Here is a 57,671-nt window from a genome sequence, read left to right on the forward strand (position 1 = left end):
TCGCTATGTGACTAGTTGTTTTGTCGCTGGGTGGGTTTCCCCTGTGCCGTGGCGACTGGTAATACTTTACGCAGGTTTTTCAGACCATGCAACCCACTCTGAGCACTTTTGAGGCAGATTCAGCCCCAAAAAACACCCTCATACCAACAAAGAGACTAGTCAAAGACGTATTAAAGACATCAAAAGTTTTTTAAAAGTTTTTTTAAAGACCACTCAGAGACTTGATTTTAGGGATTTTTTGTGAGCCACGCCCTTAGTATGGCTCACAGAAGCCTCATCAGCTCCTATACACAAAGTGCTCCCCCACTATCTGCAGGAGAGCACTTATCGGCATTAAAGCTTAGGAAGCTCGACGGCGTGATACCTCATAGAGAGAAATACCGACAGCCATAGAAGCATTCAGAGATTCCATCGCTGAACTAATGGGAATCGAAACAATCTGATCACAGTTCTCAGTCACCAGACGCGACAGCCCCTTACCTTCTGAACCAACAACAATCATGAGCGGTTCAGAAGCTAGCTCAAGGTTGGGCAAATCAATATCGCCACCACCATCTAGCCCAACAACGAAAATGCCAGCGTCCTTAGCCTGCTGGATAACGCGAGTCAGGTTAGTAGCCTTAGCAACCGGGATACGGGCAGCAGCACCAGAAGAAGTCTTCCAAGCAGAAGCAGTCATAGCTGCTGAACGGCGCTCAGGAATAATGACGCCGTTACCCGAGAAAGCTGAAACAGAACGAATAATGGCACCCAAGTTGCGGGGATCAGTAATACCATCCAAAGCAACAAAGAGAGGCGGGGTGTCCATCTGCTTGTCGTACCAGCGGTCCATCGTATCGAGAACCAGGTTGCCAGCGTCCGGATACTTATAGGGAGGAATCTGAAGCGCAACACCCTGGTGAACGGCGTGATCGGTGAGACGATCTAGCTCATTACGGCCAATTTCAAGCATAGGAAGACCCTGCTTGTTGGCCTCGGTCATAATGTCACGGACGCGGTCATCAACCTCAATACGGGACATGACAAAAAGAGTCTTAGCAGGAATCTCAGTCTGAAGTGCCTCAAGTACAGAATTACGACCGGTCACCAGCTCATCAGAGGCGCGCTTACCACCCAAGCGGGGCTGGCGAGAACGCAAAGTACCGGTTGCCTTACGGTTTTCTGTAGCCTTCTTCATCTTGTAGGCCTTGTGGTAGACGCGCTCTTCCGCCTTAGGGGTGTTGCCACGACCTTCAAGGGCCTTACGGCCGTGACCGCCAGTGCCCTTAACAGGGCCCTTCTTCTTACTTGTTGCGCCGGGGCGTGAACCTGCCTTCGCCATGGTTACTGTCCTTTATTAGATGTCTATGAATTATTCTCCAGCTTACCGACCCCACGCCCTATACAGGGCGAGAGATGGAGCACGGTAACCAGAAGAAGGAGGAAGTATTAGAGCGACCAGGTAGACCCTGCCGCACCGTCCTTGACGGTAATGCCAGCAGCAACCAAAGCATCACGAATCTGATCAGCCCGAGCCCAGTCCTTAGCCTCACGGGCTTCAGCACGCTGAGTCAGCATGGCCTGAATCAGAGAATCTAGTGCTGCATGCTCACCAGCTTCATGTGCGGCAGCGCCCTCCTGGCTGAAAGACATAAGCTCCACCAGCCCCAGAACCTTAGCCATGGCATACACCTGCTCAGCGGCATCCTGGGCAGACTCACCAGCAGCTAAAGCGGCGTTACCTGAGCGGACGCCCACATGCAAAGCAGCAAGAGCCTTAGGGATATTGAGGTCATCATCCATCGCCTCAGCAAAAGCCTGAGGAACCTGAGCTCCTTCCCGGTGATACTCCTGAGTCGCAGCCAGGAAAGCCTCAACACGTTCAACAGCAACACGGGCCTCTTCCAACGAGGAAGGAAGATAATCAAGCACAGAACGGTAGTGAGCCTGACCCAAGTAATAGCGCACAACCAAAGGACGCGCCTGCTCCAGCATCTGGGCCGGGGTGATGATATTGCCAATAGACTTAGACATCTTCTCACCCTCATAGTTGACCAGCCCGTTATGCATCCAGAAGTTAGCAAAACCGTAACCAGCTGCCTGAGACTGAGCCATCTCATTCTCATGGTGAGGGAAACGCAAATCAAGGCCACCACCATGAATATCGAAAGTCTCACCCAGATACTTACCGGCCATAGCCGAGCATTCTAAATGCCAACCGGGGCGGCCCTTACCCCAGGGAGACTCCCAAGAAGCAGTGACAGGCTCCCCTTCCTTATATGCCTTCCACAAGGCAAAATCACGCGGGTCGCGCTTGCCTCGGGGGTCAGCGTCCGGAGCATCCTGCATGTCATCAATCTTCTGACGAGTCAAAGCACCATAGTTCTCCCAGGAACGCACATCAAAGTAAACATCCCCACACCCATCAGTAGCCGGATACGCATGACCACGATCAATCAAACGCTGAATAAGAGCAAACATCTCAGGAATATGCCCGGTAGCGCGCGGCTCATAGGTAGGAGGAGCAATATTCAAAGAAGCATAAGCCTGCCCAAAAACCCGCTCAAAACGGTAAGCCAAAGCCCACCACTGCTCAGCCGGGTACTCCCCGCTATAGTCAGCCTCAAAAGACGCAGCCGAATTCACCAGAATCTTATCGTCAATATCGGTAACGTTACGCACCATAGTGACCTTATAACCGCGGTAAGTCAGCCAGCGAGAAAGCTGATCAAAAACCAGCCCCGAGCGCACATGCCCAATATGCGGGGCACCCTGCACAGTGGCACCACAATAATAGATACGGGCCTCCCCAGGATGAACCGGGGTAAAGTCACGGACGCTTGCTGTTGCTGAATCATAAAAACGTAAAGTCACGCCTACCAGTTTACCGCGCGAGACAAAACCGGTGCGAGAAAACTACCCGCACAACTCATCAACAAGGAAAAATGCCCATCACGAGGCAGCTCATGAATCTGCGCCCCCAAACGCAACCCCAAGTTGCGAGCGCGAGCAGGCTTCACCACCCGATCACTGCCACCTATCCACACATGCACAGGGGTTTTAACAGTGGACTCAGAGAAACCCCAATCACCTTGAATCGCGTGCTCATCTTGCACCCCGCCCTCTATATCTATAGAAGATGGGAGAGCATAGTCGTGAGAGACAGCCATACGATAAGCAGCCGTCCGCCCCTGCACCTTCTGCCCCAGGGCCGCAGCAAGAGGCGAGACAGGCGATAAAGGGGCACAGACCGCAGCGGTAGCCCGGTCAAGTAAGCCTTTAGGTATCACAGAAGAGATGAGGCAGGCTAGGTGCACCCGCAAGGGAGTAAGGGACAAGCCGATACGGGTGCTCCACAGGCTGTGGTGGGTGAAAGGGGCAAGCAAGATGAGCTGATCAACTTTGTGCGGGTATAAAGCTGCCAGGCTCATGGCGTACGGACCACCACCGGAAAAACCAATCACGCTAATCTGCCCCAGCCCCAGGTGCTCGAGGAGGGCAGCAGCGTCCTCTTCAGCCCAGGTACTGACCCGGCGGTGAGCTACAGGATCCGACTGACCTAGGCCAGGGCGGTCCGGGGCAATAATACGAATGCCCAGCTCCTTAGCTGCCCCATCAAGAAAGAGAGCCTCATAGCCGCTACCGGGAGTGCCATGACAATACAGTGCAGTCGCCACAGGAGAATTAGTCTGCCCAAATTCATGCCAGGCGATACGGCGGGTGCCCTCATACACAAAGGAATGGGGGCGGGGTTCAAGAGAATCGACGTTCACAGACACTTCTTTACAGGTTAGAGCCAGTTTTCTAGGAGGGACAGCCTTATTCTAGCCCTGTTAGGCATGACTATACTGAACGAGACCAAATATCTTATTCCCCATCATCGCTGACCAGGAGGCTACTGTGCCTTTGACTTCTACCCCGGCCTCACCTCACATCGAGTCACACCCCGTCATCACCAGGCGCCTGCGCTGGACCCGCGAATACATCACCACCTACATCACTGTAGCCCCCTTCTCAGCCCTACTGGTGGGGCTCGCTCTCGGTGGGCTCGTCATTGAACTGCTTTTAGGGCAAGAAAAAGCCGCCGCCCTCACCTTCCAGCCCGGTAATTTTACCGCCACCTGGGAACCGCTCACCGGCATCATCATTAACCACAAGCCAGTAAGCACCCTCTTCTTCCTTGCCATTCTTACACTCACCGGCCCCCTCATTGAAAGAGCTCTAGGAACCTGGCGGTTCATTCTCACCGCCCTCGCTAGCTACCTGTTCCCAGCAGCGGCAATCACCGTTATCTTCTCTGCCGCACAAACCCTCCTTCCCGGTTGGGCTCAAGCACTCACAATCCACTCCGTCTTCGGCCTACCCCTCATGCTGGCAGGTTCCCTGCTAGCAGCAAGCCGCACCTACTCCACCGTCTGGCGCCGCCGCATCCGCACACTTACCTGCACGCTCCTTCTGGGGCTCCTACTTTTCGGTGGTTCCTTGAACGATATCGCCCTCATCGTAGCGGCAGCCACAGGCTGGGCGTGTGGGATTCTCCTAGTTCCAGCTCCCGAACGTGAACACTCCCTCGTCGGCACCCGCTATGAGGCCCGCACCCTAGTAGCTCTCGCTATCACCGCGGTCTCCCTCGGGATTTTCTTCGCCGCCCACTCACCCAACCCCGTAGGTCCGCTCTCAGCAGCCCGCTACGTGGTGGGGCCAGGGGCCCTGACCGACGCCGCCCTCGATGCGCTGTGCGCCGACAAGGCTACAAGCTCCCTCTGCGCCCACCAGGTATATGTAGATCAGACCAAGGGATTTTTAGCCAGCATCCTAGCGCTCTTCCCCCTGATTCTTCAACTTGTTCTCGCCCTAGGCCTAGTGCGGGGGCGCCGTCTAGCAGCCTACGGAACCCTAGCACTTCAAGGTGTTGTCCTCCTCTTTTCTCTCCTCAGTTTGGTAATTTACTCCGGCGTTCTAGGCCACCATTTAGCCCCTTTGAATGCCATCGCAGAACTTGAGGACGCCGGTGCCCGCCTGCTCGTACCCGTACTAGTACCTGCCGCCCTCATAGCCCTAGTGCTAGCTACCCTCCGCTTTTTTCCCCTACCCTCATCACGGCAGGCGGTATGGGCGTCCGCTCGTACCGTAGGGCTAGTAGCCCTCTCAGGGCTGGTGCTGGTGACAGCTCTAGCTGTCCTTTTCCCCCAGGGCTTTGCCCCTCAACCTCACCCGCTAGCTTTTGCCGGGGACTACCTAGTTAAGCTCCTGCCCTCAGCAGCCTGGTATGTGCTCCCGCCCTCCTACGCAGGAACCTTTTGGTTCACGGCCTCTCTGCACTGGCTAACCCCCGCCCTCACCTGGCTTGCCCTCATTATGTGCACCCACCGGGTCATGGTCGCCCCCGCCGGTGACACCTCCCAGAACCGTGACCACTACCTTGAACTGGTTCGTGAACACGGGGCAGGGACCCTGGGATGGATCGGCACCTGGGACAACCGCAGCTACTGGATCTCAGAGAGTGGAGAAGAAGGCTTCGCCTACCTGGAGCACGGGGGCGTTGCTCTTACCGTAGGAGACCCTGCTGCAGCCCCCAATCGGGTTGAGCAGGCCGTGCAAGAATTTGCCCGATTCTGCACCAACCGGGGTCTAGCACCGGCCCTCTATTCGGTGCACTCCCCCACCCAGCAGGTCTCCCAGGCCCTGGGCTGGAGCTCCTGGCAGGTAGCCGAAGAGGCTATCATCGACCTAGCTGAACTCAAGTTCTCAGGTAAAAAATTCCAGTCTATCCGCACCGCCCTCAACCAGGCCGGAAAACAGGGAATCACCACCAAATGGACCAGCTACAACGAACTGCTCCTAGCCGAGTGGGCCCAGATTGTGGAGATTTCTGAAGGCTGGGTCTCAGAAAAGTCCCTACCAGAGATGGGCTTTACCCTCGGTGGCCTTGAGGAGCTCAAAGACCCCGAGACTCGCATCCTCCTTGCTCTTGATGAGAGCGGCTTCATCCACGGTGTCACCTCCTGGATGCCCGTGTACAGAGAAGGGCGCCTCATCGGCCTAACCCTAGACTTCATGCGCCGCCGCGACGCCGAGGGCGTCTTTGCGGCCTCCATGGAATATCTGATTGCCTCAGCAGCCCAGGACGCCAAGGATGAAGGACTTGAGATTCTTTCCCTCTCCGGCGCCCCTCTGGCCCACTCCGTAGCCCCGGCAGTACGCAGCGGCCTTGATCGACTGCTGGACTACCTAGGGGAGCGCATGGAACCCCTCTACGGCTTCCGTTCCCTGCTCACCTTTAAAGCCAAGTTCCGCCCCCGTTTTGAACCCATGTACCTAGTCACCCCCGATTCCGGGGATCTACCAGCTATCGGAATCGCAGTCTCTCACGCCTACCTGCCTGAGATGAAACCAAAAGATGTGCTGGGCATCTTACAAGCTATGGGATCCCAGGAGAAATAAATGTTCGCTGATTTTGCCCGTTCCATTGATTTACGCGCCGACTATTGGGGGCCGCTGACCATCATTCTTGCAAGCCTCCTGGCCCTAGCATTGCTGGGGCGGGCTCTATCAGTAGTGCGCTGGCGCACCCACCTCATCATTCTCTTAGGCCTTACAGCCCTCGTCGCACTGAGCGCCTACCTCACCAACAATGTCTGGCACCCCGTAGCTGACGCTATTGGGGCACCCACCTGGCTCTGGTCAGGCTACGCCCTATGGGTAGTCATCTACGCTGTACTTGCCGCCAGGGCACACTGGCCACAGCGCGGACGTCTGCGCCCAACACTTTCAGTACTTACAGCCGCCCTCGCAGTTGGTCTAGGGTTTGCCCTAACCGGCTTAGGAATCAACGCCTACTACGGGGGCTACCCCACCCTGGCGTCCGCCCTGGGGATTACTGTGCCCACCAGCACCCTGGCTGAAACAGGGGCCTCTACCCCCGTCGCCGTCTACGATACCGGCGGGCAAACCCTAGCTAGCACCTGGACAGCGCCCGCTAATCTAGCCAGTGAGGGAACCATCATCCGGGAGAACATACCAGCCCACGACTCAGCCTTCACCCCGCGCGATGCCTACATCTACCTGCCCCCGGCCTACTTCAGCAACCCCCGCCCGCTACTGCCTGTTGTGGTCCTCATGGCTGGGCAGCCCGGTTCACCCTCTGACTGGTTCAACCTGGGCCAGGTGCATACCATACTCGACTCCTACGCAGCAGACCAGGCCGGGCTGGCACCGGTTGTCGTCGTTGTTGATCAACTGGGCGGTGACTGGACCAACCCCCTCTGTAGCGACACCGCCCACGGCCAGGTAGCTACCTACCTGCAAGAGACTGTCCCCACCTGGCTGACCAGTAATCTACAGGTCGACACTGACCGCTCCCACTGGGCTATCGCAGGACTCTCCAACGGGGGAACTTGCGCCCTGCAAACAGCACTACGCGCCCCCGACACCTACCCGGCCTTCATCAACATGTCCGGGGAGGCTCACCCCTCCCTCGGCAACGAAAAGCTCACCCTCACCCGCGGCTTCGACGGCGACCAAGCCACCTACCAGGCAAATGACCCAGCAACCATGCTGGAACAGGGTACCTACACCCAGCCAGGGCCCAGCGGCATCTTCTCTATCGGCACCGAAGACGACCCCTCCTACACATCAGGTCTAGAAGGGCTCTATACCGCCGCTCAACAGGCCGGGCTCAATGTGCAATGGAAAACCTACCCCGGCAAGCACGAATGGAAAGTCTGGGAGGCGGCCTTCGCTGATGCCCTGCCCTGGCTAGGGCAGCGCACCGGCCTCCAGTAACCCTGAAGCAGCCTAGCTCTGCGGGTAAACCAGGGCCACCGCAACCGCAGCAAGCCCCTCACCACGGCCGGTCAAACCCAGCCCATCGGTGGTTGTAGCGGTCACCGTCACCGGCGCACCGGCAGCCTCAGATAGGACGCGGTTAGCCTCCTGACGGCGAGGAGAAAACTTAGGCTTATTGCCAATCAGCTGCACAGCAATATTGCCGATCTCAAAACCGGCAGCCCGCACGATTGCCGCCGCCTCCGACAAGATACGCACCCCAGAAGCCCCCGCCATATCAGGGCGGTCCACCCCAAAGTTAGACCCCAAATCGCCTGTACCGCTAGCGGAAAAAAGGGCATCAGCAGCAGCATGGGCCACCACATCACCATCTGAGTGACCTGACAGGCCCCGCTGGCCTGGCCAGTGCAGACCAGCCACCCACAGTTCGGTGCCCTCCTCACCAAAAGCGTGAACATCATTGCCGGTACCAATACGGGGAATCATACTTCTCTCTTTTCAGAATAGAGGGCTGTAGCGAGGGTAAGGTCTAGAGGGGTTGTTATCTTAAAGGCTTGGGCCGCCCCTTCGACAGTAGCGACCGGCAGACCCAGGGTTTCTGCCAGCATGGCATCATCAGTGATGCTTTCAGCAACTTCAGGGCTCAAAGAGGCAACATCCCGATGAGCCTGTAACAAGGTAGCAAGATCAAAGCCCTGGGGGGTCTGCACCGCCCGCAACTGGGCACGAGCCGGGGTCCCGCTGACGTACCCGGCAGAATCCACAGTCTTAATGGTATCTACCACAGGCAGGGCAGGAATCACGGCCTTCTCTCCTGCCGCCAAGGCAGCAGCCACCCGGTGGTAGACGCTGGCAGGGGTAAAGCAGCGGGCCGCATCATGCACCAGGACGCCGGTAGGCAGCTGCTGGGAGGCCCCAGATAGGGGCGGTGCGTCCGCAATTGCGGCTAAGGCGCTGGTTACCGACTCGGCGCGAGTAGCGCCCCCGGCCACCGCTAGAGCACCATAGCGGGCACACACGTGCCGCAACTCACGATCTTGGGGTGGTACCGTCACTACCAGCCGCGCAGCCACACCGGAGGACAAGGCCCCTTGTAAAGCCCACTCTAAGAGAGTGCGCCCGGCAACCTGAACCTCGGCCTTGGGCTTGCCCGCTCCCAAACGCGACCCGGAACCAGCCGCCACAATAACAAGAGCGAGCACCGAACCACCCGATGTGGTTGCGGTGCCCGCTGTATCAGAAAAATCTAGAGTGCTCACAGCTAGTGAGCATACCCGAAAGTTTAGACGCCTTCGAGAATCTTATCGAGTTCAACCTCGGCAGCTTCTTCGTCGATGTCCTTAGCCAGAGCGACCTCAGATGACAGAATCTGACGGGCCTTAGCCAGCATACGCTTCTCACCAGCAGACAGGCCACGGTCATTCTCACGGCGCCACAAGTCGCGCACGACCTCAGCAACCTTCAGCACATCACCAGAAGCCAGCTTCTCAACATTAGCCTTGTAACGGCGTGACCAGTTCGCTGCTTCTTCGGTATCGGTTGCCTGGAGTACATCGATGACTTCCTGCAGACCGCGCTCGTCAACAACATCGCGCACGCCCACCATATCGACGTTCTCAGCGGGCACCTCAATCACCAGGTCACCGTTAGCAACCTTGAGTTTCAGGTACATCTTCTCTTCGCCACGAATCTTGCGCATCTTGATTTCTTCAATCGTTGCGGCACCGTGGTGAGGGTAAACGACTGTTTCGCCAACCTCAAAAACCATATGGATAAACCCCTTTCAGCCTACCTATTCTACCATGCGACGAAAGACAGCACCCTTAAAAGTCTCAAGAATAGGCCCGGCGCTCTGAGCGAACCTAGGCACTTCATTTAGGGCCTTTTACCACCTTGATACAGACGTATCGTCGATAAAGCAGATAGAATGTGACCTGAACGAAATAAAAATCCGTACCTCGGCGCGGAGCACACACTTTCTCTGCCCAGCAGCAGATTACGACCCTACACAAGGAGCTAGAGCTGTGAAGAACACCGCTTCTATGACCCTCAAGCGCGTCAGCGCCCTCGCCGCTATTGCTGGTGCAATGCTAGCTACCACCGGTTGCACCTACACCAACCAGCCCGCCACCACCATCGTCTACTCAGCATCAGACGGCCAGATGGTCAACCTCATCGGCGAAAACGGCCAGCAAGATATCCAGTTGCGCAACATCATGGTCATCGCAGCAGATGAAACCTCACAGGGCCGCCTCCTGGGCACCATCTTAAACCAGACTGAAGAAGACGCCACCGTCACTCTGGCCTTCCCCACCGAAACTCTCACCCTTAAGATCCCCGCAGGCCAAGAAGTCCGCCTAGAAGACGATAAGAACCAGCTTCTGCTCGACAAAGCTGGCGTTGCCCCCGGCCTGCTCCTGAAGGACGTCGAAGTATCCTCCACCGTTACCCCGGGCACTGAAACCTTCAACGTGCCGGTACTTGATGGCACCCTGGAAGAATATGCTCCCTACCTGCCTACCACAGCAGCTAGCAACAACCGCTAAAAACTTTCTCCTTCACACCCAAGGGGGCTGGTAGTTCACATCATCGAACTACCAGCCCCCTTTGCTTTACCCGGCGTATAAGAGCGGTTTAAGGCTCAAACTTATAGCCCAGACCACGCACCGTCACCACATAACGCGGGGACGAGGGGTCAGGCTCCACCTTGGAACGCAGACGCTTAATATGCACATCTAAGGTCTTGGTATCACCTACATAGTCAGCACCCCAGACCCGGTCAATGAGCTGAGCGCGCGTCATCACGCGACCAGCGTTACGCAAAAGCATCTCTAGCAGCTCGAACTCCTTGAGAGGCATGGCCACAGTTTCACCAGAAACAGTAACCACGTGGCGTTCAACGTCCATACGCACTGGCCCGCCCTCGATAGCTCCCGCATCATGCTCTTCAGATTCGCCCTGGCGTCGTAGCACTGCGCGGATACGGGCTATGAGCTCACGGGAGGAATAGGGCTTAGTGACGTAGTCATCAGCACCGAGTTCTAGGCCAAGCACCTTATCAATTTCTGAGTCTTTGGCAGTGAGCATGATAATCGGGACCGCGCTGGTAGCACGAATCTGCTTGCAGACCTCGGTGCCCGATTGGCCCGGAAGCATGATGTCGAGCAATACCAAATCTGCTCCGTTACGCTCAAACTCGACGACAGCGTCCAGGCCATTATCAACGACCTGCACCTCAAAGCCCTCACGACCCAGCAAAAAGGCCAGGGGCTCGCTCAGCGCCTCTTCGTCCTCAACCACTAAAATACGGGTCACTTACTTTGTTTCCTTCGCAGTTTGAGCCGACCCTATGGGGCGCGGCGCTGTGTGGGTGTTGTGATCTGTTACCTGGGTGAGAGGCCCGGTCAGTGGGTGCTCTCCCAGCAGGTCTTGTTTGGTCTCTTCGTCAACAAGGGGTAGAGAAATCGTGAAGGTTGAGCCGGAACCAGGCTGGGACCAGAGGGTCACTTCGCCGCCGTGCTGCCCGATAATATGTTTCACAATGCTCAACCCCAGGCCTGTGCCTCCGGTCTGACGTGAACGGGCTGGGTCTACCCGGTAAAAACGCTCAAAGATGCGGTCTTGTTCATCCTCTGGGATGCCGGGGCCCTGGTCTTTCACAGAAATTCTAACAGCGTCACCTTTCACCGCCATGCCGATACCCACCTTCGTGTTCTCAGGTGAATAGCGGATAGCGTTCTCGATGAGATTGCGTAAGGCAGTGCCCAGTAGCTCCGGGTCCCCATGCACCGGGTAGGGTGCCTTACCCCCCACCAGAAGCTCAATATTTTTGCCCTCAGCGGTGAGGCGGTTACGGTCTACTGATTCAGCTACTATCTGCTCAACATCGACCAGGGTGGAGTTCAGTACCATATCAGCTGACTGAAGGCGGGAAAGCTCAATGACATCTTGTACCAGAGCTGCAAGCCGCTGGGACTCTTTCTTCAGCTTGCCCGAAAAATAGCGTACTAACTCAGGGTCATCGGCTGAGGACTCAATCGCCTCAGCCATGAGCCCCACCGCACCCACCGGGGTTTTTAGTTCGTGCGAAACATTGGCCACAAAGTCGGTACGCACAGTCTGCGCGCGGACGATTTCGGTGCGGTCATCAGCTAACACCAAAATATATTCATCGCCCAGGGGCGCTACCCGCACATCAAGTACCAGGCGGCTCTGGTCATAAAAACCGCGGGTTAAAATAATCTCTCTCTCAACAATGACGCTCTTAGAACGTACCGCATCAATCATCTCTAAGAGTTCATCGAAGACCACTGTATGCCCGCGCACCAGCCCCAGGGCATAGGCACCGGGGGAGGCTTGCACTACCCCATCCACAGCATCTACCACCAGGTAGGCACGGCCAATGACCGCCAGCACCTCAGCGGCGCCGTCGCTAATGGTTGGCTCCTCAACATCAGCCCAGCGAGCGCGCTGACGCTCACTACGTTGCACAGCGAGCATGCTCACCACGCCAATGAGGAGCCCTAGCACAGCGGCAGATAAAGCAATCACAGTAGGGTTCACATCTACCAGCTTAGGGCCTGTACGCCCGCCCTGAGCCCCTTAAAGCCCTAAATATTTGGGGGTTCAACTAACGTTTACCCAACCATGTGTTTGTGTTCATGTGGCCTTGGCACTCTATAGAGGTAGCCGTAGGCAGGAGTCTGCCCGGTACCCCACACTTCCCCAGATGGAAAGGACGCGCACGTGCGCAAAGTCTTCCAAGCCGAACTACAGCACGTCGGTGAAGAGCTGATTCATATCGCCACCCTAGTCCAGGAAGCCCTTAACCGTGCTTCGGACTCCTTCTTGCAGGCTGACGTGCAAGAAGCTGAAGAAGTCATCAGCAATGATGCCCGCATCGACTTCATGCAAAATGAGCTCGATGAACGCGCCATCGACATCCTAGCCCTGCAGGGCCCGGTAGCCTCTGATTTGCGTATGATTGTAGGTGCCCTGCGCATGAGCTCTTCCCTTGAGCGCATGGGTGACCTTGCCCGTCACGTAGCTCAGGTTGCCCGTATGCGCTACCCTGAGCATGCTCTGCCTGAGTCCATCGTGCCGGTCTTCCGCGAGATTATTGAGTTGGACCAGAAAATTATTGCCAGCGTCATCAGCCTGCTGGAGACCCGCGATCTCTCTCACACTCAGAACATCATCAAGAACAAGATGCGCATTAACGAACTTCACGTTGAGGTCTTTAACCGCATGGCGGCTCCTGACTGGAATCAGAGCGCCCAGGTGACCGTGGACGTCACTCTCACCTCCCGCTACTTGGAGCGTTTTGGCGACCATGGCGTCTCGGTAGCCCGTAAGGTCACCTACCTGGTGACCGGTGACTGGAATGCTGTGCCTAGCATCTAGTTTTTATTCTTGCCTGCTCTAAGAGTGGGAGCTTGATGCACCTGGTGCTGTACTCCTTGTATGAGGGGTGGGGCACCAGGTTTTTTATGGGGTGTGGACGCCGCTCACAGAGTCTTCTTGCTGCCTGAGTTTGGGTTTATGATAGATAATCGTAAATGAGAATGATTCTCATAAACCTGATAAGGAGCCCCCATGCGCAAGCATCCCTTACTAGCTGCCCTAGCTATAGGAGCAGCCCTCTCCCCCTTCACCTCCGCCCAAGCCATCTCAGGAGGTCAAGAAACCAACTCCGAGTTCATCGTCCAACTCGCTATCCAAAAAGAAGACCAAACCTACGACCGCTGCACCGGTACAGCCCTCAGCCCCACCTGGGTCATCACCGCAGCCCACTGTACCGAAGATGCCGCCACCCCCACCTCCGCCGATATCTACTTCTCCAACGACAAGCTGAACCCCGGCGTCCCCATCAGCTCCGCCAACATTATCGAATCCTCCCAGGCTGATATAGCCCTCATCCAGCTCTCCACGCCCCAAGAGCTCAGCAGCTACGCGACCCTAGCCTCAGATCACAGCTTCACTATGAATCAAGAAGGGTACATCTACGGCTATGGGCGAGGAATAGAGGGCGAAACTATGCCCTGGCTCCGCACAGCAGCAGTCAAACAGTCTTTCCAAAGCCGAGATGCCTACTGGAACGAGGTCTACCGACTTGAAGGTATTGACGGGACCTCCAACCATGGCGACTCCGGTGGGCCCTTTATGGTCGATAACAAGCTCGTTGGCATTAATGTCATGGGCTCTCATGTAGCTAACGATTACTGGATCGGTGAAGTTTCTGGCGCCCTGGAACTGCGCCCCTTCGTTTCCTGGATAGAAAAAACCGCAGGCATCCAGGCACAACCCATGACCGGTGTAGCTAGCCCTGAACCTGAAACAAGCCCTGAACCTGAAACAAGCCCAGCACCAGAGGCCAGCCCAGCACCAAGCGACCTGCCCACCCTTGCTCCTGAACCTGATGCCACTCAGGAACCGGTAGATGCCCCAGCACCTACAGAGACCCCAGCACCTGCAGAAACCCCAGTACCTGCAGAAACCCCAGTACCTACAGAAGCCCCAGAACCTGCACCCAGTGCAGAGCCCACCCCCAGCACAGCACCTGCGCTCCCAGCCCCCAATCAGCCTGAAGCCAGCTCTGAACCGAGCGCCTCGGCAGAACCCACCAGCTCACCCAAGCCCAGCGAAACCGCCCCTGTAGCAAGCCCCAGCGCGCAGCCGTCCGCGCAGGGCAATGGAAACCCCGCAGAGCCCAAGGTAGAACCCAGCGCAGAATTTAACGCACATCAGACCGGCACCGCGCCCCTAGCGCATAAGGGAGCTCAAGAAGCTCACCAGAAGCAGGAACCTGCCAGCTTGGCCCGCACCGGTGCGCCCCTGCTGGTTCTGACCGCCTTAGCCGCCGCTATCGCACTAGCTGGAGTTGCCCTCACCCGGCGCAACCCCACCAGCCAGAAGTAAAACACATACCGGGCGCTAGCACCTCTAGAGGTGCTAGCGCCCGGTATCTACTGCGATAAAGCTTAAATGACAGGAAAGAAGCTACTTCTTACCCTGGTTAGCAACAGCCTTAATAGCGTCCTTGGCGGCATCGGGGTCCAGGTACTCGCCGGCACCCAGGGGCTTAAAGTTTTCATCCAGCTCGTAGTAGAGGGGGATGCCGGTAGGGATGTTCAACCCGGCAATATCCTCATCTGAGATACCTTCAAGGTTCTTCACCACAGCGCGCAGGGAGTTACCGTGAGCTGCCACCAGAACGGTCTTACCGGCCTTCAAATCTTCCTTAATCTCTGATTCCCAGTAAGGCAGCATACGCTCAAGAACATCTTTGAGGCACTCGGTGCGCGGAGCGTTCTCAATATCTGCGTAGCGGGGGTCATTGGCCTGTGAGAACTCGTCGTTATCATCCAGTGCCGGCGGGGGAACATCGTAGGAACGGCGCCAGGTCATGAACTGCTCTTCGCCGTAGGTTTCTAGGGTCTGAGTTTTATCTTTGCCCTGGAGCGCACCGTAATGGCGCTCGTTCAGGCGCCAGGTGCGCTTAACGGGAATCCAGTGGCGGTCAGCCGCATCAAGAGCCAGGTTAGCGGTGTTAATGGCGCGACGCTGTAAGGAGGTGTGCACAACATCGGGGAGGATGCCGCGCTCCTTGAGTAGTTCACCACCACGGGTAGCTTCGGCGCGGCCCTTCTCGGTCAGGGCAACATCGACCCAACCGGTGAAGAGGTTCTTCTCGTTCCATTCTGATTGCCCGTGACGGAGCAGTACCAATTTATAAGTCATAGCCCCCATTATCCCACTTCGCTACGCCAAACCATAGAAAAACCCACACATATTCATAATATGACCGGCAAAATACGGAATAATTATGATTATGTGTGGGTTTTTCAGGCAGAACGCAAGTTGCTGTTAGCGGCGACGCACCGCCACAGCAGGGCGGACGTCCGCCAGGAATACGCCCACCGCCGTAGCAGCAATGAGCTGCAGAAAAATAGAGCCCCCACCAAAAGTCCAGGTCTGCCAGAGCGTCACAACAGAGAAGGCTGCTGCCGCACCGGTCACCCCCACCCAGAAGCCCTTAGTGCGCCTAAAAGCGCTCTGATAGGCGTGGCTTGAGGCGCGGGCCGCCTCAATCAAGGCAAAGACCGCCAGGGCGGCAACTACCAGGGCCAGGGCAAGGCCCACATAGTGGGTAACCAGAATAATGAGGGCAATGGGTGTCATGGCGTCCGTTCGCTACTTGAGGTTTTCTAGGGCCGCGGCCAGATCGTTGTAGAGATCATCAACGTTCTCGATACCTACCGACATACGCAGCAGCGACTCAGGAATTGAGTGCGGCTCTGAACCGTGACGGCGGCGGCGTTCAATCAGAGATTCTACGCCACCGAGGCTGGTTGCAGGCGTCCAAATGTTCAGGGCCTGAACCACGCGGTCAGTTTCTTCGGCAGTGGCATCTAGGGTGATGGAAAGAATTGAGCCGAAGGTACGCATCTGTGCGGACGCCCGCTCAAAGCCGGGATCAGTCGGCAGGCCAGGGTAGCGCACAGCCTTGACAGCAGGGTGAGCTTGCAGACGCTCAGCTAGCTCTAAGGCGTTAGCGGCTGCACGTTCCAAACGCACACCCAAAGTACGGATACCGCGCAGACCCAGCCAAGCTTCAAAAGGCCCAGCAATGGCGCCATTGGTGGTGCGGTGGGCGACCATAGCATCACGCAGTACGGGGTTAGAGGTAACGGTAAGACCCAATATCACATCGGAGTGTCCGGCGATGGACTTAGTAGCAGAGTGGACGACGACGTCCGCACCCAGCGCTAGCGGGTTCTGCCCCAGCGGGGTGGCGAAGGTGTTATCAACCGCAGAAACAATGCCCAGGCGCTGAGCAGCATCGAGGATAGCGGGCAGATCCGCGACCTCCATCATGGGGTTGGTGGGTGACTCTACCCACAGCAGCACCTTAGGGGCTGCATAGTTGATGTTCTCAGGGGTGACGCCAGCGGTGGCGGCAGCCTTTTCCATTTCAGCGATAACGGACTCAGTGTTCTCAATATCAAGACGCACCAGAGTGGCAATACCGCGAGCTTCAAGACGCTTAGCCATAGAAACTGAAGCCATGTAGGTGTGCTCAGGCTGCAAAATAATGGAGCCAACAGGCACTAGATCCTGCACAGCAGCAACAGCGGCCATACCGGATGCAAAGACCAAACCAGGTAGTTCTGCCCCCTCAAGATCAGCTACAACCTCTTCAATGCCATCCCAGCTCTGGTTAGTGAAACGAGCATAGGTGTTAACATCTGAGGGGCCTGTCTGCCGGAAGGTAGAAGACATGGCAATGGGCGGGTTCACAGGAGCCAGATCATCATGGGCGGGGCGGCCACCAGCGACCAGGCGGGTTTCGGGAGCAAGATTCTGTTCAGTCATAAATTCAACGATACGCACTGAGCAGGGAGGGCGCTACCAGCTGTTCATCAATGGTCATACAAGGGGCAGTGTGGCTGTATTAACTAGGTAGCGCGCGGAAGCGAATTAGCGGCTACTGTCGATAACAAGATGAAAACGTTCTGCCAGAACTACACCCATTCCAGCAGCAACAAGAGTCAAAATAACCTGATACAGTTGCGGGTCATTATTAACCAACCAAGCCCAGGGAGCAAGCCCTCCCCCTGAGCGGCGGGCAAAAATTGTACTCAGCACAAGAAGAATGGAGGGAATTAAACTGACGTAGGCACCGAGGCAGCGATAGAGCACCGAGACGACACCCAACAGTCCCAGTAGCTTCATAAGTACAAGCCAGACAGTAGAATCTCCCAGGCAGGCTATGCCAAAAGTAAAACACGTAAAAAGACCGAGACCGGTTGCTAGAAAATAGGAATACATCTGGATACTACGCGGAGCCACTCTTTCCCACAATTGAGCGCCTGGGTAAGCTGCAAGAGCAATTGCAGTAACGGAGCAAACAATCAGTACAGCATCAACAGGCACAGACCGCGCCAGGGTAGGGATAAAATCAGGCAGGGGGAGATAAAGTGAAGTCCCCTTCCAGAGGGCAAGCAAACCCGAACTCAGCAAAAGCACCAAAGTGGGTCGCATGAGATTACGTGACTTGAGAAAATAGCGCACTTAAACTCCTGGAGGAAGAGAACAGCCACTCAGAGTTGTGTAGAGCTCTCGAATCGCTTGTTCTCGCGTAGAGTCTACATCTGCAGAGTCTGCCAGATAGTCGGTGAGCTGATTCATAAGCAGGTCGGTAGAAGCACTATAGGCGCTGAAAGCTTGCATATCATTTTGAGTCAAAAAGACATCGAAGCACTGCTCTAACGGGGCAGTATAAATCGAGGCCACCATGCGATGAGCTTCTTCTCCTGTCATCGTCGGAGGGTAAGCAATATAGGCTGTTCCTTCATGCAGGGCAGGGAGATTTTCACCCCTGTAAATCAGGGCTTGTTCTACAGGGGGTAGCCCTATATTCTGTATTTTCTTGAAGTCAAACGATATCTGCTCCCGCAGGTCATTCCTCGCCAAAGATACTTCTCCCACACAGACCTGCGGTGCGCTACCTGCACAAACAAGATCCTGGTCAGCAAGATAAGAGGTTGCAACTGGGCCCAAGTGACCTGCCACAAGATATCCTGCGCCACCACCCAGGGTTAGGCAAAGTGTAGCAACTCCTATTTTGACCAGCTTATGGCCACCCCGCCATGTAGCTAGGCCAAGAAGACCACAGCCCACTATCACAGAAAAGATAAGAAGAGCCGCAGGGGCGGCAGGATCTATACGTTCTACCGGCGAGCAGCACATAACCATAGCGGGACCAGCCAGATACCGTATAAAGGTGATAGGTAGCGTCCAAGTAAAGGCTAGCCATAAGTAGCTCGTCAGCAGGGCAAGGGGGTAGGCAAGAAAAGGACATAAGAATCTACCACACCAGTAACCGAGGGCGGTATGAACCATCAAGGCTGAAATTTGAGCTACAAGAATCAGTGCAAACCGAGAATTGGGCAAAGCTTCTGATAACGCAAGCAATCCAATCGCTCCAGCTATCTGTACCGCTGCTCCGCCGAGAAAGGCAGGAAAAATCCATAACCCTATTATTTGCCAGCTCGGTCTTGCCGCTGCAGTGTGCATTAACCTAGTACGGCAAAGTTGCACCCCTGCCCAGCAAGAAGCGAGAGAAGCCAAACCTGCCGAAAATATAAGTAAAAGCGAAGCCTGACCGGCAGCAGATTCAGCATTGCCTACGATGGTTGCTGAGTTGCTGTATACCAGGATGTAAAGAAGGTTCAGGATTAGGGCGGCAGGAAGCAACTTGAAGGCTAGATGATGTGTGAATACGTCTAGATATACAGGCCGCATGGTCTATTGCTCCATGAAGTGGTCAAAGGCTGCTAGGGCTTGCTGTTGTGATGTTCCACTGAAGGGGGCGAGGAAGTCACAGGTATGCCCAGAAAACGTCAGGTGCCCCTGGTTCAAAGCAAGAACATACTGATAAATCTCATCGAGCTGGTAAAGATCGTGAGTGGCGACAAGTACAACCCGCTCTTGCCCGACAGTTTGAATCAGTTGGTTAATGACGTTCTTATGTGAGGGATCAAGACCCGCGGTAGGTTCGTCCAGGAGCAAAGTTCTAGCACCTGTCGCAAGAGCACCTGCGATAGCCAGACGTTGTGTTTCGCCACCTGAGAGTTCCGTGGCTTTACGCTCTGCTAGCTCCTGGAGGGAAGTTGCTTCTATAGCCTCTTGGGTAAGACGGTTCGCCGTTGAACTTGAGTTTGAAGCTAACCAACTGACATATTGAATGTGTTGCTCTACGCTGAGTCCGGGAATCGGCTTGTAATGTTGAGGTACCAAACCTATATGTTTTCGATACTGCTTAACCTGCTGACGGCTATCGAGTCGATGAGACTCTACCTGTAGACCTATTGTGCCTTGGGTAGGCTTGAGCGCTGTTGCAAGGAGCGAAAAGAGCGTACTTTTTCCTGCCCCATTATGGCCAAGCAGGGCTGTAGCGCCGGGTGCCAGACTGAAGCTGAGGTTATAAAGCACCCGGCGCCGTTGCCGTGTATAACTAAGATTTTCTACAAAAATCATAGAACCTTCTAGTAGGTCTGCTTCACATAAGAAACATCGAGGTAGTGATTACTAACATACTGATTATTCAACCGTTCAACCTTGAAATAATATTCATTAGGCCTCGTCATACGGCCAAAATCGTATGTTCCACACTTCTGATTAATCCCCCCAGATCTATAATCTGGGAATAGCCCCATTTTATCCCAAAGGCCTATGTCGATAGAACTGAGATTCACCCTCACCTTCAAACAGAAGTAGCTCCTACAAAGACAGCCGGATTAAGAGCAACAATAGAAAAGCTGTGCCAAGAGATTTTTATAGAGAAATCTATATATGTAAATATTTTCAGAGCACCGCTGATACCGGATACGGATACTTCGAATACATAAGAACCATGCGGCAGCTAGCCAGGACCAAACTCACAAGCTTGATAGGCTTATACCCGTGACCCACGCACTTTTTTACACCCCAGAAGCCGACCCTGGCGTCCTCGCACCTTTAACGGAGGCAGACAAGACCCAGCGCCCCTACCCCGGCACCTTCATCGCCTTTGAAGGCGGGGACGGCTCAGGCAAAACCACCCAAATCGCCCTCCTGGCCGAGGCCCTAACCGAACGTGGCTACTCGGTGTTGGTCACCCGCGAACCCGGCGGCACCGAGATCGGCGAAAAACTCCGCGCCCTCGTACTAGAACAGGGCAACGGAGAGATAGACCCACACACCGAAGCCCTCATCTTTGCAGCCTCCCGCGCCGCCCACGCCCACCAAAAAATACGGCCCGCCCTCCAAGCAGGGCAGATAGTGCTCTGCGACCGCTACATCGACTCATCAGCCGCCTACCAAGGAGCTGGGCGAGGCCTAGGCATTGAAAACGTCGTAAACCTCAGCCGCTGGGCTACCTGCAACCTGCTACCTGACACCACCATTCTGCTCGACGTGCCCCTGGCCGAAGGACGCTCCCGCACAGGTGCCCGAGGCACAGCCGACCGCATGGAATCAGCAGACGACACCTTCCACCGCACCTTGCAAGCCACCTTCCTACAGCTAGCCCAAGAAGCCCCCCAACGGTACACCCTCATCAACGGTGCCCGCCCCATCAACGAGGTACACCAGGACGTACTAGCAACAGCCCTAGAGAGCATCTCATGAGCGTCTTTGACACCCTCACCGGCCAGCTCGAGGTGCGCGCCCAGCTCACCCGCGCCGCCGCCGAAGAAAAACCCACCCACGCCTGGCTCTTCACCGGCCCACCGGGGGCAGGCAAAACCCAAGCAGCCCTAGCCTTCGCCGCAGCCCTACTCTGCGACCAGCCAGACCCAGCAGCCCGCGGCTGCGGGAACTGCCGCTCCTGCCAGACAGTGCTCAGCGGCTCCCACGCTGATTTTCTACACTTCACCACCGAAAAAACCACCATCACCATCGAAGAAGCCCGCGACTTCGTGGTCAAAGCCCAAGACCGCCCCTCTGTTGGGCGCTGGCGCGTCATGCTCATTGAGGACGCTGACCGTATGCCAGAACGAACCTCCAATGTGCTCCTCAAAGCCATTGAAGACCCCCCGCCCTACACCATCTGGCTACTGACCGCCCCCTCACCTGCCGACGTCCTGGTCACTATCCGCTCCCGCTGCCGCCCAGTTAAGCTCCGCCTACCCTCAGTTACGGACGTCGCCGCCCGGCTACTAGCGGAGGCACAAGCCACCGGCACCCACCTAGAGCCCCAGCAGGCAGAGTTCGTCGCCCGCCTAGCCCAGGGCAACCTGGAGGTAGCCCATAAGCTAGCTACCGATGCTCAAGCTCGCAAACGCCGCAGCACCGTGGTACAAATGCCCATTACCCTGCGCTCTATCGCCGCAGCGATGGAAGCAGCCGACGGTCTCATCACCATTGCTGAGGCAGAAGCTGAAGCTGACGCAGAGGCCCGCAACGAGGCAGAACGCGCCACCCTGCTCACAGCCCTAGGGTATGAGGATGGCGAGAAGCTCTCCCCCACCCACCGGGCACAGATACGCCAGCTCGAGGAGGACCAGAAGCGCCGGGCCAAGCGTATTCAGACCGACACCCTGGACCGGTTCTTAGCGGATATCCAAACCATCTTCCGTGATGTGCTGACCGTGCAGCTCTCTACCGGGGCAGACATCATCAACGCACACCTAGCAGACGATATTTATGCCTATGCTGAGCGCACCAGACCAGAAGGCACCCTAGCGCGCCTTGATACGGTGGCAACTACCCGGCGCCGTATGCGCACCAACGCCGGTGCCCGTCTGGCCTTTGAAGCCATGATGACCAGTTTCGTGGCCTAAGATTCGCAGCCTAGCCCTGTGCTGTGGGCTCTTCCCACAGCACAGGTTGGCCAGCGGCTGAAGATGCCGGAACATCAATGACCCGCTGGTTGCCTGAGCCTCGAAAAGCCAGCGAAGAGCAAAATTGTGACTGGATAAAGGGCCCATCGACCAGCACATCGCACAGGGCCAGGAGTTCCCCCTGATCCTTATTGCCAGCCTCAATAGAGGCGATGAGCTGCTCCCAGGTGAAGCCGCTCCACACCCAGATAGTTTTACCGGTAAGTTCTTTGCGCACACGCTGAGCTAGAGGCAGGCAGACCCCGGTATTCAAGAAGGGTTCACCCCCCAGCAGGGACAGACCAGCAATATAGCTCTTGCTCAGATCAGCTAGGATTCTCTCCTCTAGCTCTGCTGTATACGGTTGGCCGTAGGCGAAAGACTGGGCGGCCTTGTTATAGCAGCCGGTACAGACAAAAGGGCAGCCTGAGACGTAGAGGGAGCAGCGCACTCCCGGCCCGTCCGTAAACCCGTCTGGCTTGTAGTCCGCTATATATTTGCGGCTAAATTTAGCGGCATTCCAGGCGCCAGGGGTCGGTGGTAGGTGGGCAGGGCCATCTGCTTGCTGGTGGTGAGAAGTCGTCATGAGGCGGACGGGGTGCTCATGTGCTTGACTCGAGAAATGATTTCTTCGTGTCGCCCGCGCACCATAGGACGTTTAACAGGGTTACCCAGGTAGCCGCAGGTTCTCTTGACCACATCGCAGGTTTCTGGGTTGGTGTTGCCGCACTGGGGGCAGGTAAAGCCCTGGGCAGTGGGGTCAAAGTCCCCCTCAAAGTTGCACTCGTAGCAGCGGTCGATGGGGGTGTTAGTTCCCAGGTAGCCTACCCGCTCGTACGCATAGTCCCAGACAGCTTCTAGGGCTTGGAGGTTATGGCTCAGTTTGGGGTACTCACAGTAGTGAATGAACCCGCCAGAGGCGTAGAGGGGGTAGTCCTTTTCAAAGTCCAGTTTGGCGAAGGGACTAATTTTTTTGCGCACATCGTAGTGGAAAGAGTTAGTGTAGTAGCCCTTATCTGTCACATCATCTATCAGCCCAAAACGCTGCGCATCTAGGCGAGCGAAACGGTCAGTCAGAGACTCAGAAGGGGTGGAGTAGACCGAGTACCAGGGGCCCTGGGACTGGTTCCAGCTCGTGCAGGCCTCTTTGAGACGGCGCACAATATCTAGGGTAAAGCTCTTAGCCTCAGGCTGGTTCTCCCACTGCCCCCCGTAGAAGAGGGCCGCCACCTCATAGAGGCCAATGTACCCCAAGGAGACTGTTGCCCGGCCAGAATCAAAGAAGGGGGCAACAGATTGCCCGCGTTCTGCCCGCAACCCAAAGGCACCGTGCTGGTACAGGATAGGGGCGTTCTCAGGTAGGGCCTCGTAGCAGCGGGCTACCCGGTAGGCCAGGGCTTGATGGGCTAGTTCTAGCCGTTGCTCAAAGAGCTGCCAGAAGGCGTCCTGCCCCTGCTGGTAGGTTTCTAGGGCGATGCGGGGCAGGTTGAGGGTCACGACCCCTAGGTTCATGCGGCCAGCAGGTGAGGTGCTACTCTCCTGGTCTTCTGCGGTGGGGTTCTGCCAGTCTTGCAAGAAGGAGCGGCAGCCCATGGGCACCTTGTAGGAGCCGGTAATCTCTACCAGTTTCTCGTAGTTAATAACATCGGGGTACATGCGCCGGGTTGAGCATTCAAGGGCTAACTGTTTGATGTCATAGTTAGGGTCGCTGGGCTCTAGATTGACCCCGCGGCGCAACCCAAAAACAAGCTTGGGGAAGATAGCGGTGCGCCCCTCAGAGCCAATACCGGCAAGGCGTACCTTCAAAATGGCCTGCTGAATCTCTCGCTCCCAGCGGCCAGTGCCCAGCCCAAAACCTAAAGTGACAAAGGGGGTCTGCCCGTTTGAGGAGTAGAGGGTATTGACCTCGTACTCCAGGGACTGCATAGCGTCGTAGATGTCTTTGATAGTTTTTGCGCTGGCGTAGTCTGCGTGCAGGTCAGGGGCAACCCAGCGGCGGGCGTCCGCCAGGTGTTTTTCGTAGTTGAGGGCGGCGTAGGGTGCCAGTACCTGGTCGGTGCGGTCAACGGAGCAGCCCCCGTACTGGGAGCTGGCTACATTGGCGATAATCTGTGAGATTTGGGCGGTGGCTGTCTGAATAGATTTGGGGGACTCCACCTGGGCGTTGCCGATGGTGAAGCCGCCTGCGAGCATGCCCTCAATATCGATGAGACAGCAGTTAGTCATGGGTGTGTAGGGTGAGTAGTCCAAATCATGGAAGTGGATGTCCCCCTTGCGGTGGGCTTCTGCCACCTGGGCAGGCAGAAGGTGTTCAAGGGCGAAGTCCTTGGCCACGGCCCCGGCGGTGAGGTCGCGCTGGGTGTTAAAGACGGTGGCGTCCTTGTTGGCGTTCTCGTGGAGGGCTTCTGGTGCGCCTTCTTGTAGGGCGGTCAGAGCGGAGGGTGCAACCGCAGGACGCTGGTGCTTAGGGTGCTGTGTGGGGCTAGCTTCAGCGGGGGCAAGGCTCATATCAATCAACAACATCTTGTGGTCTATTCTTCTAGGGACACAAGATATAGTAGTTGGCCTATGGTGCCCGGTTTTAGGCACACAGTGTCTACCAGAGGCAGGACCACACACCACCCAGCCCTTAAATACAGGGGAAACAGCCCCCTAAAACCCCTAGCTGTGAGACCCAATACAATGGCAGAACACGGCGAGCTGGCGAAGCTGACTAATCCCACCAGCACCTACCTACCCCCTGCACCAAAATGCCCGCCTACCTCTCACAGAGAAGCAGACGGGCATCATCACACAGACAAGGCGAGGTGAAACTAGCTACAACACTAGTTACGGAAACCGTGCACCGGGGAGGGGATACGCCCGCCACGGGCCACAAACACCTCAGCTGATTCAGGGTGAGCAGGCATGACGGGGGCACGACCCAGCAGGCCACCGAACTCCACCATCTCGCCAACTTCCAAGCCAATAGCCGGAATCACACGCACAGCAGTGGTCTTATGGTTCATCACGCCAATAGCGGCCTCATCGGCAATCATGGCCGCAAGAGTAGCAGCCGATGTATCACCGGGAACAGCAACCATATCTAGACCCACAGAGCAGATAGCGGTCATAGCTTCCAGCTTATCGAGAGTAATCTTGCCAGCAGCAGCAGCCTCAATCATGCCGATATCCTCAGAAATCGGGATAAAGGAACCAGAGAGACCACCCACATGCGAGCAGGCCATGAGCCCACCCTTCTTCACTGCGTCATTGAGCAGAGCAAGCGCAGCCACAGTGCCGTGAGTACCAACGGACTCCAGGCCCATCTCTTCTAGTACGTGAGCTACAGAGTCACCCACCTCAGCGGTAGGGGCCAGAGAGAGGTCAACAATGCCGAACTCTACACCCAGGCGCTCAGCAGCTAGGGCACCTACCAGCTGACCCATACGGGTAATCTTGAAGGCTGCCTTCTTAATAGCCTCAGCACAAGCGTCAAAAGATTCACCGCGAACCTTCTCCAGGGCACGCTTGACCACTCCAGGGCCAGAGACACCCACCGAGATCACGGTATCTGCCTCTTGCACCCCATGGAAGGCACCAGCCATGAAGGGGTTATCCGATACAGCGTTAGCAAAGACCACCAGCTTGGAGCAGCCAAAGCCGTGAGCCTCAGCAGAACCTTCAGCGGTTTCGCGGATAACCTCGCCCATGGTACGCACAGCGGTCATGTTGATACCGGCACGGGAAGAACCAATATTAACCGACCCACAGACCACATCAGTGGTGTTGAGGGCGCGCGGGATAGAGCGCATCAACTTCTCATCAGCGGGGGTGATGCCCTTATCAACCAGGGCGGTGAAGCCACCAATGAAGTTGACACCCACAGCCTTAGCGGCAGCATCCAAGGTCTTAGCGAATTCTACGTAATCTTCATCAGAAGACGCACCTGCTACCAGGGCAATCGGAGTGACCGAAATACGCTTATGAATAATGGGGATACCGAGCTCAGCCTCGATACCTTCAGCCACCTCAACCAGGCGGGCGGCGCGGGAGGTAATCTTGTCGTAAATCTTCTGACGGGCTACTGCGCCATCAGAATCGGCGCAGTCCAGCAGAGAAATACCCATAGTGACCGTGCGGATATCGAGCTTATCCTCATCGATCATTTGCAGGGTCTCAAGGACGTTCCCTGAACGGTCGCTAAACATAGTCGGTAACTCCTAGAGGGTGTGCATGGCCTGGAAGATAGCGTCAGATTGGATACGAATCTGTACACGCTGCTCTTCTTCAACAGGCTTCATAGCCTCTTGCAGGTCAGTGATGGACTGGGCAGAATCATCGAAGCTACCCTGCAAAATCATGGTGAAATAGCCCTGCATGAGGGTCTGTGAAAGGTTCTCGATATTGACCTTGCGCTCAGCAAGTTTAGCGGTCACACCAGCAATAATGCCTTCGTGGTCAAGGCCGGTGACGGTCAGAATAATTTTCATGGGCTTCCTTGTGGGATATTGTTGGCTCTTCCTAGACGGGGCAGAGCACTCTTGTTCGTCCCTATCTACTTTACTCAGTTCTAGCCGTTAAGGTGACCTGAACGAGGCACTAACGCTGGGAGGCGATATAAAGTTCACCGGCACCGGTAACAGCTACCTCAGTAGGCTCACCTACATACATAACCGACTGAGTGCCAGTGAGGGTAAAAGTCTTGACCTCATCACTGACCACCACAGTACCGCCAGTGCACAGGGCCGTTGCCACACCAGAAAGAGGCAGGGCGATGCGCTCGCCTTCTTCAACCATCAGGCGGGTCACAGATAGGCGCTCATCCCACATGGAATATTCCAGGGCTTTATCACTGGTGGGAGTAGGACGCTGAATAGTGGGGGCAGCTTGGCTCTCCCCCAGGATCTTGATGAGCTCTTCCTCATCGATGTGCTTGGGAGTCAGCCCGGCACGCATGACGTTATCTGAGGGGTTCATCAGCTCGATGGCAGTACCCGAAACGTAGGCGTGCACCTGCCCATCAGGGGTGTAAGCAGAATCGCCAGGGGCCAGGTAGATGAGGTTCATGACCAGGGCAACTAGCAGGCCACGGTCGCCGGGGTACTTGCTGTCAATCAGGGTGACCAGCTCGGCAACACCAGCTGCGGTTGATTCGCTACCGGGAACGTCCCCGTTCTTAGCAGCCCAGGCCCGCGCGGACGCAACAGTCTGCTCTACAGCCGCGGCGGCGGCATCCTGGGGCATACGGATAATAAGGGTCAGCAGTTCCTTGGCTGTTGCAGCTGAGTCTAGGGCACCGGCCAGCCAGGGTAGAGAGAAGTGCTCGGCAATAGCGCGTAGTTCTGCAAAATCACGCACACCGGTCAGAATACGCATCTCAGAAAGGGCGATAACGGTTTCGGGTTTAGAGAACCGGTCCTTGTAATTACGGGCCGGGTCATCCAGGGCGATACCGCGAGAATTTTCAGCCTCAAAACCTGCCTGGGCCTGCTCATCGGTGGGGTGCACCTGAATGGACAGGGGCGATTCAATGGCAAGAATCTTAAAAAGGAAGGGGAAGATATCGCTGCTACGCTGCGGGTTAAGGAAGCGGGAGGGCTGCTCCTTAACCAGGAAATCCAGGGGGAAAGCTCCGCCATCTACACGCGCCACAGAAGGGGCAGATGAATGTGCACCCACCCATAGTTCAGCCTCAGGTTGCTCGGTGGGGGCAACTACACCGCGCATACGCGCAAGCGTCTCATAAGAACCCCAAGCATAATTCTGGATTGGATTATCTAAAGAAAAAAGTTCACCCATAAGCACCATCAAACCATGTTCTTTCCCCGTCAGCGCCTAGATTGTGGCATTAAAACCTGGTGTTTATCGCCATAAATCACATAAGGAATCTGTCTGAGTACTGTCTAAACATGTCAGAGGGCAACTAGACTTATTTTTCGTGAATACTATTGATTTAACCGCATCTTTTAAGGCTTACGATGTTCGCGGCATTGTGGGCGAAACCATCACCGCTGAGACCGTCCGCGCCACCGGCGCAGCTTTCGTGGACGTCCTTAACCTAGCTGGTCAGGACGTGCTGGTCGGCGCTGACATGCGTCCCTCAGGCCCCGATTTCATGGAAGCTTTCGCTGAGGGTGCTACCGCCCGTGGCGCTAACGTCATCAATATCGGTCTGATCTCTACTGACGAGCTTTACTTCGCTTGTGGTGTTGAGAACGCTGCCGGTGTCACCTTCACCGCTTCTCACAACCCTGCCGAGTACAACGGCATGAAGATGTCTAAGGCAGGGGCTGTTCCCCTGTCCTCAGAGTCCGGCCTGTTCGATATTCGCGACCTAGCCCAGAAGTACCTGAACGAGGGCGAAATCCCCGCCCTTGAAAACACCGGCACTGCTTCTGAAAAGGATGTGCTCAAGGACTACGCCCAGTACCTGCGCAACCTGGTTGATCTCTCTGGCATCCGCCCCCTGAAGGTCGTGGTGGACGCCGGTAACGGCATGGGCGGCATGACCACCCCCGCAGTGCTAGGCGATGCTATTCTGCCCGGCCTGCCCCTGGAGATTATTCCCCTCTACTTCGAACTGGACGGCACCTTCCCCAACCACCCGGCTAACCCCCTAGAACCGGCTAACCTGGTTGATTTGCAGAAGGCTGTTCTTGAGCACGGCGCAGATATTGGCCTGGCTTTTGACGGTGATGCTGACCGCTGCTTCGTTATCGACGAGAAGGGCGAACCGGTTACTCCCTCCGCTATTACCGCCCTGGTAGCTGAGCGTGAGATTGCCCGCGCCAAGGCTGAGGGTAACGATCAGCCCGTTATCATCTACAACCTGATTACCTCTAAGGCTGTGCCTGAGCTGGTTGAGAAGCTGGGCGGCCGCGCCATTAAGACCCGCGTGGGCCACTCCTTCATTAAGGCTGTGATGGCTGAAGAGTCCGGTGTCTTCGGTGGTGAGCATTCAGCTCACTACTACTTCAAGGACTTCTTCAACGCAGACACCGGTATGCTGGCCGCTATGCACGTGCTGGCTGCCTTAGGTGAGGGCGAGCAGCCCCTCTCTGAGCTGGCTGCCGTCTACTCCCCCTACGTCCCTTCAGGCGAGATTAACTCTGAGCTAGAAGACAAGGCCGGTGCTATCGCCCGCGTTGCCGAGTACTTCGGCGACACCGTTGAGGTCTCTACCATGGACGGCACCACCTTCGAGCACAAGACCGAGGGCTGGTGGGCCAACCTGCGCCCCTCCAACACTGAGCCCTTCCTGCGCCTGAACCTTGAGGCCCCCGACCAGGCCACCATGGAGCGTGTGCGCGATCAGATCCTCAAGATTGTGCGTGAGGCCTAGAGCTAACCGCCAGCTACTAAGGCACAGGACGCCCGCCCCACCTTCTTGCCTCTGAGCAAGAAAAGTGGGGCGGGCGTCCTTTTCTACCTGCCCTTAGGTCAGCTTAGGAGGCACGGGCCTGGTCGTGCAGCATCCACTGGTCGGGGCCGAAGATCTCGTACCGAATGTTAGTACCGGGCAGGCCAGCTTCGATCAGCTGGGAGCGGACGCCCTGCATGAAGCCCAGGGGGCCGCACAGGTAGACAGAAGCGTTAGCGGGCACGTTCAGTTCAGCCACGTTAACGCGGCCCTCGAAGTTGCCCTCGCCAGCGGCCTCGATGAAGGAGACTAGGCGGCCGTTTTCGAGCATCTCAACGTAAGCGGTCATCTCATCGCGCAAGGGCCAGGTAGTAAAGGAACGGTCGGCGTGTACAACAACGACCTCACGATTGGAGCCGGTTGCTGCCAGTTCGGACAGGAAGGCAATCATAGGAGTGACGCCGATACCGGCGGAGAAGAGGTAAAGGGGCTGGGACTCGTCGTCGCCGAAACTACCCAGAGTAACGTCGCCGTAGGGGTTGGAGACCTCAACGATAGCGCCGATCTCGAGCTCATGCAGGATGGGAGTCATTTCACCGGCGGTGTCGAGCTTAATGGCAACGCGGCGCTGGTTCTTCTCGGCAGGTAGCAGGGTGAACTGGCGGGCCTGACGCAGGCCGTCCTTAGCCTTGGTGACGATAGAAACGTACTGGCCGGCAATGGCGTCGGTCATGGCAACGGCGTTGGCGGGCTCAAAGGTAAGGTCGAGCACGTTTTCGCCCGTTTCCTTGCGCTCGACCAGGCGGAAGGGGGCGAACATAAGGTCGTTGGCCTGGGAGGCGTAGAGGCCCTTTTCGAGTTTGATAAGGGCGTCGGCCATAAGCCAGTAGACCTCGGTCCAGGCTTCTGCGATTTCAGGAGTCAGAATATCACCCAGGTTAGCGGCGATAGCCTCGAAGAGGTACTTGTAGACGGTGGGGTATTCTTCTTCGCGCAGGCCCAGTGAGGCGTGCTTGTGGGCGTCGCGGGAGAGTACCTCATCGGGATACTTATCGGGATTGGCCAAAATAGTTGTCAAACCACCATCAATTTAGCATGCAAAATGCTGGTTTTGTGGAAAGCCTCGTTCCCGACCTTTCGCACAGGGACGGGACAGCAAAACCCATTAGCGGAAGGATGCCTGGGGCAGTTTCTTGGTCTGAGCCAAAGGGCCCAGCCCCAGTTCTAGAAAAACCGGCCCCATCTGCGGCTCACTCGGCAGCTTAGAAATCACCACAGGGTCAAGGATTTTAAAGAATTCTTCACGGGCATTAGCCAGAATCTTTTTCAAGGAACAACTATGGCTCATGGGGCATTTATTTTCCCCTTCCTCACATTCCACCATGGGGATAACGCCCTCAGAAGCGCGCAGAACCTGCCCCACAGTAGCACGGGCACCAGCCTCTGAAAGGCGCACACCACCGGTACGGCCGCGAGTAGACTCCACCAGCCCCAAATTAGCTAAGAAAGCCACAGACTTAGCCACATGGTTATAGGGGGTACCTACCCCCTCAGCAATTTTCTGGGTAGAAATCTGCTCACCCTTGAGACCCGATAACAGCATCAGGACGCGTAACGACACGTCAGAGAATGCGGTAAGACGCACGGGCCAACTCCTTGATTAGTGTGAGAACGAGTGAAGCTTCTTCCTTCTCACGGTACAGCCAAAAAGGTTCACGATTCAACTTTTGTTCGCTTGAGGGGCGTAATGTTGCATCGTCTTTACCATAATGACAGGCAGAATGAACCACCGAGCACCTAGTTCCATACGGCACACCTGCCCGCTCACTTGTAGCAGTTAGGGGTTAGGTACGAGTAGTATTAATACTGTAAACACACGCGGGCACACACCCAGTCATCACACACGATCTGACGACAAGGGGCACACTGACCGCACTCACCGTCTCTTCACCGGCCTTCCTCTAGTGCGCCGGTGTAGAACTAGACATAAGGAACTATCTTGTCACAGCTTGATAACTCCATCCAGGAACTCCTGTCCATTGAAGGCGCAACCGGTGCAGCTCTCGTTGACATCTCCTCAGGCATGGCCCTAGCCTCCGGCGGTACCCCCGGCTTCGACCTAACCGTTGCCGCAGCAGGTAACTCCAACGTAGTGCGCGCCAAGCTCAAGACCATGAACGACCTGGGCCTTACCGGCAACATCGAAGACGTCATGATTACCCTCTCTTCCCAGTACCACCTCATCAACGTTCTGAACGCTTCAGACACCACCGGCCTCTTCGTGTACCTGGTACTGGACCGCAACACTGCTAACCTGGCCCTGGCCCGTCACAAGCTGAACGCTATCTCAAGCCGCATCACCCTGTAAAACACTGCTACAGGCAGCGCCTAAAACCTAGAAATAGCCAAAGAACCCCCGGTAGCCTATGGGCTACCGGGGGTTCTCTGCATGAGCCTCTTACAACAAGCGCCCCGCTAGGGGGGCGGCTAGACCACTTCTTCGCCTAGAGCCTCACCCATCAAGCTATCTTCAGTCGCAACCTTATTCTGCTGAATCGACACCAGCTCACCAGAACGCATCACAGCAATACGGTTACAGATACCAATAAGCTCAGACATATCTGAACCAATCAGGAGAATAGAGGTACCCTTATCGGTCAGTTCCGTCAGCATCTTGTAAATCTCGCTCTTAGCGCCCACATCGATACCACGGGTGGGGTGATTGAGAATCAAAATCTCACAGTCGGTCGTCATCCAGCGAGCCAAAGCAACCTTCTGCTGATCACCACCAGATAGCTTGCCCACTTCGCCCTGAATGTTCGTGGTCTTGATACGCAGCTTCTGAATCTGCTCAGCCACCTCACGCAAGGCAGAGACTTCGTGCAAGAAACCCTGAGGGCGCTCCTTAAGGCCAGCGCTCTCCATGAGGGTCTTAGCGATAGAACGCTCATTGGCCAGGCCAAGCTCATCGTCATTATCTGATAGGTAGCCGATACCGTAACCGACAGAGTCCTCAGGGGAGCTAATGGTGACGTCCTCACCATTAATCTTGAGGGCGCCAAACTGAGCCGTGGGGTCTACACCCACCAGGGCAGCTGCAACCTCGTTAATACCTGAACGGCGCAAACCAGTCAGACCAAAAATTTCACCGCGATCGACTGAAAAAGTGACGTTATTGAGAGAACCCTGGGCGCTGGTGAGATTCTCAACGACCAGCTTAGTGCTCTCACCGGCGAATTCCTGGGGGCGCCCGCCCATCTCAATTTCGCGGTTGAACATCTTAAAAGCGATTTCTTCTGCACTCATGGTACCGGGAGTAATCTCAGTGCTGATAGTGCCATCAGAAAGAATGACCGCACGGTTAGCCAGTGAGCGGATCTCATCAATACGGTGGGTGATGTAGATGACCGCACGGCCCTCAGCGGCCAGCTTACGAGTCACCTCATGAAGCTGGTAAATCTCATAGTCATTGAAGGTAGCAGCAACTTCGTCCATGAGCACCAGGCGGGTGTTCTCAGCCTGCATACGCGCAACCTCAACCAGGGCCTGCTCAGCACGAACCAAATCGCCCATCTTTGCGCGAGGGTCTACGGCCAAGCCAATATCTGAAATGAGCTCCTGGGCCCGGGCAACCAAGGCCTCTTCATCTTCACCTGCATGCTCGGTAGAACGAAAAATCGACTGAGCAACGGTAAGTTCGGGGTCTACCTTGAACTTCTGCCGGATAGAACCGACACCAGCTTCAAGAGCCTCTTCGGGAGTGTGGGGGGCGTACTTTTCACCGTCTAGGGTGATAGTTCCCCCACCGGGGCGGTCCCAGCCGCCCAGAATCGACAGGAAGGTTGATTTTCCTGCACCATTTTCGCCCAGAAGACCTATAATCTCACCGGCAGCGACCTCCAAATTAACGCCTTTGAGCGCGCGAAGATGGTCGTGGTTCTTGGTGAGGTTCTTAACGCTCAGCAAATTTCCCACTCTGTTCTTTCCTTCCAACATGCGAGTAATGATATACCCATGATGCCGTGCACAAAGCTCTGTAGTAGGTCGGTGGCCAGTCGATGAGCTTTGTGGGGGAAGCACAGCAGGGCTCCATAAAATTCAGCCATTCTTAAGCATTCTACAGAATATAAAGCCAGCTTTACATCCACTCTTTAGAGCAATCGCCCTATTCTATCCGGGCAAGAAGGAGGTGCCCTGTGTGAAACAATTTTCACGCAGGGCACCTCCTAGATTAGGCCGCTTTTACATTCTTTGGTCAAGACGTAGTTGCAACCCTCAGGGCTAACCACCCTAGCTCAGCTCAGCAGCCAGAGCATCACGCTGGGCGTGAATCTCAGCAGGTACCTTATCGCCCAAGAAAGCTAGCCATTCGTCGATACCGGGCAGTTCTTCTGCCCATTCGTCCTTCTTCACAGACAAAGCTGCGGTGAGCTCTTCATCGGTGATGTCCAGGCCGGTAGTATCCAGGTCGTCCTTAGTGGGTACAACGCCCAAGAAGGTCTGCTGGCCTTCAGCCTTGCCGTCGATACGGTCGAAGATCCACTTGACGACGCGGGAGTTCTCACCGAAGCCAGGCCAGGCGAAGCTGCCATCGGGGGTGCGGCGGAACCAGTTGACGTAGTAGACCTTGGGCATGTTCTCTTCACCGTGCTTCTTGCCCAGGTCAATCCAGTGCTGGATGTAGTCACCAGCGTTGTAGCCGATGAAGGGCAACATAGCCATGGGGTCGCGGCGAATAACGCCTACGGTGCCCTTAGCGGCGGCGGTAGTCTCAGAGGAGAGGGTTACCCCACGGAAAACGCCCTGCTCCCAGCTAGATGCCTCAGCGACGAGGGGAACAGTGGTCTTACGGCGACCACCGAAGATGATGGCTGACAGGGGCACACCATCAGGAGCGTAGTATTCTTCAGCCAGCATATCTGCCTGAGAGATGGGGGTGCAGAAACGTGAGTTGGGGTGAGCTGCCGGGCAGCCAGACTCAGGGGTCCAGTCATTACCCTGCCAGTCAATCAGGTGCTCAGGAACCTCATCGGTCTTGCCTTCCCACCACACAGAGTTGTCATCGGTAAGAGCTACGTTAGTGAAGATGGTGTTGCCCTTAGCAATGGCGCGCATGGCGTTGGGGTTGGTAGACCAGCCGGTGCCAGGTGCAACACCGAACAGACCAGCTTCAGGGTTCACAACGTAAGGTTTGCCATCGCGGAACTCAATCCAGGAGATGTCGTCACCGATCATCTCGGCCTTCCAACCGTCAATGGTGGGATCCATCATGGCGAAGTTGGTCTTACCACAGGCAGAGGGGAAAGCAGCGGAGATGTACTTGCTCTCACCTTCGGGGTTGGTCATCTTCAGCACCAGCATGTGCTCAGCCATCCAGCCTTCATCGTGGCCAATAGCAGAGGCGATACGCAGGGCGTAGCATTTCTTACCCAGCAGGGCGTTACCGCCGTAGCCAGAACCGTAAGACCAGATTTCACGGTTCTCGGGGAACTGCACAATGTACTTTTCAGGGTTGCAGGGCCAGGGGACGTCCTTGTCGCCAGGGGCCAGGGGTGCGCCAACAGAGTGCAGAGCCTTCACGAAGAAGGCGTTGGTTTCGGTCATCTTCTTGAGCACATCGGTGCCGATAGTTGCCATAATGCGCATGGAGACAACTACGTAGGCAGAGTCGGTGATTTCAACACCGAACTTGGGGTTGGTGGCATCAAGTGAGCCCATGACGAAAGGAATGACGTACATGGTGCGCCCACGCATAGAACCGGTGAAGAGCTCGGTGAGGGTAGCCTTCATCTCGGCGGGGTCACGCCAGTTGTTGGTGGGGCCAGCGCCTTCTTGGGTCTCGGAGCAGATGAAAGTGCGCTCTTCAACGCGGGCTACGTCATCAGGGTCAGAGAAGGCAACATAAGAGTTAGGGAATTCGTGGTCGCTGAGCTTACGGAAAGTACCAGCTTCAACGAGTTCCCCGGCCAGGCGGTCGTATTCTTCCTGTGAGCCATCGGCCCAGTGGATACGCTCAGGCTGAGTCATCTGAGCAATCTCGGCAACCCACTGCAACAGTTCTGCGTGAGTAGTAGGCGCCTGGGCAGTTATGTTGTCAATCGAAATGTCAGTCATCTGACGCTTCCCCTTATTAGCTTGGTTTGATCGCTACAGCACTTTGACTATGCCGCAGGGACAAAATGGCACCTGCGACATCTCTAGGAATATAGAAAACAGAAAAACGCGCCACCCATAGCAATGAATAAACGCGTTTCGTGTCGTGCACTGTCACATCATTGTGTACCACCAGAGTACAGACCTTATTCCGGTTTGTCCTCATAGAGGAATATTTATTACGTCACAGCTGAGTTAGCTTAGAGCCACAGAACCTCCCCTACGGTCTGAAATAAAAAGTTTTGCCCTTCTTTTACCCCTAGTTTTCCGCGAGTTTTCGCGGTTTTTAGACCCGTAAAGAGCCACATGAGAGCAGGGTCACGCATTTTCGATTTGCACACCTGCCAAAACCTGCGTAATGTATTACCTGTTGCCGCGACGGGCTGACAGAGCCGGTCAAAGCATAATGCGCCTGTAGCTCAACGGATAGAGCATCTGACTACGGATCAGAAGGTTGGGGGTTCGAATCCCTTCGGGCGCACCAAACAAAACCGGCCTCCTTTGGGAGGTCGGTTTTTTGTTTGCCTAAGCTCCAGCACAGCGCACCTGCCCCCTCGTGAAACCATGCCAAGAGCATCAGCCAACCGTAGTTTTCACCACAAAAAGCAGGGATAGGCGCACCTGCCCCCATAAAATAGGGACAAGACCAAGAACGGCAGCCTAAAGGCTGCCCCAGCACAGGAGAACACATGAGCGTAAACATCAAGGTCACCGACGAAAACGGCACCACCAAGGACGTCACCTGGGAATCCCACCAGACCCTACTTGAGGCCGTCATTGCCGCGGGCTTCCCCGTGCTGGCAACCTGCGGTGGCAACGCCTCCTGCGCCACCTGCCACGCTTTCATCGACCCCGACCACATCGAAGCCACCCTGCCCCGCGAAGAAGCAGAAGAAGACCTACTCGACATGATCGACGACGTCGCTAACGAATGCTCCCGCCTGAGCTGCCAGACCGAATACAGCGAAGGAATGGACGGAGCAAGCATCACTCTACAGCCAGGAATGTAGGCTGCATGAAAGCACGTACCCCCTTCCTCCCCCTCCTCACCCTAGGCTTACTCACCGCACTCACAGCCTGCGGAAGTACAGCAAGCAACACCACCGCCCCAGAAAGCACCGTCAGCGCACCAGCTATAACAGCCTCCCCTGCGCCCTCAACATCCCCTGCACCCACCAGCACAAGCTCGGCCTCCAGCAAGACCCCCCTACCGGTTGCACCCACGCGGCAACCCACCGTGCAAGAAGTCGCTCCAGAACCCAGCGTCTCTGCCGCCCCTGAACCGGTACCCACCGGTACCGTCATCACGGTAGAACCTACGGCAAGCGCCCAGGCTCCCACCGTCACCGGTAGCCACTTTGCCAGCTCCGCTGCTGGCGTTGCCGTCTGCGACTACGACCAGCTTTACATTCAAGCTGCTGCCGCTGAAGGGGCAGGAGCTGCTGGATCGCGCTACATCACCCTGACCTTTACGAACACCGGTGATGCTAACTGCACCATGAGCGGCTACCCCGCTGTGCACTATGTTGACGCCGCTGGCCACCAGGTAGGGGCAGCAGCCGCCAACGCCACCGAATGGTCAGCCTCCGGAGGGGTGATTGCCCCCGGCGAATCACTCACCGCTACCCTGCGTGAAACCCGCGCCCAGCTCTACGGGGAAACCTGCCAGAGCGTCTCAGCAGCCGGCTACTCCATACAGGCCCCCGGCGCCTCCCAGGCTCTCGTCTTGAACTTCGCCGCAGAAGCCTGCTCCAACCCCTCAGTAGGCCAGCTCTCGGTAGGCGCTGTGGGCGCCACCCCCTAGCGTAAGTGGCGGGCTTCCGCCCTGTATCAGGCCGGGTGTACCAGGTAATCTCCCAAGGGTTGCCCGGTGCGCCCGGCCTGCTCGTTTTAAAGAGATAATGGGGCTATGGTAAAACCCGATACCTCCCGTGCCCTGAGCTTCTTCTCAGCCCCCACCCGCCGCTGGTTTGAGGGGGCTTTTTCTGCGCCCACCGCAGCTCAGGCAGGGGCCTGGGAGGCCATCTCGGCAGGCCATCACGCCCTGATTGTGGCACCTACCGGGTCGGGTAAAACCCTCTCAGCTTTTCTTTGGGCTCTTGACCGCCTACATTTTGAAAACCACGAGACAGAAGGGCTCGGCGCAGGAGCAGACGAGGATACCCAGGGGAACCAAGGGCAGCAGGCAGGAAATAGCGGCACCCGGGTGCTCTATATTTCTCCCCTCAAAGCCCTAGGTGTGGACGTTGAACGCAACCTGCGTGCGCCCCTGATCGGTATCGCTCAGACGGCCCGGCAGCTGGGAGTAGAACCCCCGCAGGTGCGAGTGGGTGTGCGCAGCGGTGACACCCCAGCTAAGGAACGCCGCCAACTCATTTCTAACCCGCCAGATATTCTCATCACCACCCCCGAATCTCTCTTTCTGATGCTAACCTCAAAGGCCCGCTCCACCCTCACTAAGGTGCACACGGTCATTATTGATGAGGTGCACGCAGTTGCCGGTACTAAACGTGGCGCCCATCTGGCAGTGACGCTTGAGCGCCTAGACCAGATCCTTGAGACCCCAGCCCAGCGGGTGGGGCTCTCAGCAACCGTAGAGCCGGTCGAAACCGTAGCCCGCTTTTTGGGCGGTAGTGTGCCAGTGCAGATTGTGCGGCCACCATCGGCTAAGGAATGGGAACTAACCCTCTCAGTGCCGGTGCCCGATATGACGGCCCTGGGCGGCCCCAACGCCTACGGTGAGGGCGATAATAATTTTGGGGGCAAGACCCCACCAGCACCGGTGGGCAAGAGCAGCATCTCAAGTGCCTACCTCGATAAGCTCACCGAGCGCACCCGCACCCAGATTCGCTCCCTGGATGCCGCCGACTTCGAGTACCGTTCCTTCGATGATGGGGCGGTGCCCACCGATACCCTAGCGGACGCCGGCACCCGGCCGGAGGCGTCCGTGCAACTAGCAGAATCCCTCCCGCAGGGGGTGACCCTGGCAGATGCCCTGGGTATCCGGCCGGTAGCTGGCCCTGCGCGGGGCAACAAAGACCAGCCCCTGTGGGATGCTGTGGGTATCTTCCCTGGTGAAGAGACGGCAGCTAGCCCCCCGGAGCCTGTCCAGAACAGGCTGACCATTGAAGAAATACAGGTAACTGCGCCTGCCCCAGAAAATCAGGCCCCAGAGCAGGCTAAGGAGAAGACAGCAAGTCTCAACGGCTACCAGGCCTCCATCTGGCCGCATGTGGAAGAGCGCATTGTTGATCTGGTGGAGGCCAACCGATCGACCATTGTCTTTGCCAACTCGCGCGGATTAGCTGAGAAACTCACTGCCCGGCTCAACGAAATTTACCTGGGCCGTCTTGAGGCCCGCGGGCAGCTAGGGGAAGTAACCGCAAGCACCGCCACAGGGGCGCGCAGCTACACCAGCACCGGCGGCACCCAGCCCCAAGCTCTCGCTGATGTGCTCGCTCAAGCCCTGGCCAAGGACGCCCCCGCCCGGCTAGAAGCCGATGATAGCCGCCTGCCTTCACAACAGCCACCTGCACAGCCGATAGACGGTACAGTGTCGCCAGGGGCGCCACCGGTACTGGCACGCGCCCACCACGGGTCAGTCTCCAAAGATCAGCGCACCCTCATTGAAGAAGCCCTCAAATCGGGCCAGCTGCGGTGCGTAGTGGCCACCAGCTCCCTAGAACTAGGTATCGACATGGGCCATGTTGACCTGGTCATTCAGGTCGAGGCCCCCCACTCGGTTGCCTCTGGTCTACAGCGAGTAGGCCGAGCCGGGCACCAGGTAGGGGAAGTCTCCCGCGGCTACCTCTACCCCAAGCACCGGGGCGATTTGCTCAACGCTACAGTGACCGTCCAGCGTATGCTAGCCGGGAAGATTGAGCCCCTGGCTATCCCCGCTAACCCCCTAGATATTTTGGCCCAGCAAACTGTAGCAGCCTGCGCCCTGGGGCCAATTAGTGTAGAAGCCTGGTTTGAGGCTCTGAGGGCAACAGCCCCTTTTGCTACCCTGCCCCGGGCAGCTTTCGAAGCGACCCTCGACCTACTGGCCGGCAAGTACCCCTCCGATGAGTTCGCTGAGCTGCGCCCCCGCATTGTCTGGGACCGGGACGCCGGAACCATTGAAGGACGCCCTGGTGCCCAGCGTCTAGCGGTGACCTCCGGCGGCACGATTCCTGACCGGGGACTCTTCCCCGTCTTTATCGCAGGAGCTGAAGATTCCAAGGCCCCTAAGCGGGTCGGTGAGCTAGATGAAGAGATGGTCTATGAATCCCGGGCCGGGGACGTCATCGCCCTGGGGGCCTCATCCTGGCGCATTGAAGATATCTCCCACGACCGGGTCACAGTCACCCCCGCCCCCGGAATACCCGGGCGGCTGCCCTTCTGGCATGGGGACTCACCAGGCCGCCCAGTAGATCTGGGGCGGGCCCTGGGTGCCTTTACCCGAGAGCTAGCCCTGGAGAACAGTAAGGACGCCGGTGCAGCCCATACCCGTCTACGCGCAATTGGGTTAGATGAGTGGGCTGCCGATAACCTCTTAGCCTATGTGGGTGAGCAGGTGGCCGCTACCGGCCAGGTGCCCAGTGAGAAGCACCTGCTGGTGGAGCGTTTCCGTGACGAACTGGGCGACTGGCGGCTGATTCTGCACTCCCCCCTGGGTATGCCTGTGCACTCCCCCTGGGCCCTGGCCGTCGGCGCTCGGGCAGAAGAACGCTACGGGGTCAATGCCTCTGCCATGGCCGCCGATGACGGCATTGTGCTGCGTATTCCCGCCATGGAAGCTGAACCACCCGGGGCGGACCTCTTCATCTTTGACCCGACCGAACTTGAGGACATCGTGACCGAACGGGTCGGTAATTCTGCCCTCTTTGCCTCCCGCTTCCGGGAGAACGCCGCCCGAGCCCTGCTCCTGCCCCGCAAAGACCCTGGCCGCCGCACTCCCCTGTGGCAGCAGCGTCAGCGCTCAGCCCAGCTTCTCGATGTGGCCCGCAAGTACCCCACCTTCCCCCTGCTGCTAGAAACTGCCCGCGAATGTTTGCAGGACGTCTACGACCTGCCAGCTCTCACAGCCTTACATAAAGACCTTGACACCAAAAAGGTGCGCATCAGCGAGGTAGAAACCGAAAACCCCTCCCCCTTTGCCCGCACCCTACTCTTTGGCTATGTAGCCCAATTCCTCTACGACGGGGACTCCCCCCTCGCTGAGCGCCGCGCCGCAGCCCTGGCCCTAGACCCGGCCCTCCTGGCTGAACTTCTGGGGAAGGACGAGCTACGCGAACTGCTAGATGTAGATGTCATTCGCACCGCTGAGGCCCGCCTACAGCGCACCGCAGAGGGCTACCGCCTACGCGGAACCGAAGGGGCAGCAGACCTACTGCGCCTGCTGGGCCCCCTCACCGCTGCCGAGGCCGCCCAGCGTCTGCGGGTAGTTCTAAATCAGGGCACAGAGACAAACACCAACGCCCCCGGCCCCGACGCAGCAGCAGAAAAGCCGGGCGAGCGCGTCCTGACAGAAACCGAAGCCGCCGAACACCTCGAAGCCCTGGTTCAGGCTGGGCGTGCCCTGCGCTTCCGCCTGCACGGGCGGGAACTCTACGCCGCCATTGAGGACGCCGCCCGCCTGCGCGATGCTCTAGGCGTGCCCCTGCCCATGGGGGTTCCCCTGGCCTTCCTTGAACCGGTTGAGGCTCCCCTGGTTGACCTGGTGGCCCGCTATGCTCGCACCCACGCCCCCTTCACTGCAGCCCAAGCCGCTGAGACCCTCGGGCTGGGAGTTTCGGTGGTTGATACGGCCCTGCGCACTCTAGCAACCGACCGGCGCGTTATCTCCGGCGAATTCCTGCCCGAAGAGCTACGGGCCGAGCTAGCTGCCGCCCGCACCGGGTCCACTGACCCCGCCTACCTGGCTGGGACTGAATGGGTGGACGCCTCGGTCCTGCGTACCCTGCGCTCCCGCTCCTTGGCGGCCCTCCGCGCGGACGTTGAGCCGGTCGCCCCGCACACTTATGCCCGCTTCTTACCGCCCTGGCAGCATGTAGGCTCCTGGCAGGTAACCGAAACCACCGCCGCACCCGGCACTTTTGGGGCACCAGCCCAGCCGGTGACCGTCCGCCGGGATGAGAGCACTATGCTCACCGGCTACGATGGCCTGCTGACCGTTGTTGACCAGCTGGCCGGGGTGAGGGTGCCAGCTTCTGCCCTGGAACCTCTTATTCTCAAGGCCCGCATCAGCGACTACACCCCTGCCCTTCTTGATTCGGCCATGAGCGCCGGTGACATTATCTGGACGGGCGTCGGGCAGCTAGCCGGGGACGACGGCTGGGTGGCCCTGCATCTGGGTGAAACCGCCGCCCTTACCCTGCCTGATGAAGTGGAGCGGGCTGAGGCGCTGGCCGCTCTGGGCGCCCTAGAAAACACCCTCTATGACTTGCTCACCGGTGGTCTCTTTTTCGCCCAGATTCAAACCCAGCTCTCAGCTCTTGCCACCTCGCACGGCAATAGGCCACCGACTGCCCAGGAGATTTCCCTCGCCCTGTGGAACCTGGTGTGGGCAGGGCTTGTCACCGGTGATACTTTCGCCCCAGTTCGGGCCCTTATCTCAGGTGGGGCTTCTGCCCACAAGGTTGCCGCCCCCACCCCGCGGGCCCGGTCAGTGGGTATGCGCCGCGGAGCCTCCCGCCTTTCAGCCTCCCGCCTGGGTGTGGGTGTGGGCCGGGCCCCGGTAGTATCCGCCCAGGTGGCCCCTATCGATAGTGGCCGGTGGGCGCGTATTGACGCTGAACCACTCGATAGCACTGTGGCAGCAGCTGCCCGCGCCGAATTGCTCATGGACCGCTACGGGGTGCTCACCCGTGGGGCTGTAGCCGTAGAAGATACCCCTGGGGGTTTTGCCGGCATCTACCGGGTGCTCTCTGCTGCTGAGGAGAAGGGGCTGGCCCGCCGCGGCTACTTCATTGAGGGTCTAGGTGCTGCCCAGTTCTCCACTTCTGCCACCGTCGATAGGCTCCGCGCGGCAGAGAGCACCGCTGAGGGTGAAGGGCAGGACGCTGCCCCCGACTCGGCTACTTCTCTCAGCTCTCCTGTCTCCGGCAGTTACGCCCCGGTCCGATCTACCCACCACACCGTACTCCTGCTAGCAGCCACCGACCCAGCCAACCCCTACGGGGCCGCCCTGCCCTGGCCTGCCCCTGTCTCCTGGGATGAGCACCGCACCCCCATCAAACACAAGCCCGGGCGTAAGGCAGGGGCCGTCGTCATCCTGGTCGATGGGCAACTAACCCTCTACCTAGAACGCGGCGGTAAAACCCTGCTACCTTTCACTGACCAGCCGGAGCAGGTGGAGGCGTCCGCGCCCCTGATCGGCCAGCTAGTACGCGCCGGGGTAGCCGACAAAATCGTCATTGAAACCGCAGGCGGAGTAGATGTGCTCAGCTCTCCTGCCCCCCTGCCCCCTGAACCTGACAAGCCGCAGGCACCAGCAGACACTGGTGAGCACCCGGTGCTCACCCTGCGCCGGGCCCTACTGGCCGCAGGCTTCTACGCTACCCCGCGTGGCCTGCGCATGAGGAAGGATTACGCTTAAAACCCCAGGGTTTCTCCCAGAGAGGGCAAACACCTTTAACCCCGAGTTTGGTCTACACTGTGAGCAACGGGGGCACACCCAAGCGCCCCCCTACATTCTTTAGCAGACGGGTCATTTCTTGCTACCTAAGGAGGGGCGCTCACCATGCCTGAAGGCGATACCGTATGGCGGCAAGCCCGCTCTCTCCACCGCGCCCTAGCCGGTAGAACTGCCCACAGCACCGACCTACGCTACCCCCAGGTCGCCGACATTAACCTAGCAGGCCAGCCCATCCACGGGGCCCTAGCCCGGGGCAAACATATCCTGCTCAGAATCGGTGAGATGACCGTACACTCCCACCTGAAAATGGACGGCATCTGGCACCTCTACGGGCTGACCGAAACCGGCGCACCAGAGAAATGGCGGCGCCCTGCCGACCAGGTGCGAGCCCTCATCCAGGCCAACGCCCGACTCGACAACAAGGGCCAGGTAATCCCAGGCAGCCACCCGGTAGAAGCTGTGGGCTTTACCCTGGGGCTGCTAGAAGTCTTCCCCACCAGCCAAGAAACTGACCGGCTAGCCTACCTAGGCCCTGACCTGCTGGGCCCCGACTGGTCACTCGAACAGGCGGTAGCCAACCTAACCGCCCAACCGCAACGGCCCCTAGGTATAGCCCTGCTCGATCAAAAAAACCTAGCCGGTATCGGCACCATCTACCGGGCAGAAACCTGCTTCCTGGCCGGCATAGACCCGCGCACCCCCGTAGGGGCAGTACCCGATGTGGCCGCCGTGGTCTCTATCGCCCGCCTGCTACTGGATGCTAACCGCGGGCGTCCGCACCGGGTGACCCGCACCAGCGCCCAACCGCTCTGGTGCTACGGGCGCGCAGGCCAACCCTGCTACCGTTGCGGGCAGAGCATCATCAAAGAGGACCTTTCAGACACCGGCACCGGGGCCAACCGCTACGCAGCAGGCCACCTCTATGCCCGTGAGGAAGACACCGACCGTATCAGCTTCCGCTGCCCCGGCTGCCAGGAGCTACTGGGGCTCTAAGACACTAGGCTTCTGGGCTGCTAGGGCTCTGGGCTGCTAGGGCTCTGAGATAATAGAGCCCATGCGCCGAATCAACCGCCACCTCACCCCCAAACCCCTACCCCAACGTCAGGGAATTGACGCCGTCTCATTCGTGCTACCCGACGCAACCAACCCCCAAGACAACACCCTAGGGGCAAGCACAGTACTGGACTACCTGGTGGCCCGCTTCTACCCCCACGAACGAGCCCTTTTCACCTCCCGCTTCGACCGCAAAGAAGTCAAGGACGCCGACGGGCAGTCAGTTGCCCCCAATGCCCCCTTGGCGGGGCAAAAGATCTGGTACTACCGGGAACTGGGTGTAGAGAAACCCGTACCCTTTGACATGCCGGTGCTCTATGAGGATGAATGGGTCCTAGCCATTGACAAGCCCCACTTCCTACCCACCACCCCCAACGGATCCTTTGTAGCCCACACGGCCCTCACCCAGTTGCGGGTACGAGAGAACAACCCCGACCTGATCCCCATTCACCGCCTAGATAGGGCAACAGCCGGGGTGGTACTTTTCGCCAAGACACCTGAGGCCCGCGCCCCCTTTCAAACCATGTTCCAGCGCCGCGAACCCACCAAAACCTATGAGGCGGTTGCAGCCCCTATCCCCGGTCTGGGGGTGGGTGAGAGCCTGACGGTGCGCTCGCGTATTGATAACCGGCATGGGGCCCTCCAGGTAGCTCATACCGGTATTGAGCTTCTGCCCGGTGACACAGCCCACCTGCCGGTAGAAACTAAGGCTCAGAGGCGTGAGCGCCGCAGATCGGGGGCCCCCTTTGAGGGCTTGAACGCCCAGTCTCGTATTACCTGTCTGAAGGTTTTTGAGGTGGCTGAGGGTACCTTGCCTGCGGTGTCTGAGGCTAACCCGGCCCTGGATCTTCCGGCGGCGGGTACTGCCTTGGCCCACTATCTTTTGGAACCGCATACCGGTAAGACCCACCAGTTGCGGGTGCACCTGGCGGCGGCTGGGGCCCCCATCCTGGGGGATGTAGTCTACCCGTCCGTTTTGCCCATTGCTGAGGACGAGCCGGCCCTGCCCCTACAGCTTCTGGCCAGGTCGCTGACTTTCCCCCACCCTTTTACTGGTGAGGTGGTGACGGTCAGAAGCAGGCGCACCCTAGCGGTGGGGCCTGCATCATAGCGGCCTACAGGTTCCTAGTGACTTGTAGGTTCGGCCTCTACTATCTGCTCAGTGCTCCTAGCCGGGAGCAGCTGCAACCCACGAATAACCAGGTAGATAGCTACCAGTAGCCATAATGCCGCCAGGGCCCAGGCCACCTGATAAATGGTCACAAAGGGCAGGATTGCTGCGGTTGCTACCAGACCAATGGGCCCGGCCACCTGGCTAATAGCCATAAAGATTGAGAATGACCGGCCGCGAATCTGCTCGGGTACACCCTCGATCACCAGCAGGGTCTGCAGGGGGTTCATAATACCCCCGCCCAAGCCGGAAATCCCCATGCCCACGATGGCCAGCCAGGAAGTTTCGAGCAAGGCCATGCCAAAGAAGGCCAGGGTATAGAAGACCATACCCACCACCCAGGCCCGGCGGGGGAAAGGCACAATCTTACCCGCCACCATACTGGTCACCATCATGCCCACGGCAAAGGCAGACATGGATGCCCCGTACAGCCCCGGCTGGTCAATCCCCTGGAAGTGGGCGGGCAGAAGCACCATCAGATAGGGCATCACCAGGGCCATCGATAGCAAAGAATCCAGAGCCAGCAGACGAATCACCGGGTAGCCCAGGGCTTTCTTCCAGCCCGCCAGCCCCTTGAGGGGGTCTTCGGTAGGGGCTTCAGGGGAGGACGCTGGCACCTGCCCGTCCGCACCCGGTTGGGCGGGGGCGTCCTGCCCCTCAGTAAGGACGCCTGCCCCCGCCTTCTGCAGGCGCAAGCAGGCGGTCAGGGCAGCAGCAAGCAGGGAGCAACCGGCCGTAATCCACAGGACCTGCTCAATGGGCAGGGCCGTCATCAGCACACCGGCTACAGCCGGGCCCACCAGGAAGCTGACCCCGCTCAAAGCCTGGTTCCAGCCAGAAATCTGGGCAACCTTCTTACGCGAGGTCGCAGCCACATCACCCATCAGGGCAGCGCGGGCACTCATACCCGGGATATCACCCACCGCACCCAAAATACCGATGATGATGAACCAGCTCAGCGTCAGCCCAAAAACCATATCAACCGCAATCACGGCCATCACCGACAGGCCCGAAATGATATCCGAAATCACCGACACCGGCTTACGGCCCAGGCTATCGACCAGGTTGCCACCAAAATAGGCAAAAACCAGCGACGGCACCGCAATCGCAGCAGCCACGATACCCGCAGCAGCCGGGTTGCCGGTGCGCTCCAGCACCAGCCAAGGCCAGACGATACCGGCAATAGAGTTGCCCAACATAGACAGGGCAGCAGACGAGAGGTAAATCCAGACGGCAGAAACCTGCCCAGTAGAAGAGGTGCGCATTCACCATACTCTAGCACCTCACCACCCGCTCCCGCATCAGACACAACTAGGCACCCTAGACGGTAGACTAAAACCAACCATGCCCCGGCCCGCCGACGCGCCACAGAAAGAGACGCCATGCACCCCAAGCACCTGCAGCACGCACCCGACCAGCTCGCAGCACTAACCGCCGAGCACCGTCAGGCCCTGGGGCAACGGGCACACACCGCAGCCCACTCCGTCACCCGCCTCTTCGGCCACCGGGTCGCAGGGCTACCTGGCACCCTCTTGGGGCGCACTAGCCACCCCAGCACCAACCGCCGCACCCGGCTCAACAGCGAATGGCACTACTGGTGGCAGGCTCACCTGCTAGATAACCTCCTTGACGCTGGTTTCCGCCAGCTCAGGGCCCCCGGCGGGCAGCAGCAGGCGCAGGCCTCCTTACAAGAAGCCCGGTCAGTGCTACGCGGTATTCAGGTCCGCAACTTCGGTTCCTACCCCAACCACTACTACGACGACATGGCCTGGCTGACCCTGGCCTGCGAGCGCCTCAACCGGCTGGCACTGGCGGTAGAAGGTGATGGTGATTCTGCTGCTCAGGACGCCGCTACCCGGCTCTACCGGGAGCTGGCAGCCGCCTGCACCCCTGAGGTGGGTGGAGGTGCTTTCTGGTCCAAGGATCACGATTTTAAGAACACCCCGGCTACTGCCCCGATTGCTCTGGCTCTGGCGCGGGCTCACCGGTATGAGCAGGCAGCTGCCCTATTGAATTGGTTGCACGCCACTCTCTTTGATGCAGAGCGTAAGCTCTACCTCGATGGGGTTAGGGTTACTGGGCGGGGTGAGCAGGCTGAGATCACCTCGGTAGAGGGTGCCTTGTACACCTATAACCAGGGGCCGGTGCTGGGGGCTTATCTGGCGGTGCTTGATGCTGGGCGGGCTGAGCTGCTGGCGGTTGACCCGGTTGAGCATATCGCTGAGGTTCTTGCCGGCATTGACCGGGAGTTTGGCCGTGACTTTGAGATTTCTGAGGCAGAGACTCTGCGGGTTCTAGCAACCCAGGGTGCCGGGGACGGTGGGCTCTTTACCGGTATTCTGGTGCGTTACCTTGCGGAGGTTGCCACCCACCCCGCCTTGCCGCAGAGTGTGCGTGATCAGGCGCGAGATCTCGTCCTTGCCACCGCCGAGCTTTTCTGGGATGGTCGGCGTGAGTTCGACCCCGACCTGCCCTTGAATGAGCCGGGTATTGATCCCACTGAGATTCGTGGGGAGGCAGTGGCTCTCTTTTCACCCGATGTGACCCGGCATATTTCTCAGGTGCTCAAGCCTGCCCAGCCGGTGGATTTATCAACCCAGTTGCAGGCCTGGATGGCGCTAGAAGCGGCGGCACGGGTTTTCTAGAATAGACAAGATCTTAGGTTTTAGTCAGCTACGGTAATTCTTTCTCCCACAGTATATTTCCGATTCTTGCTTCGTACAGCCGCTGTAGGGGCTAAATTGCCAGCTTTGATAAGGTAGTTAATATCGTTATTGATAGTAGCTCTAGAAACACTAATATTTTGGGCAGAGAGACCTTCTACAATTTCTTGTGACGACAAGCCATCTTCACTGTTTAGAACTAAACCCAGGATAACGGTTCTACGAGCCACAATACTGCTGGATTTACCGGATTTTGGTTGCTCAATAACTGTTTTGTCTCTCTCTTGAGAGATATCAACAGGCGATGAAGAAGGCTCATACTCAGGCAGAAGCGAATAGGTAGACCAACGCCGATCACTGTGTTTTACGATTAGCCCCTTATCTACCAAATCAGATAGCTCTTTCGTCGCATCAGCAGGATGTATCCCCCATGCCTGTAAGTTCTGGTTACTGACAGACCGCCCCGAATGCATCAGAGCCAATACCTGAGTCTGATTTGCTGAAAGGTTATATACATCAAAGCGTTTTAGCCACTGTTTGATTTCATCTCCCATCAAAGCAGAGTGAGGGACGGTAACCTCAACTTCGTTCAAAGTCACGCGAAAAGCAGGCATCTGCATTCCAGCGTTCTTAAGGGAGTGGAAAATACTAGGTATTCCAGACCCTCGGTTTTCAGCGACCATATACCCAGCGTCTGGTAAGGGCGTTGTCGATAAAATCCGGGTTAGTACAGAATTTCTTGAGGATGAAACCCCATACTCTCCAAAGTCAGCAGGATTCACAGCGCCATAGATACCGCCCGCATTACGAATAACCAATCTGTCAGGGTAGAGTTCAACTTGAACCTGCGCACCCCTGGCCTGCTCAGAATAGTCTCGATGCATCAGAGCATTTGCTAAAAGCTCTCTAATTACCTCAATCGGATATTCATATCTGTTTTCTCGTCCAATTCCATCAGAACTGATAACAGATCTACTCCTCATATTGCGAATTAGTACACGGATTGCATCACTTACCATATAGGGAATGGCGCCTGAGCACTGTTGGTTATCTAGAAAGCGCGAACCGTCCTGAGCTGTTTCACCAATATTGGGAGTAGGAAGTACAACTACAGTTAGATCCAGCTGCGGAAAGAAGCTTTGTGGATATGAACCTAGAGCTAAAAGACCAGCAAGAGTAGGAACGACTCTCTTGGATTCTCCGCAACGAACGAGAACGTTTGACCTCAACAAGGCTTCTTCATCGGTCAGCCCCTCAAAGGCTCTCATCTCACGCTCACGAATTACCCTAAGATAGCCTTTCACTAAATCCGGATCAAGGTCTTCGATGCTAGCCCCAAGTACTGGCTCACGGTCATGTAAAGGTTGACGCCGGTTCTCAAGCAATCTGTCTATTTCGTATGAGGTAAGCTTTCGGTCGCCCTCACCTGGACGGGTATACGAGCCCGCATACCTGCCTTTTGTTGTAATGTAATAAGGCTTCTCAGCTAAATTACCTTCCTCAACATCAATACGAACGATTCTCTCTCCGTCTTGCAGGGTCTCAACGGTAATTTCCGCGCTAACAGGAGGGGTTATACCACTTCTGACCATGTCTTCCACCTGACTCATGACTCTCTCAGGTGAAAAATTAGGGGCAGGAAGAACCCCTTTCTCTGGGTCAGTAAGACCTAGAAGAACGGTCCCTCCGGAATCATTTGCAAAGGCAGAGAGCGTCTCAAGAATAGACTTAGGGGCCCCACCTACAGCCTCTTTGACCTCAATTTTTGGACCTTCATACCTTCGAGCACGTAGGCCTTGGATTATTGCCGCAGTGTTGACCGACATAACATCATCCTAAAATTATCTTCCTCAAACATTTTTTAATATGATATGAAAATTTTTAGGATGATGTAACCAGAAGCGAAGCAGGGGCAATCAAGGCCTGCCTTACCTGTTGCACCTCTGCACCATTAAGATACCCACAATCCCTGACGCTAAGCTCGCACCCCACACCACCGAATGTCTCCAAAAGCTTCATAGGTATGTTCTTCCTGCATACCTATGAAGCTTTCGCTTACCCTCAAGAAGCGGGACCACAGCCTCCTTCCGCACTCACCCGGTAGACTTGTGCCCGTGCTCAATACCGAATTTTCTGACCCCACTTTTTCTTTTGAACTAGGCAACCGTCTGGCTGATACAGCCCAGCCCACCGGCCAACAGATTGACGCTAACGGTGGAGCTTTTCTGGGCCGCACCGGTCTCATTCACACCCCGCACGGCGATATTGCCACCCCTGCCTTCACCCCGGTCGGCACTAAGGCAACAGTCAAGGCTGTGCTGCCTGAGGCCATGAAAGATTTAGGTGCCCAAGCCCTCTTGGCTAACGCCTATCATCTTTACCTGCAGCCGGGCACGGACGTCCTTGATGCTGCAGGGGGCCTGGGTAAGTTCATGAACTGGGATGGGCCTACCTTCACCGACTCTGGGGGTTTTCAGGTCATGAGCCTGGGCTCTGGTTTCAAAAAGGTGATTGATATGGGTACCGTGGCCGGTGCTACCGGCGCGGACGGCCGCCCCATCGGTGATGATGATGTGGCGGCGGGTAAAGAGCGCATGGCCCATGTGGATGATGATGGGGTGAACTTTAAGTCCCATATTAACGGCGATATTCACCGCTTCACCCCTGAGGTGTCCATGCAGGTTCAGCACCAGATTGGTGCTGACATTATGTTTGCTTTTGATGAGCTGACCACTCTCTATAATTCCCGCCCTTACCAGGAAGAGGCCCTGGAACGTACCCGCCTGTGGGCCCTGCGCTGTATTGCTGAGCATCAGCGCCTGACCGCGGAGCGAGTGGGGAAACCCTACCAGGCTCTCTTTGGTGTGATTCAAGGTGCCCAGTACGAAGATTTACGCCGTAAGGCCTGCCGTGATCTGGGTGCCATGCCTTTTGACGGCTTTGGCCTGGGCGGGGCGCTAGAGAAAGAAAACCTGGGCACCATTGTGCGCTGGTGCAACGAGGAGCTACCTGAGAACAAGCCCCGCCACCTGCTGGGCATTTCGGAACCTGACGATATCTTCACCGGCATTGAAAACGGTGTGGATACGTTCGACTGTGTCTCTCCCACCCGTGTGGCCCGTAACGCGGCTGTCTATACCCTTGGCGGGCGGGTCAACCTGACGAATGCCCGCTACCGCACTGATTTCTCCCCCATTTTTGAGGGCTGTGACTGCTACACCTGCACTCATTACACCCGCGCCTACCTGCACCACCTCTTTAAGGCCGACGAGCGTCTCTCCGCTACTTTGGCCTCGATTCATAATGAGCGGTTTATTGTGAAGATGGTCGATGATGCCCGCGCAGCCATTGATTCGGGGGAATATTTTGACTACCGCGATGAGTTCTTAGGTAAGTATTACGCTAAGAAGGCCGCCCAGGTTAAGGCCCAGGAGGAGGCAGTTGCCCGTAAGGCCGCTAAGGAGGCTGAGCGGGCTGCCGCTGCCCAGGCCCGCTGGGAGGCTAACATGAAGGCCAAGGCTGAGGCTGAGGCCCGCCGGGCAGCTGAGAGGGCAGCCCAGGAGCAGGATGCTGGGGCGGACGCGTCCGCGCAGGCTAAGAACGACCCACATGAAACCGACCAGGCCGATACGACCAAGAGCACCAGCAAGGAAAAGTAGAGTATGAACGACTTTAAGATTGAAGACCTCACACCTGAGGAGACCATCACCTACCGCCACGAGTTCGCTGCTACCCCGCAGCAGGTCTTTGAGGCTTTTACTAACCCGGCACTTTTTATTAAGTGGTTTGGGCCTGCTGATTGGAAGATCATTCCCAACACCCTGACCCTGGAGCCGGTGATTGGTGGCCGCAAGCAGTTCGTCATGCGTCATAAGGATCAGGCTAAGTTCCAGGCCCCCATGTACATGCGGTTTGTGACCTTAGCTGAGCCCCACACTATCGAGTACCGGGAGGCTTTGCCTACCCCGTCCGGCCAGCCCTCAGATACTCTGATTGGTTTGCGCCTTGAGCTGGAGGCAGGTACCGCCGTAACCGAGGACGGCGTCGGCGAGGGTACAATTCTCAAGCTCACCCAGGGGCCCCTACCTGCCGGTGTGCACGAGCAGACCCTGGCCTCCTGGCAGGGCTCCTTCGGTAAGCTGGCCAAGTTGCTTTCAGCCTAGATACCTTCTCACGCTTACATTTAAAAGTGCACGTGCCCTCCGCTGATAGCAGGGCACGTGCACTTTTACTAGGGGCCTCAGGTTATGAGGCCTTAAGCTCAAAAACTCGATCGCACATGTGCGCTACCTCGGGGTCATGGGTAACGATTACAAGAGTTTTACCATATGCACGATGGAGGTGAAGCATCTCATTCATAGCTACCATAGCAAGTTCCTTATCTAGAGAGCCGGTTGGTTCATCAGCCAGTATCAATTTTCCAGGCTTTAGAAGGCACCTAGCCATAGCTACTCGCTGTTGTTCTCCACCTGATAAAGTAGCTACCTTTTGATGAACAAGATGTTCTATAGAAAGCTGTTGAAGCACTTCCATGATTCGATTATTTTTCCAAATTTTCGATTGGTTTACATAATTCATACCCATCAAAATATTTTGCATTACAGTCTGAGAAGGAATAAGAGCAAAGCTCTGAAAAAGATAGTTGATAGTGTTGCGGCGGAGTAGCATTGCTTTGCGAGAATGGACTCCAGGTGCTGCTTCGCCTCCCAGATGCAAGGTACCTGAATCTGCTGACTCGAGTAGGCCGATAATGTTAAGCAACGTTGATTTTCCTGACCCAGACTTACCGATGATTGCTAAAGAGCCACCTTCTGGAACCTGCAATGAAATTTTATTAAGTACTGTCCTTCCAGCAAAACTTTTTGAAATATTCGAAAATTCAAGAAAATTTTTCATATTATCTACCTACGATTCCTTGATAAGACTCACCATATGTGAGTAAGCAAATTTCCTAGAAAGCATGTACAGTAGCGCGGGCTGCCCAGCTAGCATCAAAAGAGAAACGAGCGATCCTACTCGCGATCCGATAACAATCATAGCCACCAGACCAAGCATATTTATCAAAATAACGAGTAAGAAAGTCAATCTGAAAGAAGACCAAAGGGAGTGGCCTAACAACCTGGAAACGGCTATATAATTTCGAAAAATAAGTGAATAAAGCATAGCAAATGCTATTAGTGCAAAAATGACGATAAGCCCAAGGAGCAACGTTATTGTACCGAAAAATTGGAGGTACTGGTATATGCTCTTCTGCAGACCAGCCACAAAGCTTTTAGACGAAATGAAGATAGGCTGGTTATCATCTAGGTCGAAACGCTCCAAATAAGACTGAGAAGTATATTTCTGAACTGCTTCGTCTGAAAGTTTTATATAACTATCTGCTAGTCCAGAGGCAACTAAGCTCTCTGTCTCAAAGTAGGTCATGTTAGCAGCTGTTGCAACGTAAATAACTACATCAGAGCTAAGGAACTCTTTTTCTGGGTCAGTACTCCAAGTAAAAATCTCACTATCGAGAGAATAGTCTTCAACATAGGTCCTCGGATTCTGTGTAAAAGCTGTGGTTATATTTTGCTCTGCATTCCCCTTCCGCTGGGCTTCTTGTTCCAGCCAGTTAGTCAATGAGGACTTATCCTGAGAGCTAAAATGTTTGGGTAGCAAGAATACTTGTTCCCCGGTTTCAGCCCGCTGAAGAGTAGCTGGTGGAATTTCTATACCAATTTTGTACAGGTAGCTAGGAGAAGCTGCCATATACCAGAACTCCCGATTCGGGGTTTCTTCACCGAGGGCCTTCCATTGTTGTAGGAGTTCCTGGTCTATGTAATAGGTATTGACCAGCGACACACCGTTTTCTTTCTCAATTGAGGTATACCACTCGTAGAAATCTTCAGCTAAATCTGTGGATTGGCCAGTGAAACTCACGCTATCTGAACCGGTAGCTTGAGAGTAAAGAATATATTGGTCGGCAACGCTGTCCCATTCTTTTTGCACTGTAGCTATTTTATTTACTTCTTTGAGCGGAGCATCAAGAAATGATGCGGTAGCGTAAAGCCCTACTGTGGTTGTCATAAACCCTAAGGCTAAGAGAACTGCAAAGACCTTTTGTGGCTTATAACCGCGAACCGCATGAATAGGCTTTACGCCTAATACAGGCAGCGATGACAGAAAAAAACTAGTAATAGTAATACCAATAGTAAGCATGAGAGGGTAAATCATGCCGGGAAGCATCGCAAGATTTACTCCGAAATCTTTTACGGTAAACCAGTTGCCGAGAGCCGTTAGCAGTGAGGCTGGTATAAAAGTGTAGACTATAGGCTTGGCGAGGTTAATTAAGTAGTTAGTTTTTGACCAGCCTAAAATGAGATAGGCTCCAAGCTCTTTTGTACCCTGAGTAATATAGACAAAGAGAACTAAAGTAAATAGGGCGGATACTGAAAGTAGCGAGATGAGAATAAATATAGGCAATAAGCTAGTACTCTGATTGCTCCCGGAGAGGGGATTTAAAAGTTTATCTTGGCTGATGCCACTTATCGCTGAGAGTTCTTGAAGGAAAACATGAAAATCATCTTCACTAAAACCGTACAGGAAGTATTGCCCATTAATTGTATCCGTTTCCTCCACCATGTCTGAAAGTTTTCCTACGCTCAGATTTGGCCCGAAGATAACCTCAGGTAGTTCCTGCAGGGTATTTTCTTCTACTGTGTAGAGTCCAAGAGTTTTCCCTTGATTAGATACTAGGAGAGACGCCATATTTTCAGTATTCAGAATACTTACACCCAAATAGTTTAGCTCTGGCAACTTACTAAGATTGTTGGGGTCGGCGAGTAGGCCGAGATGGGTTCCGTCAGCTGACCCATCGGCAGCGGATAGTTTTTTATCTGCTCTTATGAGAGCTGCCTGCTCTTGAAGAATTTTTTCGTTTAAATACCTCTCAACCTGAGCAACTTGGTCGGAGCTTAAATCTGAGATTGTAAAGCTCCTCCCCTGATCCAGATAGTTGGTGATTGCTTTCTCATAACCGTCTGCTCGTATGACGGAGAAAAGAGCTACATTCACAATAGCTAGCAACAGCAGTAAGGCGCTGACACAATATTTAAGAGCATGGGGCATGGTACTACTTGTTTCCTTTTGTTTTGTTTAATTAACCGCGGCAGTTCCAGTAGGCGGTTGCCAGATTCCAACCAACATATTGAACAGCTGTTGCCTGAACACCTGGCCGCTTCCATCCCGAAAAGGTGGTATTTGCAGTTGCGGAGTGTTCATATGCACCGCTTTGGACGCTAGAGTAGCTGTTGACACCATAGCTGCGCCCATAATCCCAGCTCACTGCACTGCCCTTATAATATACAGTTGCGGCTTCAGCAGCCGTTCCGATACCTGAAGTGGCTGCAAGTGCTAAAGAAACTCCTGCTACTACTTTTAGAACTTTATTCCTCATCTAAATTAACTCCTTTGTAATTTCTCAATAAATAATAAGTAGCACCATGCTAGCGCCAACATGTATTGTAGCAGCTTATAAATTCTAACAGTGCATGAGTTAAGAATTATTAAGATATCCCTCTTAGTAAGTTTTTAATCTACTGAGCCCTTAAGAGAGTGCTTTTCTTATCTGCTTTTGCTTCGATTAAAGGTGATCCTTCATCGCGGCTTTATTATGACCGGAAACGAGATGAGGGTAAGCGGCATAATAGGTGCGTGATGGCGTTGGCTCGTAAGCGGTTGAATGTTTTGTTTGCGATGCTTAGGGATGGGTGTTTTTATGAGTCTCGTGTGTCGGTGGGGGCTTGACGAAAACTATAGAAGCACCCCCAAAAAAGGGATTTAGCAGCCTAGGCGGCTAGTCGCTTGCGCTGTTCGGCGCTCAGACGCACCAAGGAGCCGGTTTCGGTGTTGAAAAAGGCCAAGGTGGTGCTCGCTGAGACGCAGTGGACGCCAGTCACCGAGTCAAAGAGCTCGTAGGTAATAACCAGGGATGCGGCTGTTACCTTACTGACCTGCATCTCTACCCGTGCAGGCAGGCCCCGGTAGGCTAGAGGGCTACGGTATTTGACGTAGTTCTCAGCAACCAGGGCCTGAGTGCCGGTAGGCAGGGTATCAAACAGGGGTAGTGGCGCGGATGCCCGCCCCGCCTGGCCGTCAGTTCCCTCCCCCACATGTAGGGCAGGGTCACCGGACGAGGGTGGCGGGCCAAAGAGGGCCACGCGGGCCTCTTCGAGGATCTGCATCATGGTCACGTTATTGACGTGGCCGTAGGCGTCCATATCGCCCCAGCGCAGAGGAATATGAAAAGTAAAGCTGTGCATAGCTGCTACTCTACTCTTCCCTCTGCTGGCTTGCTTTAACCCTGGCGGGCCTTGAAGCGGGGGTTCTTTTTGTTGATGACGTAGACGCGGCCGCGGCGGCGTACAACCTGGGCGCCGGGCATCTTCTTGAGAGAGCGGATAGAGTTACGAACCTTCATGGTCTTCTTCTTTCTGGTGGGGTGCCCTGGTGGGCACGGTTTTATGGGGTGGCTAGTGGAGAAGCTGGCGGCTCAGTGCGTCGGTATCGATGGTGCACTGATTGAGCATGTCTTGGAGGTGGTCGGGGTCCAGGTCGTCGCCGGTGACCACGATGATGCTGCGCGGTGGTATATCTGGCCCCCATTCGCCGCAGGTTTGAAGCCAGACGGTGGGGCCGATACCTTCAACTGCTACGCGTTCTTGCGGGTGGTCGGTGAGCCAGACGTGGCCACGCACCCGGCAGGCACCTTCAACGATGTGGGGTAGGTGCTGGGCTAAGGCTTGGGTATCGAGGATTGAGTCTGCGGTGAGCACTGCTGAGGTGAAGTTGGGCCCGTGTAGATGCCCGCAGGTTTCTGCCCCTTGGGCGGCTTCTTGGGCTTGGGGGTGACAGGTTGCTAAGTGCCCGGGAACTAGGCGGGAGGTGACGGCCCCGGCCCGGTAAGCAGCGCAGGTGAAGGGCTGGGAGGGGTCGGTGATCAGGTGGGCGTGGGGGGCCAGGTGGCTGAGCAGGTCGGCAGTTCTCTCTTGTGTTTCCTGAGCGGTTTGTGTGCTTAGTAGGGAGTTGCTGACGCTGATGACGGTGTCTGCGTAGGCTAGTTCTGAGATGAGGAATTCGCCGGGGGTGCGATCGTCGCTGCAGGAGCCGGTGAGGCCGCGGTCGGTGAGGGAGTTGCCGTCCCAGAGGTCATCTTCTAGGTCATCTGCAATGAGAGCTAGGGTGCAGCTGGTGATGGGGTGGCCGGTGGTTTCGTCGTCTGGGTGCACAACACTCGCCTGGGAGACACCAATGGGTAGGGCGATAAGGACCAGTTCGTCACTATCGGGCAGGTGGCTTAGGTGGGTTCGGGTTGCGCAGCTGGTGCACTGGGTTTTGCGGTAGACAGCGGTTTCTTGGGTGGCTTCTGTCTGGGCAGGTGCGTAGGTGCGGGTGGTGATGGTGGTGCCTGCCCCATTTTCGACGTGGGCGTCTAGCTGGATGTAGGGGGCCGTGGGGTAGTTGGCGCGCAGGGCATCGGCGGCAACGCTCCGGGCCA

Annotated in this window: 47 protein-coding genes, 1 tRNA gene and 2 pseudogenes (1 of these 50 running past the window's edge); 19 read left to right on the forward strand and 31 right to left on the reverse strand. The window is 56.4% G+C overall.

All coding sequences use genetic code 11. The annotated features are described in order from the left end of the window. Positions 1 to 340 precede the first annotated feature (340 nt). The 3 genes from rlmB to ACED87_RS07110 form a co-directional block, all read right to left on the reverse strand. Positions 341 to 1,321 carry a 23S rRNA (guanosine(2251)-2'-O)-methyltransferase RlmB gene (gene rlmB / locus ACED87_RS07100; protein WP_449082192.1) on the reverse strand — a complete coding sequence of 327 codons (981 nt, stop codon included), beginning with the start codon at positions 1,319 to 1,321 and terminating at the stop codon, positions 341 to 343. A 107-nt stretch (positions 1,322 to 1,428) separates the two neighbouring features. Continuing rightward, complete coding sequence (gene cysS / locus ACED87_RS07105) at positions 1,429 to 2,853, reverse strand: cysteine--tRNA ligase (RefSeq protein WP_449082194.1); 1,425 nt, start codon at positions 2,851 to 2,853, stop codon at positions 1,429 to 1,431. Positions 2,854 to 2,855: 2 nt separating this feature from the next. Next, on the reverse strand, positions 2,856 to 3,752 hold the full coding sequence (locus ACED87_RS07110; RefSeq protein WP_449082195.1) for an alpha/beta fold hydrolase: 897 nt from the start codon (positions 3,750 to 3,752) through the stop codon (positions 2,856 to 2,858). Between the two features lie 127 nt (positions 3,753 to 3,879). On the opposite strand from ACED87_RS07110, the gene ACED87_RS07115 reads away from it, so the two are divergent. Both ACED87_RS07115 and ACED87_RS07120 read left to right on the forward strand, forming a co-directional pair. Next, positions 3,880 to 6,423 (forward strand): bifunctional lysylphosphatidylglycerol flippase/synthetase MprF, encoded by a 2,544-nt coding sequence (locus ACED87_RS07115; RefSeq protein ID WP_449082197.1) that lies wholly within the window; start codon positions 3,880 to 3,882, stop codon positions 6,421 to 6,423. Beyond that, positions 6,424 to 7,764: an alpha/beta hydrolase gene (locus tag ACED87_RS07120; RefSeq protein WP_449082199.1), complete on the forward strand. Its 1,341-nt coding sequence runs from the start codon at positions 6,424 to 6,426 to the stop codon at positions 7,762 to 7,764. 12 nt (positions 7,765 to 7,776) lie between these two features. Here the strand turns inward: ACED87_RS07120 and ispF are convergent, their stop codons facing one another. Genes ispF through ACED87_RS07135 form a run of 3 tightly spaced genes read right to left on the reverse strand, consistent with a single transcriptional unit; the run spans position 7,777 to position 9,535 of the window. Further along, a complete protein-coding gene (gene ispF / locus ACED87_RS07125; RefSeq protein WP_449082201.1) occupies positions 7,777 to 8,253 on the reverse strand; it encodes a 2-C-methyl-D-erythritol 2,4-cyclodiphosphate synthase in 477 nt (158 codons plus the stop codon). Beyond that, entirely contained in the window at positions 8,250 to 9,026 is a 777-nt protein-coding gene (gene ispD / locus ACED87_RS07130; protein WP_449082203.1) for a 2-C-methyl-D-erythritol 4-phosphate cytidylyltransferase, read from the reverse strand. Before ispD ends, ispF begins: the two co-directional genes overlap by 4 nt. A gap of 23 nt (positions 9,027 to 9,049) precedes the next feature. Further along, positions 9,050 to 9,535 carry a CarD family transcriptional regulator gene (locus tag ACED87_RS07135; RefSeq protein WP_185173529.1) on the reverse strand — a complete coding sequence of 162 codons (486 nt, stop codon included), beginning with the start codon at positions 9,533 to 9,535 and terminating at the stop codon, positions 9,050 to 9,052. Positions 9,536 to 9,791: 256 nt separating this feature from the next. Here ACED87_RS07135 and ACED87_RS07140 point away from each other — a divergent pair, with 256 nt between their 5' ends. Next, positions 9,792 to 10,313, forward strand: coding sequence for a hypothetical protein (locus ACED87_RS07140; RefSeq protein WP_449082205.1), 522 nt, complete (start codon positions 9,792 to 9,794; stop codon positions 10,311 to 10,313). Between the two features lie 88 nt (positions 10,314 to 10,401). On the opposite strand, the gene ACED87_RS07145 is transcribed toward ACED87_RS07140, so the two are convergent. Then, positions 10,402 to 11,082, reverse strand: a complete 681-nt coding sequence (locus ACED87_RS07145) for a winged helix-turn-helix domain-containing protein (protein ID WP_449082207.1) — start codon at positions 11,080 to 11,082, stop codon at positions 10,402 to 10,404. After that, positions 11,083 to 12,330, reverse strand: coding sequence for a sensor histidine kinase (locus ACED87_RS07150; RefSeq protein WP_449089775.1), 1,248 nt, complete (start codon positions 12,328 to 12,330; stop codon positions 11,083 to 11,085). It lies immediately after the preceding gene. A 183-nt stretch (positions 12,331 to 12,513) separates the two neighbouring features. Between ACED87_RS07150 and phoU the strand changes: the two genes are divergently transcribed. Then, positions 12,514 to 13,170 (forward strand): phosphate signaling complex protein PhoU, encoded by a 657-nt coding sequence (phoU, locus tag ACED87_RS07155; protein ID WP_449089776.1) that lies wholly within the window; start codon positions 12,514 to 12,516, stop codon positions 13,168 to 13,170. 192 nt (positions 13,171 to 13,362) lie between these two features. Continuing rightward, entirely contained in the window at positions 13,363 to 14,685 is a 1,323-nt protein-coding gene (locus tag ACED87_RS07160; protein ID WP_449089777.1) for a trypsin-like serine protease, read from the forward strand. Positions 14,686 to 14,766: 81 nt separating this feature from the next. Here ACED87_RS07160 and ACED87_RS07165 read toward each other — a convergent pair whose 3' ends face one another. From ACED87_RS07165 to ACED87_RS07190, 6 genes are all read right to left on the reverse strand, one after another. After that, positions 14,767 to 15,507: a phosphoglyceromutase gene (locus tag ACED87_RS07165; RefSeq protein ID WP_449082214.1), complete on the reverse strand. Its 741-nt coding sequence runs from the start codon at positions 15,505 to 15,507 to the stop codon at positions 14,767 to 14,769. 126 nt (positions 15,508 to 15,633) lie between these two features. Then, positions 15,634 to 15,948 (reverse strand): DUF2516 family protein, encoded by a 315-nt coding sequence (locus ACED87_RS07170; RefSeq protein ID WP_449082216.1) that lies wholly within the window; start codon positions 15,946 to 15,948, stop codon positions 15,634 to 15,636. A 12-nt stretch (positions 15,949 to 15,960) separates the two neighbouring features. Next, a complete protein-coding gene (locus ACED87_RS07175; RefSeq protein ID WP_449082217.1) occupies positions 15,961 to 17,142 on the reverse strand; it encodes a trans-sulfuration enzyme family protein in 1,182 nt (393 codons plus the stop codon). Between the two features lie 105 nt (positions 17,143 to 17,247). Continuing rightward, entirely contained in the window at positions 17,248 to 17,841 is a 594-nt protein-coding gene (locus ACED87_RS07180) for a hypothetical protein (RefSeq protein WP_449082219.1), read from the reverse strand. Further along, entirely contained in the window at positions 17,842 to 18,846 is a 1,005-nt protein-coding gene (locus ACED87_RS07185) for a hypothetical protein (protein WP_449089778.1), read from the reverse strand. It lies immediately after the preceding gene. Positions 18,847 to 19,077: 231 nt separating this feature from the next. Beyond that, the gene (locus tag ACED87_RS07190; protein ID WP_449089779.1) at positions 19,078 to 19,809 is read right to left on the reverse strand and encodes an ABC transporter ATP-binding protein; all 732 of its coding nucleotides are present in this window, start codon (positions 19,807 to 19,809) and stop codon (positions 19,078 to 19,080) included. Between the two features lie 426 nt (positions 19,810 to 20,235). Here ACED87_RS07190 and tmk point away from each other — a divergent pair, with 426 nt between their 5' ends. Both tmk and ACED87_RS07200 read left to right on the forward strand, forming a co-directional pair. After that, positions 20,236 to 20,940 (forward strand): dTMP kinase, encoded by a 705-nt coding sequence (gene tmk, locus ACED87_RS07195; protein WP_449089780.1) that lies wholly within the window; start codon positions 20,236 to 20,238, stop codon positions 20,938 to 20,940. Beyond that, a complete protein-coding gene (locus ACED87_RS07200) occupies positions 20,937 to 22,094 on the forward strand; it encodes a DNA polymerase III subunit delta' (protein ID WP_449089781.1) in 1,158 nt (385 codons plus the stop codon). Before tmk ends, ACED87_RS07200 begins: the two co-directional genes overlap by 4 nt. Before the next feature lie 10 nt (positions 22,095 to 22,104). On the opposite strand, the gene nrdG is transcribed toward ACED87_RS07200, so the two are convergent. The 5 genes from nrdG to manA all read right to left on the reverse strand — a co-directional run bounded on the left by nrdG (position 22,105) and on the right by manA (position 27,923). Continuing rightward, complete coding sequence (nrdG, locus tag ACED87_RS07205) at positions 22,105 to 22,719, reverse strand: anaerobic ribonucleoside-triphosphate reductase activating protein (protein ID WP_449082229.1); 615 nt, start codon at positions 22,717 to 22,719, stop codon at positions 22,105 to 22,107. Continuing rightward, a complete protein-coding gene (gene nrdD, locus ACED87_RS07210) occupies positions 22,716 to 24,656 on the reverse strand; it encodes an anaerobic ribonucleoside-triphosphate reductase (RefSeq protein ID WP_449089782.1) in 1,941 nt (646 codons plus the stop codon). The genes nrdG and nrdD overlap by 4 nt, the downstream gene beginning before the upstream one ends. 302 nt (positions 24,657 to 24,958) lie before the next feature. Beyond that, a complete protein-coding gene (locus ACED87_RS07215) occupies positions 24,959 to 26,323 on the reverse strand; it encodes a DUF711 family protein (RefSeq protein ID WP_449082233.1) in 1,365 nt (454 codons plus the stop codon). A gap of 12 nt (positions 26,324 to 26,335) precedes the next feature. Beyond that, positions 26,336 to 26,605, reverse strand: a complete 270-nt coding sequence (locus ACED87_RS07220) for an ACT domain-containing protein (protein ID WP_449082235.1) — start codon at positions 26,603 to 26,605, stop codon at positions 26,336 to 26,338. 109 nt (positions 26,606 to 26,714) lie between these two features. Continuing rightward, a complete protein-coding gene (gene manA / locus ACED87_RS07225; protein WP_449082428.1) occupies positions 26,715 to 27,923 on the reverse strand; it encodes a mannose-6-phosphate isomerase, class I in 1,209 nt (402 codons plus the stop codon). A gap of 130 nt (positions 27,924 to 28,053) precedes the next feature. On the opposite strand from manA, the gene ACED87_RS07230 reads away from it, so the two are divergent. Beyond that, positions 28,054 to 29,457 (forward strand): phosphomannomutase/phosphoglucomutase, encoded by a 1,404-nt coding sequence (locus ACED87_RS07230; RefSeq protein WP_449082237.1) that lies wholly within the window; start codon positions 28,054 to 28,056, stop codon positions 29,455 to 29,457. A 103-nt stretch (positions 29,458 to 29,560) separates the two neighbouring features. On the opposite strand, the gene ACED87_RS07235 is transcribed toward ACED87_RS07230, so the two are convergent. After that, entirely contained in the window at positions 29,561 to 30,553 is a 993-nt protein-coding gene (locus ACED87_RS07235; protein ID WP_449082239.1) for an FAD-binding oxidoreductase, read from the reverse strand. Positions 30,554 to 30,640: 87 nt separating this feature from the next. Further along, positions 30,641 to 31,120 carry an RrF2 family transcriptional regulator gene (locus ACED87_RS07240; protein WP_449082241.1) on the reverse strand — a complete coding sequence of 160 codons (480 nt, stop codon included), beginning with the start codon at positions 31,118 to 31,120 and terminating at the stop codon, positions 30,641 to 30,643. A gap of 354 nt (positions 31,121 to 31,474) precedes the next feature. On the opposite strand from ACED87_RS07240, the gene ACED87_RS07245 reads away from it, so the two are divergent. After that, positions 31,475 to 31,843: a hypothetical protein gene (locus ACED87_RS07245; protein WP_449082243.1), complete on the forward strand. Its 369-nt coding sequence runs from the start codon at positions 31,475 to 31,477 to the stop codon at positions 31,841 to 31,843. Between the two features lie 119 nt (positions 31,844 to 31,962). Here the strand turns inward: ACED87_RS07245 and ACED87_RS07250 are convergent, their stop codons facing one another. Both ACED87_RS07250 and ACED87_RS07255 read right to left on the reverse strand, forming a co-directional pair. Next, positions 31,963 to 33,450 (reverse strand): sugar ABC transporter ATP-binding protein, encoded by a 1,488-nt coding sequence (locus tag ACED87_RS07250; protein WP_449082244.1) that lies wholly within the window; start codon positions 33,448 to 33,450, stop codon positions 31,963 to 31,965. A gap of 315 nt (positions 33,451 to 33,765) precedes the next feature. Further along, positions 33,766 to 35,589 carry a phosphoenolpyruvate carboxykinase (GTP) gene (locus ACED87_RS07255; RefSeq protein WP_449089783.1) on the reverse strand — a complete coding sequence of 608 codons (1,824 nt, stop codon included), beginning with the start codon at positions 35,587 to 35,589 and terminating at the stop codon, positions 33,766 to 33,768. Positions 35,590 to 36,036: 447 nt separating this feature from the next. On the opposite strand from ACED87_RS07255, the gene ACED87_RS07260 reads away from it, so the two are divergent. The 6 genes from ACED87_RS07260 (at position 36,037) to ACED87_RS07285 (ending at position 45,413) form a co-directional block, all read left to right on the forward strand. Beyond that, positions 36,037 to 36,112: transfer RNA gene (locus tag ACED87_RS07260), tRNA-Arg, on the forward strand. 205 nt (positions 36,113 to 36,317) lie between these two features. Next, the gene (locus ACED87_RS07265) at positions 36,318 to 36,638 is read left to right on the forward strand and encodes a 2Fe-2S iron-sulfur cluster-binding protein (protein ID WP_449082247.1); all 321 of its coding nucleotides are present in this window, start codon (positions 36,318 to 36,320) and stop codon (positions 36,636 to 36,638) included. A 5-nt stretch (positions 36,639 to 36,643) separates the two neighbouring features. Next, complete coding sequence (locus tag ACED87_RS07270; protein ID WP_449082249.1) at positions 36,644 to 37,432, forward strand: DUF4232 domain-containing protein; 789 nt, start codon at positions 36,644 to 36,646, stop codon at positions 37,430 to 37,432. A gap of 105 nt (positions 37,433 to 37,537) precedes the next feature. Further along, a complete protein-coding gene (locus ACED87_RS07275) occupies positions 37,538 to 43,210 on the forward strand; it encodes an Lhr family helicase (RefSeq protein ID WP_449089784.1) in 5,673 nt (1,890 codons plus the stop codon). A 144-nt stretch (positions 43,211 to 43,354) separates the two neighbouring features. Beyond that, on the forward strand, positions 43,355 to 44,242 hold the full coding sequence (locus tag ACED87_RS07280) for a DNA-formamidopyrimidine glycosylase family protein (RefSeq protein ID WP_449082253.1): 888 nt from the start codon (positions 43,355 to 43,357) through the stop codon (positions 44,240 to 44,242). Positions 44,243 to 44,303: 61 nt separating this feature from the next. Then, on the forward strand, positions 44,304 to 45,413 hold the full coding sequence (locus ACED87_RS07285; protein ID WP_449082255.1) for a pseudouridine synthase: 1,110 nt from the start codon (positions 44,304 to 44,306) through the stop codon (positions 45,411 to 45,413). Positions 45,414 to 45,427: 14 nt separating this feature from the next. Here the strand turns inward: ACED87_RS07285 and ACED87_RS07290 are convergent, their stop codons facing one another. Then, on the reverse strand, positions 45,428 to 46,738 hold the full coding sequence (locus ACED87_RS07290; protein ID WP_449082257.1) for an MFS transporter: 1,311 nt from the start codon (positions 46,736 to 46,738) through the stop codon (positions 45,428 to 45,430). A gap of 117 nt (positions 46,739 to 46,855) precedes the next feature. Here ACED87_RS07290 and ACED87_RS07295 point away from each other — a divergent pair, with 117 nt between their 5' ends. Beyond that, positions 46,856 to 48,118: a glycoside hydrolase family 76 protein gene (locus ACED87_RS07295; protein WP_449082259.1), complete on the forward strand. Its 1,263-nt coding sequence runs from the start codon at positions 46,856 to 46,858 to the stop codon at positions 48,116 to 48,118. Positions 48,119 to 48,138: 20 nt separating this feature from the next. Here the strand turns inward: ACED87_RS07295 and ACED87_RS07300 are convergent, their stop codons facing one another. Continuing rightward, the gene (locus ACED87_RS07300; protein ID WP_449089785.1) at positions 48,139 to 49,962 is read right to left on the reverse strand and encodes an ATP-binding protein; all 1,824 of its coding nucleotides are present in this window, start codon (positions 49,960 to 49,962) and stop codon (positions 48,139 to 48,141) included. Between the two features lie 216 nt (positions 49,963 to 50,178). Between ACED87_RS07300 and tgt the strand changes: the two are divergent. After that, positions 50,179 to 51,546: pseudogene (gene tgt, locus ACED87_RS07305) on the forward strand (tRNA guanosine(34) transglycosylase Tgt); the annotation flags it as partial. Positions 51,547 to 51,798: 252 nt separating this feature from the next. Next, positions 51,799 to 52,299 carry an SRPBCC family protein gene (locus ACED87_RS07310; RefSeq protein ID WP_449082263.1) on the forward strand — a complete coding sequence of 167 codons (501 nt, stop codon included), beginning with the start codon at positions 51,799 to 51,801 and terminating at the stop codon, positions 52,297 to 52,299. An 82-nt stretch (positions 52,300 to 52,381) separates the two neighbouring features. Here the strand turns inward: ACED87_RS07310 and ACED87_RS07315 are convergent, their stop codons facing one another. The 3 genes from ACED87_RS07315 to ACED87_RS07325 are packed head-to-tail and all read right to left on the reverse strand — an operon-like array spanning position 52,382 to position 55,571. Further along, positions 52,382 to 53,032, reverse strand: a complete 651-nt coding sequence (locus ACED87_RS07315; protein WP_449082265.1) for an ABC transporter ATP-binding protein — start codon at positions 53,030 to 53,032, stop codon at positions 52,382 to 52,384. Positions 53,033 to 53,041: 9 nt separating this feature from the next. Continuing rightward, positions 53,042 to 55,243 carry a hypothetical protein gene (locus ACED87_RS07320; protein WP_449082267.1) on the reverse strand — a complete coding sequence of 734 codons (2,202 nt, stop codon included), beginning with the start codon at positions 55,241 to 55,243 and terminating at the stop codon, positions 53,042 to 53,044. A gap of 31 nt (positions 55,244 to 55,274) precedes the next feature. After that, a complete protein-coding gene (locus tag ACED87_RS07325) occupies positions 55,275 to 55,571 on the reverse strand; it encodes a hypothetical protein (RefSeq protein ID WP_449082269.1) in 297 nt (98 codons plus the stop codon). 149 nt (positions 55,572 to 55,720) lie between these two features. Between ACED87_RS07325 and ACED87_RS07330 the strand changes: the two are divergent. Beyond that, positions 55,721 to 55,921: pseudogene (locus tag ACED87_RS07330) on the forward strand (IS110 family transposase); the annotation flags it as partial. Positions 55,922 to 55,962: 41 nt separating this feature from the next. On the opposite strand, the gene ACED87_RS07335 reads toward ACED87_RS07330, so the two are convergent. The 3 genes in view from ACED87_RS07335 to ACED87_RS07345 are tightly spaced (at most 52 nt apart) and all read right to left on the reverse strand, a layout consistent with a single transcriptional unit that may run on beyond the window. Beyond that, positions 55,963 to 56,436, reverse strand: coding sequence for an acyl-CoA thioesterase (locus ACED87_RS07335; protein WP_449082271.1), 474 nt, complete (start codon positions 56,434 to 56,436; stop codon positions 55,963 to 55,965). A 35-nt stretch (positions 56,437 to 56,471) separates the two neighbouring features. Further along, complete coding sequence (gene ykgO, locus ACED87_RS07340; protein WP_449082273.1) at positions 56,472 to 56,594, reverse strand: type B 50S ribosomal protein L36; 123 nt, start codon at positions 56,592 to 56,594, stop codon at positions 56,472 to 56,474. A gap of 52 nt (positions 56,595 to 56,646) precedes the next feature. Continuing rightward, positions 56,647 to 57,671 carry the 3' portion of a GTP-binding protein gene (locus tag ACED87_RS07345; RefSeq protein ID WP_449089786.1) on the reverse strand. 34 nt of this gene lie beyond the right edge of the window, so only the last 1,025 of its 1,059 coding nucleotides appear in the window; the start codon falls outside the window, past its right edge; it ends in the stop codon at positions 56,647 to 56,649.

It is taken from the genome of Rothia sp. 32237D007AR (assembly GCF_053544675.1).

Excerpts from the sequence above, each read along its gene's own strand:
- rlmB (WP_449082192.1), bottom strand. The coding sequence starts at position 1,321 with ATGGCGAAGGCAGGTTCACGCCCCGGCGCAACAAGTAAGAAGAAGGGC.
- ACED87_RS07120 (WP_449082199.1), top strand. The coding sequence starts at position 6,424 with ATGTTCGCTGATTTTGCCCGTTCCATTGATTTACGCGCCGACTATTGG.
- ispF (WP_449082201.1), bottom strand. The coding sequence starts at position 8,253 with ATGATTCCCCGTATTGGTACCGGCAATGATGTTCACGCTTTTGGTGAG.
- ACED87_RS07135 (WP_185173529.1), bottom strand. The coding sequence starts at position 9,535 with ATGGTTTTTGAGGTTGGCGAAACAGTCGTTTACCCTCACCACGGTGCC.
- ACED87_RS07160 (WP_449089777.1), top strand. The coding sequence starts at position 13,363 with ATGCGCAAGCATCCCTTACTAGCTGCCCTAGCTATAGGAGCAGCCCTC.
- ACED87_RS07165 (WP_449082214.1), bottom strand. The coding sequence starts at position 15,507 with ATGACTTATAAATTGGTACTGCTCCGTCACGGGCAATCAGAATGGAAC.
- ACED87_RS07170 (WP_449082216.1), bottom strand. The coding sequence starts at position 15,948 with ATGACACCCATTGCCCTCATTATTCTGGTTACCCACTATGTGGGCCTT.
- ACED87_RS07175 (WP_449082217.1), bottom strand. The coding sequence starts at position 17,142 with ATGACTGAACAGAATCTTGCTCCCGAAACCCGCCTGGTCGCTGGTGGC.
- ACED87_RS07185 (WP_449089778.1), bottom strand. The coding sequence starts at position 18,846 with ATGCACACTGCAGCGGCAAGACCGAGCTGGCAAATAATAGGGTTATGG.
- ACED87_RS07190 (WP_449089779.1), bottom strand. The coding sequence starts at position 19,809 with ATGATTTTTGTAGAAAATCTTAGTTATACACGGCAACGGCGCCGGGTG.
- ACED87_RS07200 (WP_449089781.1), top strand. The coding sequence starts at position 20,937 with ATGAGCGTCTTTGACACCCTCACCGGCCAGCTCGAGGTGCGCGCCCAG.
- nrdG (WP_449082229.1), bottom strand. The coding sequence starts at position 22,719 with ATGACGACTTCTCACCACCAGCAAGCAGATGGCCCTGCCCACCTACCA.
- nrdD (WP_449089782.1), bottom strand. The coding sequence starts at position 24,656 with ATGTTGTTGATTGATATGAGCCTTGCCCCCGCTGAAGCTAGCCCCACA.
- ACED87_RS07215 (WP_449082233.1), bottom strand. The coding sequence starts at position 26,323 with ATGTTTAGCGACCGTTCAGGGAACGTCCTTGAGACCCTGCAAATGATC.
- ACED87_RS07220 (WP_449082235.1), bottom strand. The coding sequence starts at position 26,605 with ATGAAAATTATTCTGACCGTCACCGGCCTTGACCACGAAGGCATTATT.
- manA (WP_449082428.1), bottom strand. The coding sequence starts at position 27,923 with ATGGTGCTTATGGGTGAACTTTTTTCTTTAGATAATCCAATCCAGAAT.
- ACED87_RS07255 (WP_449089783.1), bottom strand. The coding sequence starts at position 35,589 with ATGACTGACATTTCGATTGACAACATAACTGCCCAGGCGCCTACTACT.
- ACED87_RS07265 (WP_449082247.1), top strand. The coding sequence starts at position 36,318 with ATGAGCGTAAACATCAAGGTCACCGACGAAAACGGCACCACCAAGGAC.
- ACED87_RS07270 (WP_449082249.1), top strand. The coding sequence starts at position 36,644 with ATGAAAGCACGTACCCCCTTCCTCCCCCTCCTCACCCTAGGCTTACTC.
- ACED87_RS07275 (WP_449089784.1), top strand. The coding sequence starts at position 37,538 with ATGGTAAAACCCGATACCTCCCGTGCCCTGAGCTTCTTCTCAGCCCCC.
- ACED87_RS07280 (WP_449082253.1), top strand. The coding sequence starts at position 43,355 with ATGCCTGAAGGCGATACCGTATGGCGGCAAGCCCGCTCTCTCCACCGC.
- ACED87_RS07285 (WP_449082255.1), top strand. The coding sequence starts at position 44,304 with ATGCGCCGAATCAACCGCCACCTCACCCCCAAACCCCTACCCCAACGT.
- ACED87_RS07290 (WP_449082257.1), bottom strand. The coding sequence starts at position 46,738 with ATGCGCACCTCTTCTACTGGGCAGGTTTCTGCCGTCTGGATTTACCTC.
- ACED87_RS07295 (WP_449082259.1), top strand. The coding sequence starts at position 46,856 with ATGCACCCCAAGCACCTGCAGCACGCACCCGACCAGCTCGCAGCACTA.
- ACED87_RS07300 (WP_449089785.1), bottom strand. The coding sequence starts at position 49,962 with ATGTCGGTCAACACTGCGGCAATAATCCAAGGCCTACGTGCTCGAAGG.
- ACED87_RS07310 (WP_449082263.1), top strand. The coding sequence starts at position 51,799 with ATGAACGACTTTAAGATTGAAGACCTCACACCTGAGGAGACCATCACC.
- ACED87_RS07315 (WP_449082265.1), bottom strand. The coding sequence starts at position 53,032 with ATGAAAAATTTTCTTGAATTTTCGAATATTTCAAAAAGTTTTGCTGGA.
- ACED87_RS07320 (WP_449082267.1), bottom strand. The coding sequence starts at position 55,243 with ATGCCCCATGCTCTTAAATATTGTGTCAGCGCCTTACTGCTGTTGCTA.
- ACED87_RS07325 (WP_449082269.1), bottom strand. The coding sequence starts at position 55,571 with ATGAGGAATAAAGTTCTAAAAGTAGTAGCAGGAGTTTCTTTAGCACTT.
- ACED87_RS07335 (WP_449082271.1), bottom strand. The coding sequence starts at position 56,436 with ATGCACAGCTTTACTTTTCATATTCCTCTGCGCTGGGGCGATATGGAC.
- ykgO (WP_449082273.1), bottom strand. The coding sequence starts at position 56,594 with ATGAAGGTTCGTAACTCTATCCGCTCTCTCAAGAAGATGCCCGGCGCC.